66 protein-coding genes (2 of these 66 only partly in view) are annotated in these 55,528 nt (G+C 60.2%); 21 read left to right on the forward strand and 45 right to left on the reverse strand.

Features of this window, described 5'->3' with window-relative positions; translation table 11 throughout:
• The 5 genes from BT173_RS08790 to BT173_RS08815 all read right to left on the reverse strand — a co-directional run.
• On the reverse strand, window positions 1-981 hold the 5' portion of the coding sequence (locus BT173_RS08790) for a methyl-accepting chemotaxis protein (protein WP_072428276.1). It extends 633 nt beyond the left edge of the window; only the first 981 of its 1,614 coding nucleotides appear in the window; the start codon lies at window positions 979-981; the stop codon falls past the left edge of the window.
• A gap of 131 nt (window positions 982-1,112) precedes the next feature.
• Window positions 1,113-2,183: a tRNA 2-thiouridine(34) synthase MnmA gene (mnmA, locus tag BT173_RS08795; protein ID WP_072428277.1), complete on the reverse strand. Its 1,071-nt coding sequence runs from the start codon at window positions 2,181-2,183 to the stop codon at window positions 1,113-1,115.
• Entirely contained in the window at window positions 2,176-2,757 is a 582-nt protein-coding gene (locus BT173_RS19755; RefSeq protein WP_245794153.1) for an NUDIX hydrolase, read from the reverse strand. The genes mnmA and BT173_RS19755 overlap by 8 nt, the downstream gene beginning before the upstream one ends.
• A 127-nt stretch (window positions 2,758-2,884) precedes the next feature.
• Window positions 2,885-5,455 (reverse strand): cyanophycin synthetase, encoded by a 2,571-nt coding sequence (cphA, locus tag BT173_RS08810; RefSeq protein WP_072428278.1) that lies wholly within the window; start codon window positions 5,453-5,455, stop codon window positions 2,885-2,887.
• Between the two features lie 54 nt (window positions 5,456-5,509).
• Entirely contained in the window at window positions 5,510-7,663 is a 2,154-nt protein-coding gene (locus tag BT173_RS08815; protein ID WP_072428279.1) for a cyanophycin synthetase, read from the reverse strand.
• A 237-nt stretch (window positions 7,664-7,900) separates the two neighbouring features.
• Here BT173_RS08815 and BT173_RS08820 point away from each other — a divergent pair, with 237 nt between their 5' ends.
• From BT173_RS08820 to BT173_RS08870, 11 genes are all read left to right on the forward strand, one after another.
• Window positions 7,901-10,165 carry a cyanophycin metabolism-associated ABC transporter gene (locus BT173_RS08820; protein ID WP_072428280.1) on the forward strand — a complete coding sequence of 755 codons (2,265 nt, stop codon included), beginning with the start codon at window positions 7,901-7,903 and terminating at the stop codon, window positions 10,163-10,165.
• 8 nt (window positions 10,166-10,173) lie between these two features.
• Window positions 10,174-10,635 (forward strand): cyanophycin metabolism-associated DUF1854 family protein, encoded by a 462-nt coding sequence (locus tag BT173_RS08825; protein ID WP_245794154.1) that lies wholly within the window; start codon window positions 10,174-10,176, stop codon window positions 10,633-10,635.
• 262 nt (window positions 10,636-10,897) lie between these two features.
• The gene (locus BT173_RS08830; protein ID WP_072428282.1) at window positions 10,898-11,761 is read left to right on the forward strand and encodes a glucosamine kinase nucleotide-binding domain-containing protein; all 864 of its coding nucleotides are present in this window, start codon (window positions 10,898-10,900) and stop codon (window positions 11,759-11,761) included.
• On the forward strand, window positions 11,762-12,508 hold the full coding sequence (locus tag BT173_RS08835) for a GntR family transcriptional regulator (protein WP_072428283.1): 747 nt from the start codon (window positions 11,762-11,764) through the stop codon (window positions 12,506-12,508).
• A gap of 24 nt (window positions 12,509-12,532) precedes the next feature.
• Window positions 12,533-13,633 carry an N-acetylglucosamine-6-phosphate deacetylase gene (gene nagA, locus BT173_RS08840; protein ID WP_072428284.1) on the forward strand — a complete coding sequence of 367 codons (1,101 nt, stop codon included), beginning with the start codon at window positions 12,533-12,535 and terminating at the stop codon, window positions 13,631-13,633.
• A gap of 56 nt (window positions 13,634-13,689) precedes the next feature.
• Window positions 13,690-14,688 carry an SIS domain-containing protein gene (locus BT173_RS08845; RefSeq protein WP_245794155.1) on the forward strand — a complete coding sequence of 333 codons (999 nt, stop codon included), beginning with the start codon at window positions 13,690-13,692 and terminating at the stop codon, window positions 14,686-14,688.
• A gap of 212 nt (window positions 14,689-14,900) precedes the next feature.
• Complete coding sequence (locus BT173_RS08850) at window positions 14,901-16,169, forward strand: ABC transporter substrate-binding protein (RefSeq protein WP_072428286.1); 1,269 nt, start codon at window positions 14,901-14,903, stop codon at window positions 16,167-16,169.
• Between the two features lie 178 nt (window positions 16,170-16,347).
• On the forward strand, window positions 16,348-17,217 hold the full coding sequence (locus BT173_RS08855) for a carbohydrate ABC transporter permease (protein ID WP_072428287.1): 870 nt from the start codon (window positions 16,348-16,350) through the stop codon (window positions 17,215-17,217).
• Window positions 17,218-17,241: 24 nt separating this feature from the next.
• Entirely contained in the window at window positions 17,242-18,108 is an 867-nt protein-coding gene (locus BT173_RS08860) for a carbohydrate ABC transporter permease (protein ID WP_072428288.1), read from the forward strand.
• A 100-nt stretch (window positions 18,109-18,208) separates the two neighbouring features.
• A complete protein-coding gene (gene nagZ / locus BT173_RS08865) occupies window positions 18,209-19,699 on the forward strand; it encodes a beta-N-acetylhexosaminidase (RefSeq protein ID WP_072428289.1) in 1,491 nt (496 codons plus the stop codon).
• A gap of 78 nt (window positions 19,700-19,777) precedes the next feature.
• Window positions 19,778-20,863 carry an ABC transporter ATP-binding protein gene (locus BT173_RS08870; protein WP_072428290.1) on the forward strand — a complete coding sequence of 362 codons (1,086 nt, stop codon included), beginning with the start codon at window positions 19,778-19,780 and terminating at the stop codon, window positions 20,861-20,863.
• Between the two features lie 541 nt (window positions 20,864-21,404).
• Here BT173_RS08870 and BT173_RS08875 read toward each other — a convergent pair.
• The gene (locus tag BT173_RS08875; protein WP_072428291.1) at window positions 21,405-22,466 is read right to left on the reverse strand and encodes a porin; all 1,062 of its coding nucleotides are present in this window, start codon (window positions 22,464-22,466) and stop codon (window positions 21,405-21,407) included.
• Window positions 22,467-22,970: 504 nt separating this feature from the next.
• The gene (locus BT173_RS08880) at window positions 22,971-23,696 is read right to left on the reverse strand and encodes a YebC/PmpR family DNA-binding transcriptional regulator (RefSeq protein ID WP_072428292.1); all 726 of its coding nucleotides are present in this window, start codon (window positions 23,694-23,696) and stop codon (window positions 22,971-22,973) included.
• A 132-nt stretch (window positions 23,697-23,828) separates the two neighbouring features.
• On the opposite strand from BT173_RS08880, the gene BT173_RS08885 reads away from it, so the two are divergent.
• The gene (locus BT173_RS08885; RefSeq protein WP_072428293.1) at window positions 23,829-24,116 is read left to right on the forward strand and encodes a PsiF family protein; all 288 of its coding nucleotides are present in this window, start codon (window positions 23,829-23,831) and stop codon (window positions 24,114-24,116) included.
• Between the two features lie 55 nt (window positions 24,117-24,171).
• Here the strand turns inward: BT173_RS08885 and xerD are convergent, their stop codons facing one another.
• The 6 genes from xerD to ffh all read right to left on the reverse strand — a co-directional run bounded on the left by xerD (window position 24,172) and on the right by ffh (window position 28,817).
• Window positions 24,172-25,155 (reverse strand): site-specific tyrosine recombinase XerD, encoded by a 984-nt coding sequence (gene xerD, locus BT173_RS08890; RefSeq protein WP_084658368.1) that lies wholly within the window; start codon window positions 25,153-25,155, stop codon window positions 24,172-24,174.
• Window positions 25,156-25,270: 115 nt separating this feature from the next.
• Window positions 25,271-25,654 (reverse strand): 50S ribosomal protein L19, encoded by a 384-nt coding sequence (rplS, locus tag BT173_RS08895; protein WP_072428294.1) that lies wholly within the window; start codon window positions 25,652-25,654, stop codon window positions 25,271-25,273.
• A 158-nt stretch (window positions 25,655-25,812) separates the two neighbouring features.
• Entirely contained in the window at window positions 25,813-26,574 is a 762-nt protein-coding gene (gene trmD, locus BT173_RS08900) for a tRNA (guanosine(37)-N1)-methyltransferase TrmD (protein WP_072428295.1), read from the reverse strand.
• Window position 26,575: 1 nt separating this feature from the next.
• Window positions 26,576-27,109: a ribosome maturation factor RimM gene (rimM, locus tag BT173_RS08905; RefSeq protein WP_072428423.1), complete on the reverse strand. Its 534-nt coding sequence runs from the start codon at window positions 27,107-27,109 to the stop codon at window positions 26,576-26,578.
• 24 nt (window positions 27,110-27,133) lie between these two features.
• A complete protein-coding gene (gene rpsP, locus BT173_RS08910) occupies window positions 27,134-27,376 on the reverse strand; it encodes a 30S ribosomal protein S16 (RefSeq protein ID WP_072428296.1) in 243 nt (80 codons plus the stop codon).
• A 91-nt stretch (window positions 27,377-27,467) separates the two neighbouring features.
• Window positions 27,468-28,817 carry a signal recognition particle protein gene (gene ffh / locus BT173_RS08915; RefSeq protein WP_072428297.1) on the reverse strand — a complete coding sequence of 450 codons (1,350 nt, stop codon included), beginning with the start codon at window positions 28,815-28,817 and terminating at the stop codon, window positions 27,468-27,470.
• A 76-nt stretch (window positions 28,818-28,893) separates the two neighbouring features.
• On the opposite strand from ffh, the gene BT173_RS08920 reads away from it, so the two are divergent.
• The 9 genes from BT173_RS08920 (at window position 28,894) to BT173_RS08960 (ending at window position 37,172) form a co-directional block, all read left to right on the forward strand.
• On the forward strand, window positions 28,894-29,724 hold the full coding sequence (locus BT173_RS08920; RefSeq protein WP_072428298.1) for a cytochrome C assembly family protein: 831 nt from the start codon (window positions 28,894-28,896) through the stop codon (window positions 29,722-29,724).
• Window positions 29,725-29,923: 199 nt separating this feature from the next.
• Entirely contained in the window at window positions 29,924-31,636 is a 1,713-nt protein-coding gene (gene pilB, locus BT173_RS08925; RefSeq protein ID WP_072428299.1) for a type IV-A pilus assembly ATPase PilB, read from the forward strand.
• Window positions 31,637-31,662: 26 nt separating this feature from the next.
• On the forward strand, window positions 31,663-32,886 hold the full coding sequence (locus BT173_RS08930; protein WP_072428300.1) for a type II secretion system F family protein: 1,224 nt from the start codon (window positions 31,663-31,665) through the stop codon (window positions 32,884-32,886).
• A 75-nt stretch (window positions 32,887-32,961) separates the two neighbouring features.
• The gene (locus BT173_RS08935; protein ID WP_308417572.1) at window positions 32,962-33,756 is read left to right on the forward strand and encodes a prepilin peptidase; all 795 of its coding nucleotides are present in this window, start codon (window positions 32,962-32,964) and stop codon (window positions 33,754-33,756) included.
• Window positions 33,757-33,759: 3 nt separating this feature from the next.
• Entirely contained in the window at window positions 33,760-34,380 is a 621-nt protein-coding gene (coaE, locus tag BT173_RS08940) for a dephospho-CoA kinase (RefSeq protein WP_084658370.1), read from the forward strand.
• A 17-nt stretch (window positions 34,381-34,397) separates the two neighbouring features.
• Complete coding sequence (gene zapD / locus BT173_RS08945; RefSeq protein ID WP_308417568.1) at window positions 34,398-35,210, forward strand: cell division protein ZapD; 813 nt, start codon at window positions 34,398-34,400, stop codon at window positions 35,208-35,210.
• Between the two features lie 9 nt (window positions 35,211-35,219).
• Entirely contained in the window at window positions 35,220-35,408 is a 189-nt protein-coding gene (locus tag BT173_RS08950; protein ID WP_072428302.1) for a DNA gyrase inhibitor YacG, read from the forward strand.
• Between the two features lie 104 nt (window positions 35,409-35,512).
• Window positions 35,513-36,268, forward strand: coding sequence for a GNAT family N-acetyltransferase (locus tag BT173_RS08955; RefSeq protein ID WP_072428303.1), 756 nt, complete (start codon window positions 35,513-35,515; stop codon window positions 36,266-36,268).
• Window positions 36,269-36,347: 79 nt separating this feature from the next.
• Complete coding sequence (locus tag BT173_RS08960) at window positions 36,348-37,172, forward strand: lysophospholipid acyltransferase family protein (protein ID WP_072428304.1); 825 nt, start codon at window positions 36,348-36,350, stop codon at window positions 37,170-37,172.
• On the opposite strand, the gene BT173_RS08965 is transcribed toward BT173_RS08960, so the two are convergent.
• The 32 genes from BT173_RS08965 to rpsG all read right to left on the reverse strand — a co-directional run.
• Window positions 37,099-37,920 (reverse strand): symmetrical bis(5'-nucleosyl)-tetraphosphatase, encoded by an 822-nt coding sequence (locus BT173_RS08965; protein WP_072428305.1) that lies wholly within the window; start codon window positions 37,918-37,920, stop codon window positions 37,099-37,101. The genes BT173_RS08960 and BT173_RS08965 overlap by 74 nt on opposite strands.
• Window positions 37,921-38,010: 90 nt before the next feature.
• The gene (gene rplQ / locus BT173_RS08970; protein WP_072428306.1) at window positions 38,011-38,403 is read right to left on the reverse strand and encodes a 50S ribosomal protein L17; all 393 of its coding nucleotides are present in this window, start codon (window positions 38,401-38,403) and stop codon (window positions 38,011-38,013) included.
• A 31-nt stretch (window positions 38,404-38,434) separates the two neighbouring features.
• Entirely contained in the window at window positions 38,435-39,418 is a 984-nt protein-coding gene (locus tag BT173_RS08975) for a DNA-directed RNA polymerase subunit alpha (RefSeq protein ID WP_072428307.1), read from the reverse strand.
• 55 nt (window positions 39,419-39,473) lie between these two features.
• Entirely contained in the window at window positions 39,474-40,094 is a 621-nt protein-coding gene (rpsD, locus tag BT173_RS08980; RefSeq protein ID WP_072428308.1) for a 30S ribosomal protein S4, read from the reverse strand.
• Between the two features lie 15 nt (window positions 40,095-40,109).
• Window positions 40,110-40,502, reverse strand: a complete 393-nt coding sequence (gene rpsK / locus BT173_RS08985; RefSeq protein ID WP_072428309.1) for a 30S ribosomal protein S11 — start codon at window positions 40,500-40,502, stop codon at window positions 40,110-40,112.
• 17 nt (window positions 40,503-40,519) lie between these two features.
• Window positions 40,520-40,882: a 30S ribosomal protein S13 gene (gene rpsM, locus BT173_RS08990; protein WP_072428310.1), complete on the reverse strand. Its 363-nt coding sequence runs from the start codon at window positions 40,880-40,882 to the stop codon at window positions 40,520-40,522.
• Window positions 40,883-40,958: 76 nt separating this feature from the next.
• Window positions 40,959-41,072: a 50S ribosomal protein L36 gene (rpmJ, locus tag BT173_RS08995; RefSeq protein WP_072428311.1), complete on the reverse strand. Its 114-nt coding sequence runs from the start codon at window positions 41,070-41,072 to the stop codon at window positions 40,959-40,961.
• Between the two features lie 131 nt (window positions 41,073-41,203).
• A complete protein-coding gene (gene secY / locus BT173_RS09000) occupies window positions 41,204-42,502 on the reverse strand; it encodes a preprotein translocase subunit SecY (protein WP_217651435.1) in 1,299 nt (432 codons plus the stop codon).
• Between the two features lie 36 nt (window positions 42,503-42,538).
• The gene (rplO, locus tag BT173_RS09005; protein ID WP_072428313.1) at window positions 42,539-42,973 is read right to left on the reverse strand and encodes a 50S ribosomal protein L15; all 435 of its coding nucleotides are present in this window, start codon (window positions 42,971-42,973) and stop codon (window positions 42,539-42,541) included.
• Entirely contained in the window at window positions 42,974-43,156 is a 183-nt protein-coding gene (gene rpmD, locus BT173_RS09010) for a 50S ribosomal protein L30 (RefSeq protein WP_072428314.1), read from the reverse strand.
• Complete coding sequence (rpsE, locus tag BT173_RS09015; RefSeq protein WP_072428315.1) at window positions 43,149-43,670, reverse strand: 30S ribosomal protein S5; 522 nt, start codon at window positions 43,668-43,670, stop codon at window positions 43,149-43,151. The genes rpmD and rpsE overlap by 8 nt, the downstream gene beginning before the upstream one ends.
• Window positions 43,671-43,679: 9 nt before the next feature.
• Window positions 43,680-44,033, reverse strand: coding sequence for a 50S ribosomal protein L18 (gene rplR / locus BT173_RS09020; protein WP_072428316.1), 354 nt, complete (start codon window positions 44,031-44,033; stop codon window positions 43,680-43,682).
• Window positions 44,034-44,048: 15 nt separating this feature from the next.
• Window positions 44,049-44,582, reverse strand: coding sequence for a 50S ribosomal protein L6 (gene rplF / locus BT173_RS09025; protein WP_072428317.1), 534 nt, complete (start codon window positions 44,580-44,582; stop codon window positions 44,049-44,051).
• A 10-nt stretch (window positions 44,583-44,592) separates the two neighbouring features.
• The gene (gene rpsH, locus BT173_RS09030; protein ID WP_072428318.1) at window positions 44,593-44,988 is read right to left on the reverse strand and encodes a 30S ribosomal protein S8; all 396 of its coding nucleotides are present in this window, start codon (window positions 44,986-44,988) and stop codon (window positions 44,593-44,595) included.
• A gap of 11 nt (window positions 44,989-44,999) precedes the next feature.
• Window positions 45,000-45,305: a 30S ribosomal protein S14 gene (gene rpsN / locus BT173_RS09035; protein ID WP_072428319.1), complete on the reverse strand. Its 306-nt coding sequence runs from the start codon at window positions 45,303-45,305 to the stop codon at window positions 45,000-45,002.
• A gap of 8 nt (window positions 45,306-45,313) precedes the next feature.
• Complete coding sequence (gene rplE / locus BT173_RS09040) at window positions 45,314-45,853, reverse strand: 50S ribosomal protein L5 (protein WP_072428320.1); 540 nt, start codon at window positions 45,851-45,853, stop codon at window positions 45,314-45,316.
• Window positions 45,854-45,863: 10 nt separating this feature from the next.
• The gene (gene rplX / locus BT173_RS09045; RefSeq protein WP_072428321.1) at window positions 45,864-46,181 is read right to left on the reverse strand and encodes a 50S ribosomal protein L24; all 318 of its coding nucleotides are present in this window, start codon (window positions 46,179-46,181) and stop codon (window positions 45,864-45,866) included.
• A gap of 9 nt (window positions 46,182-46,190) precedes the next feature.
• A complete protein-coding gene (rplN, locus tag BT173_RS09050) occupies window positions 46,191-46,559 on the reverse strand; it encodes a 50S ribosomal protein L14 (RefSeq protein WP_072428322.1) in 369 nt (122 codons plus the stop codon).
• A 226-nt stretch (window positions 46,560-46,785) separates the two neighbouring features.
• On the reverse strand, window positions 46,786-47,049 hold the full coding sequence (rpsQ, locus tag BT173_RS09055) for a 30S ribosomal protein S17 (protein WP_072428323.1): 264 nt from the start codon (window positions 47,047-47,049) through the stop codon (window positions 46,786-46,788).
• Entirely contained in the window at window positions 47,050-47,238 is a 189-nt protein-coding gene (gene rpmC, locus BT173_RS09060; protein ID WP_072428426.1) for a 50S ribosomal protein L29, read from the reverse strand.
• A gap of 1 nt (window position 47,239) precedes the next feature.
• Complete coding sequence (gene rplP / locus BT173_RS09065) at window positions 47,240-47,656, reverse strand: 50S ribosomal protein L16 (RefSeq protein WP_072428324.1); 417 nt, start codon at window positions 47,654-47,656, stop codon at window positions 47,240-47,242.
• Window positions 47,640-48,344: a 30S ribosomal protein S3 gene (gene rpsC, locus BT173_RS09070; protein ID WP_072428325.1), complete on the reverse strand. Its 705-nt coding sequence runs from the start codon at window positions 48,342-48,344 to the stop codon at window positions 47,640-47,642. Before rpsC ends, rplP begins: the two co-directional genes overlap by 17 nt.
• Before the next feature lie 7 nt (window positions 48,345-48,351).
• Complete coding sequence (rplV, locus tag BT173_RS09075) at window positions 48,352-48,681, reverse strand: 50S ribosomal protein L22 (protein ID WP_072428326.1); 330 nt, start codon at window positions 48,679-48,681, stop codon at window positions 48,352-48,354.
• Between the two features lie 6 nt (window positions 48,682-48,687).
• On the reverse strand, window positions 48,688-48,963 hold the full coding sequence (gene rpsS, locus BT173_RS09080) for a 30S ribosomal protein S19 (RefSeq protein WP_072428327.1): 276 nt from the start codon (window positions 48,961-48,963) through the stop codon (window positions 48,688-48,690).
• 6 nt (window positions 48,964-48,969) lie between these two features.
• A complete protein-coding gene (gene rplB, locus BT173_RS09085) occupies window positions 48,970-49,800 on the reverse strand; it encodes a 50S ribosomal protein L2 (protein ID WP_072428328.1) in 831 nt (276 codons plus the stop codon).
• Window positions 49,801-49,811: 11 nt separating this feature from the next.
• Window positions 49,812-50,108, reverse strand: a complete 297-nt coding sequence (rplW, locus tag BT173_RS09090; RefSeq protein WP_373279665.1) for a 50S ribosomal protein L23 — start codon at window positions 50,106-50,108, stop codon at window positions 49,812-49,814.
• Between the two features lie 5 nt (window positions 50,109-50,113).
• Entirely contained in the window at window positions 50,114-50,737 is a 624-nt protein-coding gene (gene rplD, locus BT173_RS09095; RefSeq protein ID WP_072428330.1) for a 50S ribosomal protein L4, read from the reverse strand.
• Complete coding sequence (gene rplC / locus BT173_RS09100; protein ID WP_072428331.1) at window positions 50,737-51,381, reverse strand: 50S ribosomal protein L3; 645 nt, start codon at window positions 51,379-51,381, stop codon at window positions 50,737-50,739. The genes rplD and rplC overlap by 1 nt, the downstream gene beginning before the upstream one ends.
• A 165-nt stretch (window positions 51,382-51,546) precedes the next feature.
• Window positions 51,547-51,858, reverse strand: a complete 312-nt coding sequence (gene rpsJ / locus BT173_RS09105; protein ID WP_072428332.1) for a 30S ribosomal protein S10 — start codon at window positions 51,856-51,858, stop codon at window positions 51,547-51,549.
• A gap of 92 nt (window positions 51,859-51,950) precedes the next feature.
• Window positions 51,951-53,087 carry an elongation factor Tu gene (gene tuf / locus BT173_RS09110; RefSeq protein ID WP_072428333.1) on the reverse strand — a complete coding sequence of 379 codons (1,137 nt, stop codon included), beginning with the start codon at window positions 53,085-53,087 and terminating at the stop codon, window positions 51,951-51,953.
• Between the two features lie 63 nt (window positions 53,088-53,150).
• Entirely contained in the window at window positions 53,151-55,247 is a 2,097-nt protein-coding gene (fusA, locus tag BT173_RS09115) for an elongation factor G (RefSeq protein WP_072428427.1), read from the reverse strand.
• Window positions 55,248-55,275: 28 nt separating this feature from the next.
• Window positions 55,276-55,528: the 3' portion of a 30S ribosomal protein S7 gene (gene rpsG / locus BT173_RS09120; protein ID WP_072428334.1), read on the reverse strand. 218 nt of this gene lie beyond the right edge of the window; 253 of the gene's 471 nt are visible here — the last part of the coding sequence; its start codon lies beyond the right edge, outside the window; its stop codon occupies window positions 55,276-55,278.

Consider the following 55,528-nt stretch of genomic DNA (forward strand, 5'->3'; position numbering starts at 1 on the left):
CTCGCCCGAACGGCGCGACATCTCGTTCGCCTCGCCCGAGCGGTCGGCCACATGGTTGATGCTGACCGTCACCTCTTCCACCGTGGCGGCCATATTGGCGGCCGACTCGCTGGCCGAGGACGAGCTGCGCGACATCTTGTGCGCAGCCTCCGCCATCTGGTCGGCTTGGCCGGCCACGCCGTCCACCGCCCCGGCGATATCGCGGAAGCTGTTCTGCAAGGTATCGAGCAGGCGATTGAAGGCGGCGACCGTCATGCCCACTTCGTCGCGACTAGTGACCGGCACGCGCTGGGTGAAATCCAGATCACGGCCGATGCGTTCGACCGTCTTCTCCATCACCGCCAGCGGCGCGGTCACCGCGCGATAGATGAGGAAGCCGAACACAGCCAATACCAATACGCCGATGGCGATCACAATCACGAAGATGCTCAGCGCGCGTTGCGACACATGGCTGGCCTCGGTGGTTGCCTGTTCCTGCAGCTTGAGGTTGTAGGCGCCCGATGTGCCAATAGCAGCCTGCAGCACCTGCTCGGCCGGCAGCACCTTGCCATACAGCGCCGCAACAGCCTGGTCGGCCTGACCGGCGCTGGAGCTGGCCAACGCCTCCTTATAGCCCTTCTGATATTCATCAAATGCGGCTTTCAGCGCCTTGTAATTGGCCGCGTCAGTCTCGTCCGTGGTCAGCGCGGCATAGCCATCCACCGCAGTCTTGGCCACGGCCTCGGCCTCTTCCACCTTCTGGGTAAAGGCCTTCTTCAGGTCCACATCCTCTTCCATGATGTGGGACAGCAGCAGCGCACGCATCTCGCGGTAGGCAATACCGATATCGGTGGTGGCCTGCACGCTGGGAATGGTGTTGTCGGTCAGGTACTGCACCTGGGTGTTGATGCTACGGAAGGCGGTGATACCCACCCCGCCGACGATGAGCAGTGCCGCGAGGGCCAGCCCCAGCATCAGAATCAGCCGCTTGCCTATGGTCATATTTGCTTCCTTGTTTGGGGAAAAGACTGGCGCTGCTGCAGCAGCGTCTTCTAGTAAATAGTGTGATTACACTATTGATACGGCAGTCTGGCACCGGCGGCAAGCACAACCAAGCGCTAATTTAGTGCTGGCTAGCAAATCACCCCGCCGCCCAGGCAGACCGGTCCGTCGTACAAGACCACCGACTGTCCGGGCGTCACCGCCCACTGTGCATGATCAAAACGCAGCTCGGCCACGCCGTCCTTGATAGCGATCAACTCGCAGGCGGCATCCTGCTGGCGATAACGGGTCTTGGCCGTGTAGGCACCTAGCGGCGGTGCCTCATCTGCCAGCCAACTCAGTTGGCTAGCCTCCAGGCGATCCTTGAGCAGCAGCGGGTGGTCGTGGCCTTGCACCACGATCAGCTCATTGCGCTCGATATCCTTGCCGGCCACATACCAGGGCTCGCCCGGCCCACCGATATTCAGGCCTTGGCGCTGACCGAGCGTGTAGTACATGAGGCCCATATGCTCGCCCACCGCCTTGCCTTCGGGCGTGCGCATGGTGCCCGGCTCCTTGGGCAGATAGCGGTTGAGGAACTCGCGGAATGGCCGCTCGCCAATAAAGCAGATGCCGGTCGAATCCTTCTTGGCGTGGTTATGCAGACCGAACTCGGCCGCCAGCTCGCGCACCTCGGTCTTCTTCATCTCGCCAAGCGGGAATAGCGCGTGCGAGATCTGGTACTGCGACAAGCGATACAGGAAGTAACTCTGGTCCTTGCTCTCATCCAAGCCTCTCAACAAGCGTGTCTTGCCATCCGGGCCAATATCGGTGCGCGCATAGTGGCCGGTGGCGATCTTGCTGGCGCCCATCTTCAGCGCGTAGTCGAGAAAGGCCTTGAACTTGATCTCGGCATTGCACAGCACATCGGGGTTGGGCGTGCGCCCGGCCTGGTATTCGGCCAGGAAGTAAGCGAACACGCGGTCCTTGTACTCGGCGGCAAAGTTGACCAGCTCGATATCGATGCCGACCACATCGGCCACCGCGATCGCATCACGCGAGTCTTCCTTGATCGAGCAGAATTCGTCGTCGTTATCGTCTTCCCAGTTCTGCATGAACACGCCAAGCAGATCGTGACCCTGACGCTTGAGCAGGGCGGCGGTTACCGAGGAATCCACGCCGCCGGACAGGCCGACGACAATGCGCTTGGGGGTATCAGTCATAGTGGCGAATCAACTCGAGCGGATAGCGCCGCCCAGCGCGGTAATCATCAATACATTGCAGCACCAGCGGGCTGCGGTGGCGGTCCTGGCAGGCCCTCACCTCGGCGTAGCTGAGCCAGACGGCGCGCACGATGCCGGCGTCGAGCTGCGCGCCCACCACGCCGTCGGCCAGCTCGGTGGACCAGGCCAGGTTCTGGATGGTGGCACCGGCCGGCTGCGCCTCGGCAGCGAGCTCGGCGGCAATCGTCAGATTCAGCAGCGTCACCCCAGCGGGTCTCTCCAGCTCGCTTGCCAGATCGGCCGCATAGGCAAAGCGCAGATAACTCAGGCCCGGCCTGGTCGGCGGCGACCACTGGTAGATGCCGACCAGCGCCGTGGGACGCACCACATAGCCGGTTTCCTCGCGCGCTTCACGCACGCAGGCTTGCAGCAGCGACTCGCCGTGGTCCAGATGGCCGGCCGGCTGGTTGAAGCGCAAGCCGTCGTCGGTTTCTTCCTCGACCAGCAGGTAGCGACCGGCGTGTTCGAGCACGACGGCGACGGTGGTATTGGGTTTCCAGATGGGGTCGGACACGGCAAAGTCCAAGCGGGAAAAGCCCGTGATTTTAAGCCCTTGGCGTCGTTTCCCCTAATCGAGGCGCGATAAAAAACCCGCCAATCGGGCGACTGGCGGGTTGTCGGTGTCAGCGAATCGGCGGCAATCAGCCCTCGGCCACCCGTTTGGCGATGTGGGCCAGCGCCGCCTCGACCTGGTCGACCAGGATCAGGCACAAGCCCCCCGGCTGCAGGCGCGCCAGGGCGGTGTCGATGGCCTGGAACTCACCCTGGATCTCCGCCACATGCTCGACACGCGCCGCACCGCGTAACCCTTCGCGCAGCAGGCCAATCACTTCGCCATCGGCGCGGCCGCGCTGGCAGGCATCCTGATAAAGCAGCACTTCCTCGAAGGCGGCGCCGAGAATCTCGGTCTGCTGGCGGATATCCTCGTCACGCCGATCGCCCGCCCCGCTGATCACCACCGAGCGGCGCTGCGCCGGCATGGCCTGCACGGCCTGCACCAGCGCCAGCATGGCATCCGGGTTATGGCCATAGTCGGCAATCACCGTGGCGCCACGGTAGGAAAAGAGATTGAAGCGCCCCGGCGCGTTGTCATTGGCGTTGGCGAAGCTGGCCAAACCGCGTGCAATCACCGCCCAATCGAGCTTGAGCGCCCAGGCGGCGGCCAGCGCGGCCATGGCGTTCTCCACCTGGAAGGCGATGCTGCCACCATGGGTGAGCGGCACTTGCGCCAGCGCAATCGCCTGGCGCTGATTGCCTTCCACCGCCACCAGTTCTCCTTGTTCAACGAACACCACCTTTTTGCCTTGGGCACGATGGGTGGCAATCAGCGGGTGGTGGGCATCGGCGGCGAAGAAGATCACCTCGCCCGGTGCCTTGGCGGCCATCTTGGCCACCAGCGGGTCGGCGGCATTCAGCACGGCGGTGCCGCTCGGTGCCACGTTCTGCACAATCACCCGCTTGAGGACAGCCAGATCCTCCACCGTGGTGATGTAGTTGAGGCCGAGGTGGTCGCCCATACCGATATTGGTCACCACCGCGACCTGGCAACGGTCGAAGGCCAGGCCTTCGCGCAGCGCGCCACCGCGCGCGGTTTCGAATACCGCCGCGTCGACGTCCGGGTGCATAAGCACATTGCGTGCGCTGCGCGGGCCGCTGCAGTCACCGCTGTCGATCTGGCGCCCGTTCACATACACGCCATCGGTATTGGTCATGCCCACGCGCAGACCGCTCTGGGCGATCAGATGGGCGATCAGGCGCACGGTGGTGGTCTTGCCATTGGTGCCGGTCACCGCCACCACCGGGATGCGGCCATCGTCGCCCGGCGCATACAGCTCGGCGATCATCGCCTCGCCCACCGCGCGGCCCTTGCCATAGGACGGGCTCAGATGCATGCGCAGGCCGGGCGCGGCATTCACTTCCACAATGCCGCCGCCTTGCTCTTCCAAGGGCTTGAGCACGGTGTCGCACACCATGTCCACGCCGCAGATATCGAGGCCCACCATCTGGGCCGCCGCCACCGCGCGGGCGGCCACTTCCGGGTGCACATCGTCAGTCACATCGGTGGCCGTGCCGCCGGTGCTGAGATTGGCGTTATTGCGCAGCACCACGCGCTGGCCCTTAGCCGGCACCGAATCAGCGCTCAACCCCTGGGTAGCGAGGCGCGCGAGCGCGATATCGTCAAAACGGATCTTGGTCAGCGAGGTCGCATGCCCTTCGCCACGACGCGGATCGGCATTCACCTGCTCAACCAGCTCACGCACCGTGTGCACGCCATCACCGAGCACCTGGGGCGGGTCACGCCGTGCGGCGGCGACCAGCTTGTCACCCACCACCAGCAGGCGGAAGTCGTGACCGGGCAAGAAGCGCTCAACCATGATGTCGTCGCGGAATTCGCGCGCCGCCTTGTAGGCGATTTCCAGATGTTCGCGGCTGACGATATTCACCGTCACGCCCTTGCCCTGGTTGCCGTCCTGCGGCTTGACCACCACCGGTAGGCCAATCTCCAGCGCGGCGGCCCAGGCATCGTCCACATCGCTGACCGGCCGTCCAAGCGGCACCGGTACGCCGGCGGCATGCAGCAGCTTCTTGGTCAGCTCCTTGTCCTGGGCAATCGATTCGGCAATTGCGCCGGTACGGTCGATCTCGGCCGCCTGGATACGGTGCTGCTTGCTGCCCCAGCCAAACTGGACCAGGCTGCCCTGGGTCAGACGGCGGAAGGGAATACCACGCGCCACGGCGGCATCAACGATGGCGCCGGTGCTCGGCCCCAAGCGCTCATCCTCATCCAACTCGCGCAAGCGCGCCAGGGCGCCAGCCAGGTCGAAAGCCGTATCGGTCAGTGCGGCATTCACCAGCTGCTCGGCCAGATCGAGCGCCAGACGGCCAACCGCCTCCTCGCTGTATTCGACCACCACCTGGTACACGCCGATATCGACCGTCGGCGTGGTGCGGCTGAAAGTCACAGGGCAGCCGGCCTGCTCCTGCAGGCTCAGTGCGGCGAATTCCAGCGCATGGGCAATGGAACGCGTTTCTTCATGGCGCAGCGGATCGAGCGAGCCGATGGCCGGGAAGCGCGCGCGCAGACGCGCTTCGAAGCCGGGCAGCAGGCCCAGGTCGCACTCGTCCGGATGGCAGCGCACCACCGCCTCGATGGCGGTGTGCCGACTCCACAGATTGGGGCCGCGCAGGGCGCGGATGCGGGAAACGTCCATACTTGCTTGTCCTATTCGGCGCGCCAGCCGGCTGCGCCATCAAATCGGGTGAATTCAGGCCTGCGCGTTATCGCTAGAGAAGGCATCAAGGCCAGCGGCCAGCAGCTCGGTGGGCAGGTCCAGCGACCAGGCCGCCGCCACGGCGGGCAAGAGCACACCGAGGGGCAGGCGCTCGGCCGCTGGCAGGGGTGCGGCGAACAGCTGCGCATCGCCGTGCAGCAGCTGCCACTGGCCGGCGCGTGCCACCACCGCACGGCCGCCTTGCGCGCAGTGCGCGGCAATGGCGGCCGATTCGGGCGCGGCGCTGTACAGCAGGACCTCGCCATCCGAGTATTCAGCCAGGGCTAATACCTGCGCATCGTCGGCATTCAGCACCGCGGCGCCATCGTCCAGCACCACATCGATCTGGGTGCGCAACACATTGGCCAGTTGCGCGGCTTCCTGGATGTAGAACTCGTCCAGCGCCGCCAGGCCGTCCGCATCGGTCACGATGCCGACCGCACAGCGGTCGTAGGCCAGACCCTCACGCAGAATCATGGCCGGACCGTTTTCCAGCACCGCAGCCTCGACCGAACGATTGATCAGCAGGCGCTGACCGGCGGCAAAGCTGGCGCAATCGCCACCATCCACCCGACGGCCATTCAGATACAGGCCATCGCGGCATACCGCGCCGGTGTAGCGGCCAGATAGGCGCAGCAGATGGGCAAGCAGGCGGGTAATGGTGGCGCCATCGCAGCTGCCGCACACGCCGACCAGCGGGATGCGCCCAGCCGCCTGCTGCTCGGGAATCAGGTGATCGACAATCGCGCGACCGACCGGCTGGGCCTCGCCACCCGAGGGCTTCAGGTGCATAAGCAGGCCAGGGCCGGCATTCACCTCGACCACCGCACCGCCCTGCTCATGCAGCGGGCGACCAATGTCCTCAGCCACCACGTCCACGCCGGCGATATCGAGCCCGACCACGCGGGCCGCCAATGACACCAGGGCGGCGACCTCGGGATGGACCTGCTCGCTGACTTCGAACGCCACATTGCCATTGCGCTGGATTAGGACGCGCTGGCCTTTAGCCGGCACCGCATCCGGGCTGAGGTTCTGGCGCGCCAGATCATTGAGAATGGCCGTGTCCTCGCGGATATCGAGCCGGTTGAGCGGATGGGCCTCGGTGGTACCGCGGCGCGGATCGCTATTGATCTGCGCGTCGACCAGGGCCAGCAAGGTGGACTGGCCATCGCCCGTCACCCAGGCGGTTTCGCCGCGTGCGGCAGCCACCACCTTGCCGCCCACCACCAGCAGGCGATGTTCATCGCCACGGATAAAGCGTTCGACCAACACCTCGCTGCCATGGCGCTCGGCAAAGTGGTAGGCCGCTTCAATATCGGCACGCTCGCGCAGATCCAGGGTCACGCCGCGGCCGTGGTTGCCATCGCTGGGCTTCACCACCACCGGCAGGCCGATATCCTGAGCGGCATCCCAGGCCGCTTGCGGACTGTCCACCACCTCGCCTTCCGGCACCGGCACACCACAGGACTTCAAGAGCTGCTTGGTCAGGTCCTTATCGCTGGAAATACCCTCGGCAATCGCGCTGGTCTGGTCGGTTTCGGCGGTCCAGATACGGCGCTGGGCGCGACCATAACCAAGTTGCACCAGATTGCCGCTGTTCAGACGAATAAAGGGAATGCGCCGCTCGGCCGCCGCTTCCACGATGGCGGCCGTGCTCGGACCCAGATGATGTTCGTCGACCAGATCGCGCAGCTGCGCTACGCAGGCCGCCACATCGAAAGGCTGGTCGTCGATACCGGCCATGACCAGATCACGTGCTGCGATCAGCGCTGCGCGTGCAACCTGCTCATTACGCGCGCGCACCGCCACTTTGTAGATACCGGTAACTGACGTGCTGCGCGCCTTGCCAAAGCCAACCTTGATGCCGGCCAGGTTCTGCAATTCGATCGCCACGTGTTCCATGATGTGCGCGGGCCAAGTGCCTTCGCGCAGGCGCTGCAGAAAGCCGCCACGCTCGCCCACGCCGCAGCGATGCTCGATCAGGCCGGGCAGCCAGGCCACCAGTCGCTCGTAGAAGCCGGGAATGGTATTGGACGGCGACGCTTCCAGCGCGCCGATATCGACCCAGGCCTCCACCACCGGACGGTAGGTCCAGATATTCGGGCCACCCAGATAGGCAAGGCGGAGAAACTCGATGTTTTTCTTCATGATCAGTATTCAGGCTAGGCGAAGCGCAGGCCGTAGGGAAGGGAGCGGGGCGATGGCGGGTAGTTGCGGGGCGGGGCACGGTATAATCGCGAATACTGCGCGGCGCAAGCTTAAGCCCAGCTTAACCAGGCAAGGACAGACTAGCAGTCTGCGCAACCTTTACATCGCCAGCCGTCTTGCGCCCTGGCGCCACCCGAACCGGGTCTCGTCTGCCGAGAGTCAAGTAAGTAATCCCTAATGATATTCGAACAAGCCGCCAACTCTCTAATTCCACCTGCATTTCCAGATGCATGGCAGGCCGATCTGCTTGCCCAGCTGGCTGAGGCGGAGACCGTCCTGGCCTGGGCCGAGCAGGACCTTGATCTGCAGCTGTGCTTTGGCAAGGGCATGCTGGTACTCACCGCGCAGCGCCTGCTCACCAAGCGCGCCGGCGAGGCCGAGTGGCAAAGCCATCTGCTGCGCGACGGTCTGCGCCTGCAGCAGCACGACCATGCCGGCGTGGCCAGCCTGGAGCTGTTTGACGCCGCCGCGCGCATCGCGCAGTGGCGCTACACGCTCAACCATGGCCCGGCCGCCCAGCATCTGATCGAGCGCTTCGCCCTGCAGCTGGACAGCCTGCGTAGCGGCCAGCCAGTGCCCGAGCCCGAACATGCGCACTGCCCGAAGTGCAAGGCCGAGCTGGACGCTGATGCCGAGGAATGCCCGGTCTGTACGCGCGAAATCCACCAGCCGCCCTCGACCTGGACCCTGCTGCGCCTGTGGCGCTTCGCCAAGCCCTACCAGGGCCAGCTGCTGCTCGGCTTCCTGTTGATGCTCGGCTCGACGGCCGCCACCCTGGTGTCGCCCTATTTGACCATGCCGCTGATGGACGAGGTACTGATCCCCTATCAGAACGGCGCCAGCATAGAACTGAGTACCGTCGGCCTCTATCTGGGCGGCATGCTGATGGCCGCGCTGGTGTCCTGGGGGTTGGGCTGGGCGAAGACCTATATCCTCGCCCTGGTCAGCGAGCGCATCAGCGCCGATCTGCGCACCACCACCTATGAACACCTGCTGCAGCTCTCGCTCGAATACTTCGGCGGCAAGCGCACCGGCGACCTGATGAGCCGCATCGGCTCGGAGTCGGACCGCATCAGCGTCTTTCTCTCGCTGCACGCGCTCGACTTCATCACCGATGTGCTGATGCTGGTGATGACTACCATCATCCTGTTCAGCATCAACCCCTGGCTGGCACTGGCCACCCTGCTGCCGCTGCCGCTGATCGCCTGGCTGATCCATCTGGTGCGCGACCGCCTGCGCACCGGCTTCGAGAAGATCGACCGAGTATGGGGCGAAGTGACCAGCGTGCTGGCCGATACGATTCCCGGCATCCGCGTGGTGAAGGCCTTTGCCCAGGAACAGCGCGAAGCAGCGCGCTTTCGCGAGGCGAACAAACACAATCTGTATATCAACGACAAGCTGAACAAGGTCTGGTCGCTGTTCTCACCCACCGTCTCGCTGCTCACCGATATTGGCCTGCTGGTGGTGTGGGCCTTCGGCATCTGGCTGATTGCCCATCACAATGTCACCGTCGGCACGCTGACCGCCTTCCTCGCCTATATCGGCCGCTTCTATGGCCGGCTCGATTCGATGAGCCGCATCGTCTCGGTCACCCAGAAGTCGGCCGCCGCCGCCAAGCGCATCTTCGACATCCTTGACCATGTGTCCAACGTGCCCGAGCCAACCCGCCCGGTGCAGCTCAAGCAGGTCAGCGGCCAGATCGAGCTACGCGATATCCGCTTCCGCTACGGCAACCGCGCGGTAATCAAGGGCCTGGGCCTGACCATACGCCCGGGCGAAATGGTTGGCCTGGTTGGCCACAGCGGCTCGGGCAAGAGCACGCTGGTCAATCTGATCTGCCGTTTCTATGACGTGAGCGAGGGCGCCATCCTGCTGGATGGCACCGATATCCGCAGCCTGCCGGTGGCCGATTTCCGTCGCCATATCGGCCTCGTGCTGCAGGAACCCTTCCTGTTCTTTGGCACGATTGCCGAGAACATCGCCTACGGCAAGCCGGATGCCACGCGCGAGGAAATCATCGCCGCCGCACGCGCCGCCCATGCGCATGAATTCATCCTGCGCCTGCCACTGGGTTACGACTCGCTGGTCGGCGAGCGCGGCCAGGGCCTGTCGGGCGGCGAGCGCCAGCGCATCTCGATTGCGCGCGCGCTGCTGATCGACCCACGCATCCTGATCCTCGATGAGGCCACCTCATCGGTCGATACCGAGACCGAGAAGGAAATCCAGAAGGCGCTCGATAATCTGGTCAAGGGCCGCACCACCATCGCGATTGCCCACCGCCTGTCCACCTTGCGCCAGGCCGATAGGCTGGTGGTGATGGACCGCGGCGAGATTGTCGAAGTGGGCCCGCACGATGAGCTGATGGCGCGCGAAGGCGCTTACTGGCGCCTGTATCAGGCCCAGGCGCGCAATGTGGATACCGACCCGGACGACGCAGAATGAGCCACACCATGCAGTTTCAACTCAGCCGCAATAGCTTCGGCCGACTGGTATTGGAATCGGCCGAACACGGCCGCCATGAGGGCGTGGTGCCGGTGCGCGCTTTCCCAGTGGCCGCGCCGGACAAGGGCATCGCGCTGGTCAGCACCGATGGTCACGAAGTGGGCTGGATAGATGAGCTGTCCGCCCTAAACGCCACGACACGCGCGCTGGTCGAGCAGGAACTGGCCAGCCGCGAATTCATGCCCGAGCTGCTGCAACTGGTGTCGGTATCCAGCTTCGCCACACCGAGCACCTGGCAGGTGCGTACCGACCGCGGCCCGACCGAGCTGATCCTGAAAGGCGAGGAAGATATCCGCCGCATCGGCCGCGAGGGCCTGCTGGTACTCGATAGCCATGGCGTGCAGTTTCTGATCCGCGACCTGGCCCAGCTGGACCGCCACAGCCGCCGCCTGCTCGACCGCTTCCTGTAAGCACCAGCACACCGTCTTTTCACCCCCGCAAGCCCAAGGCTGACGCCCGTCCGCCTTGGGCTTTTTGCATGCGGGCACCACCCAAAGCAGCTGCCTGTCGGGCCGATGCCACACCCGGTGCAGCCACACTCCACGAGGTCATCATTTCTTCATAAAAGGCGTTGACAGCGGTCTCTTAGTGGTATTGAATCGGTCTTGTATTCAACTGGTATCGAACCAGTCACAATAAGACCGGTATTAACGGCCTTGGGAGCAGAATGCAATGTCCTTCGAATTTCTGATTGGCGTAGACGGCGGCGGCACCGGTACCCGGGTGCTGGTGGCTGATCGCGACGGTCGCGAACTGAGCCGCGCCACAGGCGGCCCCTCGGGCCTCGCGCACGGTATCGCGCCGGCCTGGAACGCCATCAACCGCACGGCCGAGCAGGCGTTTGCGCGCCTTGGTCACAGCTACAACCCGGCCCGCTGCGCGATTGGCCTGGGTCTCGCCGGCGTGCACAACCCCTTGTGGGCCAAGGCCTTTCTGCAGGAAGCACCCGGTTTTGCCGCCATCAAGCTCGATAACGACGGCTTTACCACCCTGCTCGGCGCCCATGCCGGCCAGCCTGGCGCCATCGTGGCGGTCGGCACCGGCACGGTGGGCGAAGCCTGGTTCGGCAGCGAGCGCAAAAAGACCGCGTCCGGCTGGGGCTTCCCGGCCGGCGATGAGGGCAGCGGCGCCTGGATAGGCTTGCGCGCCGCCCAGCTGGCCGAGAAGGCATTGGATGGCCGTGCAGTGCGCGGCCCGCTGGCCGAGGCCGTGATCGCCCATTTCGGCGGCAGCATCGAGGCCGCCTTTGCCTGGCTAGGCCAGGCAAACCAGACCACTTACGCACAACTGGCCGGCCTGGTGCTGAGCAATGCGCCGCAGGATGCAGCCGCTGCTACCATCCTGACCCAGGCAGGCGAAGAGATCGCCACGATTGCCCACGCACTCGACCCCGATGCAAGCCTGCCGCTCGCGCTGTGTGGCGGCCTGGCGGAAGCACTCCGCCCCTGGCTGCCCGCAGCATTGGTCCATCGTGCGCGCCAGGCCCAGGGCGATTCCGCCACCGGCGCGCTGCACCTGATTCGGGGACATATCTAAATGGATAAGGCACGCGAAGCCGCACTCCTGGCGCTCAAGCCGGACGCCGACAGCAGCACCCCACTGTATCTGCAAGTTGCCAGCAAGCTCTCCAGCGCCATTTCCACCGGCCTGTGGCAGGCCGATGAAGCACTGCCATCCGAGCGTGTGCTATGCGAGATGCTCGATATCTCGCGCGTGACCGCGCGCAAGGCCATGGACATCCTGTTCGAACAGGGTCTAATCGTGCGCCGCCAAGGCTCGGGCACCTATATCGCTCCGCGCCTGGTGCAGCCACTATCGCGCCTGACCAGTTTCTCGGAAGAGATCCGCAGCCGCGGCTTCGCGCCGGCCTCGCGCTGGCTGAGCCGCATCACCGGCATTGCCAGCCAGGAAGAAGTACTGCGCCTGGGCCTGTCGCCGGCCGCCAATGTGGCGCGCCTCAAGCGTCTGCGCATGGCCGACGACACGGTGATGGCGGTGGAAACCTCCACCCTGCCCAGCCGCTACCTGCCCGATCCGGCCGCGGTGGGCGATTCGCTCTACAGCTATCTGGATAGCCACGGCACGCCGGTCACCCGCGCGCTCCAGCATATCAAGGCGGTGAATGCCAGCGATGAGATCGCCCAGCTGGCCGGCATCCCCTCGGGCACCGCGATGCTGATGATCACCCGTATCGGCTATCTGGAAAGCGGCCTGCCGGTCGAACTCACCTATAGCTACTGCCGCAACGACTACTACGACTTCGTCGCCGAGCTGCGACGCTAAGCGCCACAGAAGAACAGAACCAGCATGACTACCCTGCGCGGCAATATTCTCACCCCCAGCGGCTGGCAACACGGCAGCCTGGCGTTTGGCGACACCATCAGCAGCCTGAGCGGCATTGCGGCCGACCCGGCCGGCAATGGCGACGACTACCTGCTGCCCGGCTTTATCGACCTGCATGTCCACGGCGGCGGTGGGCGCGATGTGATGGAGGGCGGCGACGCACTCGACACCATCACACGCACCCATGCACGCCACGGCACCACCAGCCTGTTGGCCACCACCATGACCGCGCCCAAGCGCGAGATCGAGGTGGCGCTGGCTGGCGTGCAGCGCGCGATTGCCCAGCGCACACCAGCCGGCGCACGCGTGCTGGGCGTGCACCTGGAAGGCCCGTATATCAATCCGGGCAAGCTCGGCGCCCAGCCCAACTTCGCCCGCGACGGCCTGCTGGCCGAGATCGCCGGTTTCGGCGAGCTGGCGCCACTCAAGGTGCTGACCCTGGCGCCCGAGGTGCAGGGGCATATGGAACTGATCGGCGACCTGGTCGCACGTGGCATCCGCGTGCAGCTCGGCCATACCCTCGGCAGCTATGAGGACGGTGTGCAGGCGCTTGAGCATGGCGCGATCAGCTTCACCCATCTGTTCAATGCAATGAGCGCGCTGCACCACCGCGAGCCGGGCATGGTGGGCGCGGCCCTGGCACATGCCGAATACGCCGAGCTGATCCCCGACCTCCTGCATGTGCATCCGGGCGCCATCAAGGCCGCCCTGCGCGCAATTCCCAAGCTCTACTGCGTCACCGATTCGACCGCCGCCGCCGGCATGCCGGACGGCAACTACAAGCTCGGCCGTCACACGGTGACCAAGTGCATGGGCGGCGTACGCCTGCCGGACGGCACGCTGGCCGGCTCGACGCTGACCCTGGACGAGGCGCTGCGCAATCTGGTCGGCCTTGGCCTTGAGGTAGATGACGCCGCACGGCGCCTGTCCACCTACCAGGCCGAGATGCTCGGGCTGGATGACCGCGGCGTACTGAAACCCGGCGCACGCGCCGACATTGTGGTCTTCGACCGCAATCTGAGATTGAAAGCCGTCTACGTGGAAGGCGAGCTGGTGCCGGCCTGATCCCAGGCTGGCCGCATCGTGGAGAAGCAGCAGTGACTACTTGTATGTGGAAAGAGATGCGCGAAGGCCCTGCGGCCATTGCGCGCCAGGCAGAAAAGCAGGATGCCCGTTTCAAGGCGCTGGGCGAACGCCTGCGCCATCAGGACCCGCACGCCATGATCACCGTGGCACGCGGCAGTTCCGACCATGCCTCGGCCTATCTTTCCTACCTGACCATGCTGCGCCTCGGGCGCCTGTCGGTATCGCTGCCCATGTCGCTGGTCACCATGTACGACGCCCCGCTGGACGTGGCCGGTACCGTGGCCGTGGCCGTTTCGCAGTCGGGCCGCAGCCCGGATGTAGTCGAGCCGATCAAGCGCTTTCGCGCCGGCCGTGCCGAGACCGTGGCTCTGGTCAATGACCCGGCCTCGCCGCTGGGCGAAGCAGCCGAATGGTGCCTGCCGCTGGAAGCCGGCCCCGAGTACGCGGTGGCCGCCACCAAGAGCTATATCGCCAGCCTGGCTGCCGGTGCACGCCTGGTCGGCCACTGGGCCAATGACAGTGCGCTGCTCGATGGCCTGCAGGCCCTGCCCGACGCGCTGGCGCGCGCCCAGGATGCCGATTGGTCGCGTGCAGTGGAGCTGCTCCGCGACGCCGAACGCATCATGGTGGTCGGCCGTGGCCTGACCCTGCCAGTGGCCATGGAAGCCGCGCTCAAGTGCAAGGAAACCGCCGCCATCCAGGCCGAAGCGTTTTCGGGCGCCGAGATCAAGCATGGCCCGATGGCCCTGATTGACGATGGCTACCCGCTGCTGATCTTCGCCCCACGAGGCCCGTCGCAGGCCGGCCAGATCAAGCTGGCCGAGGAGATGCGCGGCCGCGGCGCCAGCGTGCTGCTGGCCGCACCGGAAGACGTGGCCAGCCGCGACCTGCTGCTACCCGCCGCGCCGGTGCCCGAGCTGGATGCGATTACCGCGGTGGCCGCCTTTTACCCGATGGTGGAGGCGCTGTCGCGCGCACGCGGCTTCGACCCCGATCAGCCGCGCCACTTGAACAAGGTCACGCTGACCCGCTAAGCACACCGATTTTTAGCTGGCCGGACTACCCACCCGGCTGGCAGAAGCAAGCAGTAACACGCAGTACAGCAGCACATAAAAAAAGCAGTACTAGATACCCCAGCAAGAAGGTTGCGCCGTTGTCCTCCTCGAACCCCGGCGGCGCGAAAGTTGGTTGGTGGCATGCGCCACCGACCCTGACATTACTCAGTCACTTTTGGATGGACACAAAGATGAAATTCAAGCAATTGATGACCGCCGCGATCGTCGCCGCCAGCTTCGCCGCTTCCGCCCCTGCCTTCTCGGCCGACAAGCAGAAGCTCGAATTCTGGACCATGAGCCTGTCGCCCAAGTTCAACGATTACTTCAAGGGTGTGGTCGACAAGTACAACGCCCAGAACCCGAATGTGGAAGTGGTGTGGACCGACTATCCGTGGGATGTGATCCAGGCCAAGTTCACCGCCGCCGTGGCCGCTGGCAAGCCGCCTGCGCTGGTGAACCTGAATGTGCCTTGGGCTTACGACTACAAGCAGGATGGTCTGATCCAGCCGCTGGACGGCTTGATCGACAAGAGCCAGTACGTGGCCGGCGCCCTGAAGGACGTGCAGTTTGACGGCAAGACCTGGGCCTTCCCCTTCTACAACGGCGCGAACGTGATCGCCTACAACACCGAGATCTTCAAGAAGGCCGGCCTGGACCCCAAGCTGCCACCGAAGACCCTGGACATGCAGATCGCCTACGCCAAGACCATCAAGGCCAAGACCGGCATTGCCGGCTTTGCCCCGGCCCTGGGCCCGACCAAGGTGGAAGGCTTCTTCCTGCAGGAAGGCCTCGATGTGATCAAGGACGGCAAGGCCGTATTCAACTCGCCGGCCCATGTGGCCCTGGTGAAGAAGCTGGCCGCCGCCTACAAGTCGGGCGCCTTCCTGAAGGACAATCTGTTCGCCCAGGACAACTTCCAGGTCTCCATGGCCGCCTACAACAGCGGCCGCATGGCCATGCTGGTGTCGGTGCCGTCCTCGATGACCCGCGTGCGTGACGATGCACCAGCCATCTACAAGGTGACCGAAGTGGCTGGCGCACCGGTCGGAAAGACCGGCATCGCCTCGGGCGGCTGGATGTTCAACTACGGCGTGGCCAAGAACGTGGACAAGGCCCTGCTGCCGGAAATCGGCAAGCTCGGTAACTACCTGACCAATGCCGAGAACCAACTGGCCTTCTCCAAGCTGGCCGGCACCCTGCCGACCGCCAAGAAGACCGCCCAGGACGCCTTCTTCCAAACCCTGCCGGCCAATGCCGGTGCGGTGGAGAAGGCGATTGCCCAGGCCGCCAAGAACCTCGACAACACCCGCACCGTCTTCCTCACCGGCGTGAAGGATTCGGAAGTGCTGTCGAACAAGCTGGGCGCCGCCATCGAGCAAGCCGTGACCGGCCGCAAGGACGCCAAGGCTGCGCTGGACGAAGCCGCCAACTTCTGGAACCAGAAGCTGGCTGCCAAGTAAGCGCACTGGCCGGCCCGAGTCCTCGCCGACCGGGCCGGCCTGCAGCGATCGTCTGCCCACCGTGCTATCCCGGTAACACGGTGGGCAGCCGTACGGACCGCGCTCGTCCGAGCGCCGTCCGGCATCGGCGTGCCTGTGCGCGTCGATACCAGACGCAGCTTCCCTGGAGTGAATCAAGATGAAGTACTCAAGCAAGGCCAATCTGACGGCCTATGCCTTCCTGGCACCAGCCATCGCGCTGCTGCTGGTGTTCTCGTTCTGGCCGGTCGGTTTCGGCTCTTATATCGCCTTCACCAAGTACAACCTGATCGATGCGCCGGTCTGGGTAGGCCTGGACAACTTCCGCGAACTGCTCGACGACGAGTTGTTCCTGATGTCGCTGAAGAACTCGGCCATCTATCTGATCGTGGTGCCGGTGATCCAGGTGCTGGCCATTCTGCTGGCCGTGCTGGTCAACAATAATCTGCCCGGCATCAAGTACTACCGTGCCGCCTACTATCTGCCCGTGGTGACCACCGTGTCGGTGATCGGGGTGATCTGGAACTTCATGTACACCGAGGACGGCGCGCTGAACGGCATTCTGCGCTGGCTGCACATCATCAACGAGCCGATCGGCTTTCTGAATGACGACCGCATCGCGCTACTGGCGGTGATGTTCGTGACCATCTGGCGCGGTCTGGGCTGGTATATGGTGCTCTACCTCGCCGGCCTGCAGGCGATTTCGCAGGATGTGTACGAGGCCGCCACCCTGGACGGCGCGAATGCCTGGCAAAAGTTCTGGCGTATCACCGTGCCGCTGTTGATGCCCACCATCCTGCTGTGCTCGATCATGTCGGTGCTGGCGGCAGTGAAGGCCTTCGAGGAAGTGCAGATCATGACCCAGGGCGGCCCCTACCAGTCCACCTTCACCGCGCTCTACTACGCCTACGAATTCGGGATGAAGTCGCTCAATTTCGGCCGTGCGCTGGCGGCGAGTTTCATCGTCTCGCTGTTCTGCATTGCGCTGGCCTGGCTGAACTTCCGCTACCTGACCCCCAAGACCAAGTAAGCCGCCATGTCAGAGACCCATACCATGACCGCTCCCGTCGCCGCCACGCCGGCCAAACGCATCGGCTCCATCAGCCGCCAGCGCCTGCTCAACCGCACCGTGCACTATCTGGTGCTGTCGGCCCTGGCCGTGATCACCGTCTACCCGTTCTGGTGGACGCTGGTCACCGCCGTGTCCACCGCGGGCGAGGTGTACAGCTTCCCGCCCGCCCTGCTGCCCACCGAGCCAGGGCTGCAGAACTTCCTCGAGGTATTCCAGACCATCGATGTGTGGGCCTTCTACAAGAACTCGATCTTGATCTCGGGCGCCACCGTGATCGGCACGCTGTTGATCTGCAGCCTGGCCGCCTACCCGATTGCGCGCATGAAGTTCGCCGGGCGCAACTGGGTGTTCGGCGCCATCGTCGCCACCATGATCCTGCCCAGCGAGGTCAACTTCCTGGTCAACTTCATCACCGTGTCCAAGCTGGGCCTCACCGACACCGTCAGCGGCGTGGTGCTGCCCAATCTGGCTGGCGCGGTGGGCATCTTCCTGATGAAGCAGGCTTTCGAAGCAGTGCCGCAGGACCTGATCGACGCGGCCAAGGTCGATGGCGCCAATGAATGGGAAGTGTTCTGGAAGATCATGCTGCCGCTGGCCAAACCGGCCCTGGGCGCGCTGGCCATCCTGACCCTGGTCAGCGCCTGGAACCAGTACATCTGGCCGTCCATCGTGATGACCAGCGTGGAGAACTTCCCGCTCAGCGTGGGTGTGTCCTATCTGAAAGGCACCTTCAGCTTCAAGACCCGGGTGGTGGCAGCCGGTGCCGTACTGACCGTGCTCCCCATCCTGATCATGTTCCTGTTCACCCAGCGTTATTTCCTGCGCGGCTTCGATGGCGCGGTGAAGTAAGCCAGCGGCGCAGCCATCCGCCCCGGCCAGCCCGGGCCGGATGGCCGCCCCAGCGACAGCACCCACCCCATTCAAACTCTTGTCGATTTGCCTGCAAACCATGACCCAAGACCTGAACAAACTGGCCGGCCGCGCCCTGATGGTGGACGTGGCGGGCGACACCCTGACAGCCGACGAGGCCGCCTTTCTGCGCGAACATCACTTCCGCGCCATCTGCCTGTTCCGCCGCAATGTGAGTAGCTTTGAAGCCACGCGCAAGCTGATCGCCGACCTGAAAGCGGCGATTGGCGACGATGTGCTGATCGGCATGGACCAGGAGGGCGGCGCGGTGATGCGCACGCTATTCATGCCCCAGGCCCCGTCGGCCATGGCGCTCGGTGCTGCCGATGACGAGGCGCTGGCCTACCAGGTAGGCGCTGCGGTGGCGCGTGGCCTGGCCGCACTCGGGGTGAACTGGAATTACGCGCCGGTGCTGGACCTGAACAACAATCCGAAAAACCCGGTGATCGCCGAGCGCTCGTTCGGCGCCGACCCGGTCAAGGCGGCGCGCCTGGCGGCCGCCTGGATGGCCGGCCACCTGGGCGAGGGCGTGGCCACCTGCGTCAAGCACTTCCCCGGCCATGGCGACACCCATACCGACTCCCACCTCGATCTGCCCATCGTGGACAAATCGCGCGCCGCCATCGAGCAGTACGAGCTGTCGCCCTTCCATGCGCTAATCCACCAGACCCCCGGTCTGATGAGCGCGCACATCGTCTTCCCGGCCTTCGATGCCGAGCTGCCCGCCACGCTGTCCAAGCCGATTTTGCAAACCCTGCTGCGCGACCAGTGGGGCTATGCCGGGGTGACGATTACCGACGGCATGAATATGAAGGCGATCCGCGAGCGCTGGGGCCAGGCGCGCGGCACGGTGCTGGCGCTGGGCGCCGGCGCCGATCTATCGCTGGTGCTGCAGTTCAGCGATGAGATGGTCGCGTCCAAGGACGCCTTGCTGGCCGCGGTGGCCAAGGGCGAAGTCAGCGCCGAGCGTCTGGCCGAGGCCGATGCGCGCGTGAACGCGATGACCGCGCGCTTCCCCTCGGTGCAGCGCCATTACAGCTCGGACCAGGAAGCGGCCGACCGCGCGCTGTTTGCGCGCGCCTGGGCTCGCGCGCTGACCCTGGTGGGCGAAGCTCGCCGCCCGGTGCTGGGCAGCAAGGTGCGCCTGGTCTTGCAGGCCGATGCACCGTCCGATGGCGTATCGGAAGCCGGCCTGTCGGCCAGCGTGCTGATCGCCAAGCTGGCGCCACTGTATGAACTGGACGTGGTGTCCTATGCCAAGCGCAGTGACCTCAACTGGGCCAGCCTGCCGCAGGATGGTGTGTTCACCATCGTGGCCGCCACCACGCGCGAGCGTTACGACACGGTGCAGCGCGAGACCTGGCGCCCCGATCTGCACCTGGCGCTGTGGAACCCGTATGCGGCCGGCGACCTGGCCTGCCCGGCCCTGCTGACCTACGGCTTTGCCGAACCCGCGCTGGATGCGGTGGTGAGCTGGCTCAAGCAGGAGCTGCAAGCCCGCGGCCAACTGCCCGCCCCACTTGAACTCTGAGACAACGACGCCTGCGCCCGCAGGGGCGCGGACCTGCAACAGGCCGCCCTGCGGCGACAATCGATAGGAATCCCGGCCATGGCCGAACTGAAACTGAAGAATCTGCAGAAGACTTACGAAGACGGCCCCACCGTCATCCACGGCATCAATCTGGACATCCGGGATGGTGAATTCATGGTCTTCGTCGGCCCCTCGGGCTGCGGTAAGACCACCACCCTGCGCATGATTGCCGGCCTTGAGGACATCAGCGGCGGCGAGCTGAGCATAGGCCGCCAGGTGGTCAACGATGTACCGGCCGCCAAGCGCGGCGTGGCCATGGTGTTCCAGAGCTATGCGCTCTACCCGCATATGACCGTGCGCGAAAACATGGGCTTTGGCCTCAAGCTGGCCAAGAAGCCCAAGGCCGAGATCGAGGCCGCGGTGAACCGCGCCGCCGAAGTGCTGCAGATCACTCATCTGCTCGATCGCAAGCCCAAGGCCCTGTCGGGCGGCCAGCGCCAGCGCGTGGCCATTGGCCGCGCCATTGTGCGCAAGCCCGATGTGTTCCTGTTCGACGAGCCGCTGTCCAATCTGGACGCCTCGCTGCGCGTGCAGATGCGCATCGAGCTGGCCAAGCTGCACAAGGAGCTGGCCACCACCATGATCTATGTGACCCACGACCAGGTGGAAGCGATGACGCTGGGCGACCGGATTGCGGTGTTCAATGGCGGCCATATCGAACAGGTCGGCACGCCGCTCGAGCTGTATGAAAGCCCGGCCAATCTCTTCGTGGCCGGCTTCCTCGGCTCGCCCAAGATGAACTTCCTGCCCGCCAAGGTGCTCGGCGGCAAGCTACAGTTGGCCGACAAGGCCGTGCTGGATATCCGCGTAGACCGTCCGGATGGCGAGAACGTGACCATCGGCGTACGTCCCGAGCATCTGCGCATTGCCGCCAGTGGCGTGAGCGCGGTGGTCGATATCGTCGAGCATCTGGGCGACACCCAGATTGCCTACGTGCATGTGCAGGGCGTGAAGGAAGCCTTAGCCCTCAAGCTCGCCAGCGGCGGCCAGACCCCGGCCAATGGCAGCACCATCCAGCTGGCCATCGACACCCAGCACTGCCATGTGTTTGGCGCCGATGGTCGCGCCCTGGCCCTGCGCAGCCGCGAGGCCGTGGCGGCCTGAAAGTTGTTCCTGCGTTAACCCCGTTGGCCGCGCGGCGCCACTTACGGTGCCGCCAGCCAGACCAAATCAGCGACACCCGTCCTAGCCCAGCTTCACTCCTCTCCGGCGCGGCACACACGCGGTTTCGCCACCGCGCGGTCCGCGCCCTCTTTTTTTGCGATGCCTGAATGCGGCTAGCCATTGAGACAGCGGGCTCAAGACAGCGACAGCCATCTCCCCCCTCAGACTGTCCGGATCCGCACAGCGCTTACCAGCCCTGCACAGGCCTAGCGATATCGATAGCCGCAGGCTTGCTCAATTGAACAGGCCTTGTGAACGCGCGGTTCGAGCCGCATAACGACCTACTCCATCACAGCCTGCGCCGCTTTTTCTGCACGCCAAGGCTGGCCGGCCCGCGTAGGTGGCAAACCGCACATCCAGCGGCCAGCACACCGCCCAATGAATCCACCCTGCGCTCAGCATGCCTCGGCAAGCGGAACTGATAACGCAAAAAGGGCGACTGATGTCGCCCTTTTTGCTACCGCCTAAACGCCAAACTGGATTAGAAGCCAGCCCAGACGCCGGTCAGGAACTGGGTGTAGCTCTCGCCATCACCCACCGAGTCCTTGCCCCACTTCTTCTGGCTGACACGACCGTACCAGACCACATTGGAAGCCAGGCTGTAACCGTACTCAGCCTTCACCAGATTGAAGTCCTTCTGGCCGGTCAAGGCAGAAGCCTTGTCGTTGCGATGCAGCAGGCCCAGCTTCACATAGCTCTTGTCCCAGCCATAGGTCAGTGCCGCGAGCAGATCGCTACCCTTGGCCTTCACGCCGGCCGTGCTCTTGTGCTCGTAGCCGGTATACAGGCCGCGTACATTCAGACCACCGCCCACATTGTAGGTAGCGCCCAGATAGAACTGCTTATCCTTGTCGCCATTATCTGCTGGCAATGCAGGAGTTTTAGGATCGTTATCGGTATCACCATCGAAGTTGCTCACACCCTTGGCAGTCAGGAAACCCGCGTTCAGGCCCAGATTGCCAGCAGCGTAGTTGACCGACAGATCGGTGGTCGCGCCATCGCTCAGCTTGGCGCTTTCACCCTTTTCAGCCCAGGCGTACTGCACGCCGTAGCTGAAACCACCGAAGTTCGGCGACAGGTAGTTCAGCGACTGCGAGACATAGATAGGTGCCGTGACCTTGCCGCCACCACCCCAGTTGCCCAGGTCACGTTCAGCCAGTTCCCAGAAACCGCCCTGCCCGTAAGGCCAGTCCAGCGTCAGGTAACTGTTCAGGAACTGACGACCACCGCGGAAAGTACCCCAGTCGCCGCTCAGGCCAACCCAGGCCTCACGCGAACCGACCGACGGGGTCTTGTTACCTTCGGCAACCTTCTGCGAGACGCGGAAGTTCAGTTTGCCCAGAGTATCGAGCTTGGTATCGCCATCGATATTGATCACGATGCCGCGGTCCAGGCTGGAACGCCAAGAGTCATCACCGTATTCGGTCTGACCCTTGTCGTAAACGAAGTTCATTTCGGCAGAGCCGCCGAGATTCAGGCCGGCGAAGGCCGGGGCGGAAAACGCGGCTGCGACGGCAGCGGCGATCATCACGCGATTGATCATTTCTGTTTCTCCATGATTGTGAATTTGATCGGTCCTCGAACCCGATTGACTGCGAGCAGCCAACTGGCCCGGTCAGCACCCCTGCCAACCTCGCCTGGAACCAAGCATAACCAAATCCACAAAGTGGTTACATATTTGTATTTCACTGGAAGTAGAGTTGTCGCACCAGTGCAACAAATCCAACACAACTTGGCCGCATCCATACAAAGTGGTATTGAAATAGCTTCGCAATATCAAGCAGATAGCCGACATAACGCCGAAAGAGACCGCGAAGAAGCGTTTGATCCAAAGCGTTTTGGATGGGCTCTTCGCAGTGTGATCTGGCGATGCATGGTGCTGAAACAGATGTAATACCGGTATTATCCGAGCAAAATATGACGAAGGAATCCGACAGGAAATACCAGTTAGATACCGAGAAGTAGTCAGTTGCTCACGCAAGGATCAGCGGATGACAGACAAGAAAAAAGCCGGCTTACGCCGGCTTCTTCTGTTTGACCAGAACGCTCACTCGTCCATGACGGCCGAGGTGTAGACCTCTTGCACATCATCGAGGCTTTCCAGCGCATCGATCAGCTTCTGCATCTTCACGGCATCTTCGCCGCTCAGCTCGGTTTCCACATTGGCCTTCATGGTCACTTCGCCCATCTCGGCCTTGAAGCCGGCCTTTTCCAGCGCTTCCTTGATATTGACGAATTCATAGGGCGGGGTGATCACTTCGATCGCGCCATCCTCGTGCGTCAGAACATCGTCGGCACCCGCTTCCAACGCGGCTTCCATCAGCGCATCCTCACTGGTGCCCGGCGCAAAGATCAGATAGCCGCAATGCTTGAACTGGAAGGCCACGCAGCCATCGGTGCCCATATTGCCGCCGTACTTATTGAAGGCATGGCGTACATCGGCCACGGTACGGGTCTTGTTATCGGTCATGCAATCGACCATCACCGCCGCACCACCAATGCCATAGCCTTCGTAGCGGGTTTCGATATAGTCGACGCCTTCTAGATTGCCGGCGCCACGATCGATCGCGCGCTGGATATTGTCCTTGGGCATATTGGCGCCCAATGCCTTGTCCACCGCCAGGCGCAGACGTGGGTTGGTGGCCGGGTCCGGGTCACCCAGTTTGGCTGCAACGGTGATTTCCTTGATCAGCCGCGTAAACAGCTGCCCCCGCTTGGCGTCCTGACGACCCTTGCGGTGTTGAATATTCGCCCACTTGGAATGGCCGGCCATGGTGTAAACCTCTTGCAGAACAAGTCACGGGAAGGCGCGGATTTTAGCACAGCCCCAAGAGCAAGGATTTGCCGGCCCATGCACACTGGCCTACACTCGTTTGGCATATTTTCCCAACCAGGAGTCCTCCCCATGGCCCGCATCACCCTGATCACCGCCCTGTTGCTCACCTTCGGCGCCGCCCACGCTGCCGATATGCCGGCCAAGGAAGCCACCAAGCAACAGAACAAGATGGTGGAATGCAATAAGGCCGCCGCCGACAAGAAGGGCGATGAGCGCAAAGCCTTTATGAGCGAATGCCTGAAGAAGAAACCGCAAACCCAGCAGGACAAGATGAAGAGCTGTAATGCCGACGCGGGCAACAAGGCGCTCAAGGGTGATGAGCGCAAGAAGTTCATGAGCGAGTGCCTGAAGAAGTAAGCACCCGCACATTGCACTGTAACGGCCTGCCTAGCAGGCCGTTTTGCATTGCCGGCTAGCCGCGCGGGTGATGCTGGCTATGCAGCGCCTGCAAACGTGCCTGCGCGACATGGGTATAGATCTGGGTAGTCGTGATGTCGGTATGCCCGAGCAAGAGCTGCACCACACGCAGATCAGCACCGTGATTAACCAGATGGGTGGCAAAAGCATGGCGCAGCACATGCGGGCTGAGCCGCGTACTGGCAATACCGGCTTGCGCGGCATAGCGTTTGACGATAAACCAGAAGCCCTGGCGGGTCAGTGGCTCGCCGCGGGGGTTGAGAAAGGTGATGGCATGCGCGCGCCCGCCAAGCAGCACGGCACGGCCGCCTTGTAGATAGGCGTCCAGCGCCTGGCGCGCCAGCTCACCCATCGGCACGATGCGCGTCTTGCCACCCTTACCCTGCTCGATACGTATTGCCCCGGCCTGCAGGTCCAGGGCGGCCAGCGGCAGAGCAACCAGCTCGGACACGCGCAGGCCAGTCGCATACATGAGCTCCAGCATGGCCCGGTCGCGCAGGCCCAGCGCGGTATCGGACGCGGGCGCGCCCAGCAAGGCCTCGACCTCGGCCTCGCTGAGTGTCTTCGGCAGCGGGCGCACCAGACGTGGCCCGTCCAGCTCGGCGGTAGGGTCGAGCGCAATCTGCGCCTCCTCCAGCCAGTAGCGGTAGTAACGGCGCAAAGCCGACAGCAAGCGCGCACGCGAGGCAGCGTTCTTACCCCGTTGCAGCACAGGCAGTTCGCGCCGCTGACTGAGGCTCAAGCCCGCATTCGCTTCGTACAGCCTAGCCTGCTCGGCCAGGAAGTCGCGCAGCTGCTCCGCCGTAGCCTGCAAGCTATCCAAGCCCTGCTGATGCAGCCACTCCACCCACTGAACAAGATCGCGCCGGTAGTTGCTAGCGGTATGCGTGCTCCACCCGTCCGCCAGCCAGGCGGCATCGATAAAGCTGTCGACACGCGCCAGGGCCAGTTGCATCGCATCGCTCGTCTGTTCGCTCATTCCGTCCTCACTTGCCCTGTGCATGATGGCGCCAGGCCGCAGCCCCGCCAAGCACGGGCAAGAAAAAACGCGAGGCCTTGCGGCACTCGCGTTGATTGACCCATGAATGGTCGAATTACTCTGCGGCAGCAGCCACGGCCTTGCGAGCCGGCAGCTTTTCCTTGATACGTGCGGACTTGCCCGAACGATCGCGCAGGTAGTACAGCTTGGCGCGGCGAACATCACCACGACGCTTCACTTCCACCGAGGCCACCAGCGGGGAGTAGGTCTGGAACGTACGTTCCACGCCTTCGCCCGAGGAGATCTTGCGCACGATGAAGGAGCTGTTCAGGCCGCGATTGCGCTTGGCAATCACCACGCCTTCATAAGCCTGCAGACGCTCGCGGTTACCTTCCTTCACCTTGACCTGAACGATCACGGTGTCGCCAGGGGCGAATTCAGGCAGGGTCTTGCCCAGACGGGCGATTTCTTCTTGTTCCAGCTTTGCGATGAGGTTCATCGTAATACTCCGGTTGTGAAGCCTGTTCCTTCTCCGGCATCACCCATTCAGCGGCTGCGCAAGCCGATCCCGCTTCTGCGATGCTCGCCGTACCTAAGTACGGCTGCGCTTCTCGAAACGGCCTCGGCCTGCTCGCTCGCTGACTGTACGATGCCTCTCTACGTGTTGTCTGGCTGGTGTTCAGCCTGGAACTCACGGAGAAGCCGAGCTTCCTCTTTTGTCAGCTGACGCTGAGCCAGCAACTCGGGCCGACGTAACCACGTCCGCCCCAGCGCCTGCTTCAGACGCCAGCGCCTGATATGGGCATGATTACCGGACATCAAGACATCCGGCACCGCCATGCCGCGGTATTCCTCAGGACGGGTGTAATGCGGGCAATCCAGCAAACCGTCCACGAAACTATCTTCCTGCGCCGACGCGGCATCGTTGAGCACGCCGGGCAGGTGGCGCACGATGCTGTCGATCAGCACCATGGCCGGCAACTCGCCGCCCGAAAGCACGTAGTCACCAATGGAAATCTCTTCATCGACCTGGCGCGCAATCACGCGCTCGTCGATGCCTTCATAGCGCCCAGCCAGGATGATCAGGCCAGGTTCCTGCAGCAAGCGCATCACGCTGGCATGCGTGAGTGGCGCACCTTGCGGCGACATATAGATGACGCGCGAACGCGCCACCCCATCTGCCCGCTGCGCAGTCCGTGCAGCCTCGATCGCCATTTCGAGCGGCTCGGGCAACATCACCATGCCAGGACCGCCGCCATAGGGGCGATCATCCACACGGCGATAGTTATCGCTGACGTAATCGCGCGGGTTCCAGCAGCGCAGACCAAAAATATTCTGGTCGCGCGCCCGCTGGGTCACGCCATGCGCGGTCAGCGCATCGAACATGCCAGGGAAGATGGTGACGAGGTCGAAACGCACCTTAGTAATCCAGGCCCCAATCGGCCTGAATCACACCCGTCGCCTGGTCCACCGCGGCAATGATCGCCCCGACGAAGGGAATCAGCCGCTCGGTCTCGCCATCCTGGACGACCAGCACATCATTCGCGCCCGTGCTGAGCAGCTTCTGCACCTTGCCCAGCTTTTCGCCCTGCAAGTTGACCACCTCCAGACCGATCAGATCGGCCCAGTAGTACTCACCTTCGGCAGCGGGGGGCATTTCGCTACGCGGCACAGCAACCGTCATGCCCTTCAGCGCGGCGGCGACGTCACGGTCGCTCACCCCTTCCAGTTGGGCATTCAGATTCTTCGGCTGCACGCTGCTATCGACGACCTTGTAGGCGCGCCATTGGCCATTACGGCCCAGCCACCAGATCGGGTAGTCGAACAAACTCTCCGCGAACTCAGTATCGGCAACAACCTTTACCCAGCCACGAATACCAAACGCACCTGCGACAAAACCCATCGGCACCAGATCATCTGGCACAGCGATGGGTTGTTGCTTCGCCGGCTTCATGTCGGCGCCAGTCACCTGCGACAATTAAGCCGGCAGGTTCTTGACCAGCTTCTTGACGCTGTCAGCCATCTGGGCGCCTTGAGCGATCCAGTGGTTCAGACGATCAGCGGCAATACGCACACCCTCTTCGCCATCCTTGGCGACCGGGTTGTAGAAGCCAATGCGCTCGATAAAGCGGCCGTCGCGGCGGCAACGCTTGTCAGCCACGATCACATTGAAGAACGGGCGATTCTTGGCGCCACCACGGGCAAGACGGATCACAACCATTTGTGTTTCCTAAATTCGGTTAGGCGGAAAAAGCCGCGGATTGTACACGCCAAGCACGGCATTTCGCAAGAACATCTTTCAACTCAAGTGATTACATGCCGGGCAGCATGCCTTTCATGCCCTTCATCATCTTGAACATATTCTTGCCGGAGAACTGCTTCATCATCTTTTGCATCTGCTCGAACTGGGCCAGCAAGCGATTCACCTCCTGCACCGACACCCCCGAACCCGCAGCAATACGCCGCTTGCGACTGGCCTTGAGCAGCTCCGGCTTACGGCGCTCTTCCATGGTCATCGAATTGATGATGCCTTCCACGCGGCGCATCGCCTTATCGGCATCCGGCCCCTGCATGGCAGCACCGAACTGGCCCATGCCCGGCAATTTGTCGATCAAGCCGGCCATGCCGCCCATCTTTTTCATTTGCTGAATCTGCGCCTTGAAGTCTTCCAGATCGAAGCCCTTACCGGTCTTCATCTTCTTGGCCAGCTTCTGCGCCTCCTCCACATCGACAGTCTGCTGTACCTGCTCGATCAGTGAAAGCACATCACCCATGCCCAGAATGCGCGAAGCCATACGCTCGGGATGGAAGGGCTCTAGGCCGGTGACCTTTTCGCCCACACCGACGAACTTGATCGGTTTACCGGTTACCTGACGCACCGACAGCGCCGCACCACCGCGCGCATCACCATCCAGCTTGGTCAGAATCACCCCCGTCAGCGGCAGGGTCTCGCTGAAGGCCTTGGCGGTATTGACGGCATCCTGACCCTGCATGGCATCGACCACAAACAGGGTTTCCACCGGATTGAGCGCCGCATGCAGCGCCTTGATCTCGGCCATCATGGCCTCATCGATGGCAAGACGACCGGCCGTATCGACGATCAACACATCGAAGAAGTGCCGCTTGGCATGATCAAGGGCCGCCCGGGCAATATCGACCGGCGCCTGCTTGGGATCGGAAGGGAACCACTCCACGCCCACCTGGCTGGCCAGCAACTTCAGCTGTTCGATAGCTGCCGGGCGGTAAACGTCGGCAGACACCACCAGCACTTTCTTCTTCGATTCTTCTTTCAGGCGCTTGGCCAGCTTACCGGTAGTGGTGGTCTTACCCGCCCCCTGCAAACCCGCCATCAGCACGATGGCCGGCGGCACGGCCGCCAGGTTCAGTGCGTCGTTATGCGCACCCATCAGCTTCTTCAGCTCATCGTGCACTACGCCGATCACCGCCTGACCCGGCGACAGGCTACCCATCACTTCCTCGCCAACTGCGCGCGCCTTCACATCCGCAATAAAGGACTTCACCACCGGCAGCGCAACATCAGCCTCCAGCAGCGCCATGCGCACCTCGCGCATCGCTTCGGCAATATTGTCTTCCGTCAGGCGCGCATGGCCGCGCAGCGTCTTGACGACAGAGGAGAGGCGATTCTGCAGACTATCGAACATGGAACGATTCTCAATCGGCGCCGCCCGGGCAGCGCTCTGTTAAACTCGAACGCGTGAGTTTACCCGAGTTAAGCGCTTGAATCCCTTTACCGCCATCACCGCCAACAGCTACGCCCTCATCATCTGGCTTGCCTATCTGGCTCTGAGCAGTTGGATCATGATCACGCGTCGCTCGGCTAGCCTCACCATGACGCCACAGCGACTGCGTACAGAACATGCTTTGCTGGGCGCCTTGCTGCTGGCGCACGCGCCACTGGCCTTTGCCCCCATTGCGATGACGCCCGCGCATTTCGGCGCCCGCGAGGCCTTGAGCTTGCTAACTTGGCTAGCCGTACTCATCTACTGGACCGCCGCCTACCTGATCAGACTGGAAGGCCTGCAGGCCATCCTGCTGCCCGTCGCCACCCTGAGCTTGGGCGCCGCCCTGCTGCTTCCCACCGGCCACGCCACCCCCTGGCTAGCCAAGCCACTGATGCAGGTGCATTTCGCGATTGCCATGCTGTCCTATGGTTTCTTCGCCGTTGCTGCCGGCCTAGCCACACTGATGCGCCTGGCTGACCGAGCGCTACATCACCCAGGACGTAGCTTGCTGCAACAACTCCCCCCCTTGCTCGCACTGGAAAAACTCTTGTTTTCCACACTATCGCTGGGCCTAGCTTTATTGACGGCCACACTGACCACTGGCGCCATATTTGCCGAGGAATTATTCGGCCGCGCGCTGAGCTTCAATCACAAAACGATTTTCTCCTTAGCCGCCTGGCTGGTTTTTGCCACCCTACTTTGGGGCCGCCATGCGCGTGGCTGGCGCGGACGCACCGCCATCAACTGGACCCTAGCCGGCTTTGGTTTACTGCTATTGGCCTATATCGGCAGCCGTTTTGTATTGGATGGCCTAGTCAATAACTAAAGCCACCGCACAGTCAATCAAGCAAAAAATTTAAGCATTTGCTCTAGCTCGCAAATGTGGCTACAGCCAAGATGGGATAAGGCTTTGCGCCTTTACAGACCAACTTGACAAAGGCATTATTTCTGTCAGCCTTCAATATCTACGTCTCATCCCGCATGGCACCAAAAGTGCCCTGCTGCCCAACCTAGGAAGCTCAACCATGGCGCAAGCATCCACACCGCTCTCCGGCATCGCACGCGCATTGGTACAGCAAGGCCACCTTCAGGAAGCGGATGCCGAGGCCATTCACACCCAGAGCCTCGCAGCCAATAGTCATTTCGTCCAAGCACTTATCGCCAGCAAGAAAATCAGCGCCAGTAAAGTTGCTGAATTCGCCGCGGCAACCTTTGGCTACCCGCTGGTGGACCTAGCCCAATTGGACTCCGCCTATATTCCCACAGGCGTACTTGATCCAAAGTTGATGCAAACGCGTCGCATTGCCCCTTTATTTAAACGCGGCACCAAGCTTTTTGTCGCCATCTCCGACCCAACCAATCTTAAGGCACTGGAAGATGCCAAATTCCAGACCGGCGCAATGATCGAGCCGATTGTGGTCGAGGACAATAAACTTGGCCAGTTGATTGAAAAGTTAATCGAAGCGAGCGGCGCCAATCTAAAAGATCTAGTCATTGATCAAGATGAACTGGAAATGGCAGGCGGCGACGAGCCTAGCGCAGAACCTGACGCAGGCACCATGGAGGTTGATGACGCACCTGTCGTTAAATATATTCAGAAAATCCTACTGGATGCGATTAACAGCGGCGCATCCGACATTCACTTCGAACCCTATGAGAAGTTCTACCGCATCCGTTATCGAATTGACGGCGTCCTGCGGGAAATAGCACAACCACCATTGGCGATCAAAGAAAAAATCGCTTCGCGCATCAAGGTGATCTCGAAGTTGGACATTTCCGAAAAGCGCATCCCGCAGGATGGACGGATGAAGCTCGTTCTGTCCAAAAGCCGCGCTATCGACTTCCGCGTCTCCACGTTGCCAACTTTATTTGGCGAGAAGATATGTATGCGGATTCTTGACCCAACATCCGCAACACTGGGTATTGACGCACTAGGCTATGAGCCCGATCAAAAGGCCGCGCTACTCGAAGCGGTGCATCGCCCGTACGGGATGGTTCTCGTTACTGGACCAACAGGCTCGGGCAAAACCGTGTCGCTGTATACCTGCCTGAACATCCTTAATGAGCCCGGCATTAATATTTCGACCGCGGAAGATCCAGCCGAAATCAATTTACCCGGCATCAATCAGGTCAATGTGAATGATAAGGCGGGCCTGACTTTCGCGGCGGCATTGAAATCTTTCCTGCGCCAAGATCCCGACATCATTATGGTAGGTGAAATTCGCGATCTTGAAACGGCCGACATATCGATCAAAGCCGCTCAAACTGGCCATATGGTGTTCTCGACGCTACACACCAATGATGCACCAGCAACGCTGTCGCGCATGCTCAATATGGGTATTGCCCCCTTCAATATTGCCTCATCAGTGATCTTGATCACTGGTCAAAGACTCGCCCGCAAACTTTGCTCTGCATGCAAGAAGCCGATTGAGATTCCACCCGAAGCACTCATCCGCGCAGGATTCAGCCCGGAAGATCTTGATGGAAGCTGGCAGCCTTACGGTCCTGTAGGCTGCGATGCATGCAAAGGCACCGGGTATAAAGGTCGCGTAGGTATTTACCAAGTGATGCCCATTTCGGAAGAAATGCAGCGCATTATTATGCGACAAGGAACATCCATCGATATCGCCGACCAAGCGCGTCGCGAAGGGGTCCGCGACTTGCGGCAATCCGGCTTACTTAAAGTTAAGCAAGGCATGACTTCACTTACCGAAGTCGAAGCCGTTACTAACGAATAAAAGAATTAATAATTAGGAGCACGCTCATGGCGGCCGAGAAAAAAACAAAGGTTAAAGAATACACCTTCTCATGGGAAGGCAAGGACAAGACAGGAAAAACCCTCAGGGGTGAGATGCGCGCAGGCAGTGACACCGTGGTGCGCACTAACTTACGCCGCCAAGGCATAAACGTCAGCAAAATAAAGAAGAAATCCAGCTCCGGCGGGAAAAGAATAACCGAAAAGGATATTACATTCTTCACTCGCCAGATGGCTGTCATGATGAAGTCCGGTGTGCCGCTGCTGCAGGCCTTTGACATTGTGGCAAAGGGACATGCCAACCCCAACGTATCTCGACTGCTTTTTGAAATCAAGAATGATGTTGAAACTGGCTCAAGCTTGACACAAGCCTTTCGCAAACATCCCCTGTACTTCGATCAACTGTTCTGCAATCTAATTCAAGCGGGAGAGCAGGCCGGTATTCTAGACGCACTCCTAGATCGCTTAGCAACCTATAAAGAGAAAATTTTAGCCATCAAGGGCAAGATCAAATCGGCACTCTTTTATCCAATGGCAATCATTGTTGCAGCGGTGGTCATTATTGCCGTCATCATGATTTTTGTTATCCCTGCATTCAAAGACCTATTCGCAGGTTTTGGCGCTGATTTACCACTGCCAACCCAAATCGTGATTAGCATGTCTGAAATCTTCGTTAACTACTGGTGGGGGATTTTTGGCACCATTGGCTTGAGTATTTATGGATTCATTGAACTGAAAAAACGCTCCCGCGGCTTCCAGCATTGGATGGATCGCACTGCGCTGAAGGTGCCCGTATTTGGCGAGATTATTCGCAAAGCCACCATCGCCCGATGGACACGTACCATGTCCACCATGTTCGCGGCTGGCGTACCGTTAGTGGAGGCACTGGACTCAGTAGGTGGCGCTTCGGGCAATATCATTTACGCCGACGCCACCAAGCGTATCCAGAACGAAGTCAGCACCGGCACCAGCCTGACCGTATCGATGCAGAACAGTGAGGTATTCCCTCCCATGGTGCTTCAGATGGTCGCCATTGGCGAAGAGTCAGGTGCGCTAGATGCCATGCTGGGCAAGATTGCCGACTTCTTCGAGCAGGAAGTGGATGAAGCGGTGGATGCAATGACCAGCCTGATGGAGCCCATCATCATGATGGTGCTCGGCCCCATCATCGGCGGCATCATCATTGCCATGTATCTGCCCATCTTCAAGATGGGTGCGGCGGTGGGCGGTTAGACCTTGGCAGACCTTTGGTTCGCGCTGTCCACTCAGCCAGCTTTCTTTGTTGCAACGGTCTTCTTGCTTGGCCTCTTGGTGGGCAGCTTTCTGAATGTCGTTATCCATCGTCTACCGCGAATGATGGAGACGGCCTTCCGTTCAGAATGTGCGCTCCTCGATCAGGAAGAACCGCCGGTCATCACTAGCCCACGGTACAACCTAGTTACGCCACGCTCTTGCTGCCCGGGTTGCAACGCGCCGATTGCCGGTTATGACAACATCCCCCTGCTGTCCTGGCTGGTTTTGGGGGGTAAATGCCGGCATTGCAAGACGGCCATATCGATACGCTACCCTAGCGTGGAGCTGATCACCGCAGCGCTGTCCGCGGGCCTTGCCTTGCATTTCGGCTGGGGCTGGATTGCCGCCGGTAGCATTGTGTTTTGCTGGTTCCTAGTGGCCTTGTTCTGGATCGACGTAGATACCTATCTGCTACCGGACGATCTGACCCTGCCTCTGCTCTGGCTGGGCCTGCTGTTCAATCTGTACGGCGGCTTGGTCAGTCTGCCGCATGCCGTCATAGGGGCCGTGGCGGGCTACCTAAGCCTGTGGTCAGTCTATTGGTTATTCAAGCTGCTAACTGGCAAGGAGGGCATGGGTTACGGCGACTTCAAGCTGCTCGCCGCCATTGGCGCCTGGTTGGGTTGGCAAAGCCTACCCATCGTCATCCTGCTCTCTTCTTTGGTCGGTGCCGTGCTTGGTATAGCACTCACTCTGTTAGCCAAGCGCGGCTGGAGCAAGCCCCTGCCCTTCGGCCCTTATCTGGCATTGGCGGCGCTGATTGCCCTGGTCTGGGGTGAGCAGCTGCAGCAGATGATTTGGCGTATTTGACGCGTGCGCATTATTGGTCTTACCGGCGGCATAGGCTCGGGCAAGAGCACAGTAGCCGAAGCCTTCGTCGCCTTGGGCGCAGCTCTGGTCGACACCGACCAGATTGCACATGCCCTCAGCCAAGCCGGGCAAGCGGGGGCGAAAGCTGTCGCTCAGTTATTCGGGGATGATTACCTCAACGACGCAGGCAGCATTGACCGCGCCAAGCTGCGCAAGCGCATCTTCACCGACGCGGCCGCCAAACAACGCCTCGAGTCTGCACTCCACCCCCTGATATACGCGGAAGCCATCCGCCAGCTCGCCGCACTCCCAGACTCGGTGCCCTATGCGCTGCTGGCCGTTCCCCTGCTATTCGAGACAGGCAGCTACGCCGGGATCATCGATCAAAGCCTGTTGGTCGACTGCCCCGAGGAGCTGCAAATCCGCCGCGTGATGGCCCGTAGCCAACTTAGCCGCGACGAGGTGCTCGCCATCATGCATCAGCAGCTACCCCGCGCCGCTAAGCTCGCACTGGCCGACGAGGTCATCCTGAATGATGCCGACCTCGACAGCCTACTAGAGAAAGTGAAGGAATTACACAAGAAGTACACGCAAGCTCATGAATCAGAACAAGATTCAGCTTAATCATTTGTCAAAGCGGCGTGAATCTTGCACAATCGGGCCCAAACACCGTCAAAGCAGCCGGCCCGGCCACCGTGATCAGTTACGAATTCCCCGTCAATGAACGAATCCGCACCCTGCTAAGGCTGGAGGATTTGTACAATCGCGCCGCGTTTTTCTCAGGGCGCGAGCATGCGCTTGAGCATCACGCGGCCTTGCTCTGTCTGTTTGAGATCATGGAAGTGGCGGGGCGGGCTGATCTGAAATCCGATCTGTTGCAGGAGCTTGAGCGCCAGCGCCAGACGCTGGAAGCACTGCGTGATAATCCGCAGATTTCCGAAGAAGCACTCGACATGGTGCTGGCCGACATCGAGCACACCCACACCCGCTTGCTAGAACCGACCGGCAAGTTTGCCCAGCACCTGCGAGAGAACGAATGGCTGATGGCCATCAAGCAGCGCTCCGGCATTCCGGGCGGCGTTTGTCAGTTCGATCTACCTTCTTACCACTACTGGCAGCAACAAGCCGTAGGCGAGCGCCAGCACGCCATCAATGGCTGGCTGAACCCCATGTTGCCAATCAAGGATGGCATCGACATTGTGCTGCGCATTCTGCGCAATAGCGCCAAGGTCTTTCCGCTCCTAGCGCGTAACGGCGCATTCCAGCAGATGTCTGGCGGCAAGACTGTGCAGCTGCTCAAGGTGAGTGTGGATGAGAATCTGCCCTATGTGCCCGAGCTATCCGCCAATAAATACGCGATCAATGTTCGCTTCGTCTCCCCGGTTGCCAATTCGGATCGCCCACGTCAATGCGAGCATGATGTGGAATTCACGCTCGCCTTCTGCAATCTGTAAGCCCGCTTTATGACCACCCCGATAGCACGCCAAGTTGCCTGCCCCAGCTGCGGCAAGCTCAGCCCATGGTCTAGCGACAATCCATGGCGCCCCTTCTGCTCGGAACGCTGCAAGCAGATCGATCTCGGCGCCTGGGCCACCGAGCGCTACAGCATCCCCGGCGATACACCTCCGGCAGCGGATGACGACCGCCAGTAGCGACATCGCCAGGCCATCAAAAATCCTTCATCTAGCAGTCACCTCAGCGCAATCATGAGGCTCTAACTTCATCCCGAGATTCTTGGGATAGGAGTAATGAGCACATGCTACTGACTGAACACCAAGCCGCCAGCGCCCAGCGTCCTCGCCTGTCGGTATCGCTAGCCACACAGGCCAGCGATATCGTTGCTGCCCAGACCCTGCGCTATCGGGTATTCGCCGAGGAAATGGGTGCACGCCTGAATACACGCACGCCGGGACTGGACGTCGATCTGTTTGACGCACATTGCGAGCATCTGATCGTGCGCGACGAAGACAGCCAAGAAGTCGTCGGCACCTATCGCATCCTTCCGCCCGCCCAGGCACGCGCACTGGGCAGCTACTACTCGGATACCGAGTTCGACCTGACACGCCTCCAGCATCTGCGCAGCAGCATGGTGGAAATCGGTCGCTCCTGCGTGCATCCCAGCTATCGCAATGGCGCCACCATCGCCCTGCTCTGGTCCGGCCTGGCGGACTATATGGCCAAGCACGGCTACGAGTATCTGGCAGGCTGCGCAAGCATCAGCATGGCCGATGGCGGGCATATGGCCGCCAGTGTCTACCGCCAGCTGCAACAAAAGGCACTCTCTCCGGTCGAGTGGCGCGTCTTCCCGCGTTGCCCGCTACCACTGGATGCGCTCGACGCCAACACGGCAGTCGAAGTGCCGCCACTAATCCGCGCCTACCTACGCGCCGGCGCCTATGTATGTGGCGACCCAGCCTGGGACCCAGACTTCAATACCGCGGATGTCTTTGTGCTGATGCCGCTTAGCCGCATCAACCGCCGCTTCACACGCCAGCCGCTCAAGCAGGATTAACACACCAAGCCTTTCAGAGGTTTTCATCGCATCGGGTGGCACGCGTACGCCGGCACGGCTACACTGGCGGCCGCTCACTATGAAAACCTCTCTTCCCCTACGCAGCTGGCGCTGCGCACGCCTGATCCTGCACTTCCTGCTTGGCCTGTTTGAGGTCGGTCTCCTCTTCCCTCTGCGCAGCAGCAAGGTGCGCGAGGCGGCAATCCAGCGTTGGTCGCGCCGCCTGTGCACCATACTGGCGATTCATATCCAGACGCATGGCGCAGCGCCCACACATCGCCCGCATAACACGCTACTGGTAGCCAATCATGTGTCCTGGCTGGACATCTTTGTACTGAATAGCGTTTTCCCTGCCCGCTTTGTTGCCAAGGCGGAAGTACGTCACTGGCCGCTGATAGGCTGGTTATGCGCGCAGACGGGCACGCTGTTCATCACCCGAGAGCGTAGACATGACACCCGCAGGGTGAATAAGCAGATTGCCCATGCACTGCAAGACGGGGACTGCATTGCGGTCTTCCCCGAGGGTGGCACCAGCGATGGGATGAGCACACGGGCATTCAATGCCTCCCTGTTGCAACCCGCCGTCGAATCGCATGCCCATATTCAAGCCGTCGCCATCAACTACTACGACCAGCATGGCGCGCGCAGCCTGGCGGCCGCCTATATCGACGACATGAGCTTGTGGACTTCGCTTACCCGTCTCATGGCCGAACCTAGCCTGCAGGTACGCTTGGACTATTTTCCTCGACTGGCTGCAGCGACCTCGAGTCGGCGCGAGCTGGCCATGCAGGCCGAGCAATGGATAGCGGCACGTGTCGCATTGGACGCACCTAGTACTGCGCAGGCGGACGCGGGGCAGCCGGCACCTGAAACAACTGCCCGTCATCCAGACGCAGCGCACTAAGCGACCCACCCCAGATACAGCCCGTATCCAGCGCAATCACATCCTCGCGTATCAGCAGGCCTAGCGCCGACCAATGCCCACATAAGACGGTATGTCCCGCTCGAACGGTGCAAGGCAGATCAAACCATGCACGCAGTGAGGCTGGCGCGTCGGCAAGTTCACCTTTGAAACCGAGCTCCAGTCGCCCATCCGCGCTCAGCATGCGCATGCGGGTACAGGTGTTCACCACCACGCGCAAACGATCCATGCCCTGCAATCCATCATCCCAATAGTCAGGCTGATTGCCATACATTGCCGCCAGAAAATGGGGGCCCTGCTCGCTATTGAGCACGGCGCTTACTTCGGCAGACAACGCGAGCGCCTGCTGGGCAGACCAGCCGGGCATCAGGCCAGCATGTACCATCAAGTAGCGTCCAACAGCCTGCACCAGAGGCTGCGCACGTAACCAGGCGAGTAGCAGGTCCGCATCATGCGCGGTCAGGATAGCCTCCAGCGTATCGCCGCGCCTTTGCTTGGCCAGACCTACGCTCACGGCCAGCAAATGCAGATCGTGATTACCCAGTACCACCTGAATGTGCTCGCGCTGCTCATAGGCCCAACGCAATACCTGCAGAGACCCAGGACCACGATTGACCAGATCCCCCACCAGATACAGACGATCCCGACCTGGCGCAAAGTCTATCTTGGTCAACAAAGCGCTCAATTCGGCAAAACAGCCCTGCACATCGCCAATCACATAACTTGCCATCTAAGCCCCCAAGCACCCAGCCCGCTTACTTGGCCGAATACAGATATAAAAAAAGCCAACCCTAAGGTTGGCTTTCTTCAAAACCGACGATTACTCGCCAGCTTCAACCGCAACTGCTTCATCCGGGCGGTCAACCAGTTCAACCAGCGCCATCGGGGCGTTGTCGTTCTGGCGGAAGCCGTACTTCAGAATACGCAGGTAACCACCATTGCGATTCTTATAGCGCGGGCCCAGTACATCGAACAGCTTGAGGGTCAGCTCGCGATCACGAGTGCGGTCGAAGGCCAGGCGCAGGTTTGCGACCGAACGTTCTTGCTTACCCAGGGTGATCAGCGGCTCGGCTACACGGCGCAGTTCTTTAGCCTTCGGCAGCGTGGTCTTGATGACCTCGTGCTTCAGGAGCGCGTTAGCCAGGTTACGCAGCATCGCCAGACGATGACTCGTCGTGCGATTCAGTTTGCGATTACTTTGACGGTGACGCATGAGTCTCTATCCTTTGTCATTCCAGCCTGGATTACGGCTTTTCCAGACCGACCGGCGGCCAGTTTTCCAGCTTCATACCGAGCGTCAGACCCTTGGATGCCAGCACTTCCTTGATTTCATTCAAGGACTTGCGGCCCAGGTTCGGGGTCTTCAGCAGTTCGGTCTCAGTGCGCTGGATCAGGTCACCGATGTAGTAAATGTTCTCAGCCTTCAGACAGTTGGCCGAACGAACGGTCAGTTCCAGATCATCCACCGGACGCAGCAGAATCGGGTCAACCTGAGGTGCACGCGGCGCCTCCGGCTCAACTTCCGTGCTCTTCAGGTCGGCGAAGACAGCGAGCTGCTCAACCAGAACGCGAGCCGCGTAGCGGACCGCCTCTTCCGGATCGATCGCACCATTCGTTTCGATGTCGATCACCAGCTTGTCCAGATCGGTGCGCTGCTCGACGCGAGCGCTTTCGACGGCGTAGCTGACGCGACGGATAGGGCTGAACGAAGCATCCAGCAGGATGGAGCCGATATTACGACCCTCTTCCTTATCCACGCGCACTACGGCCGGTTGATAACCACGACCCTTCTCAACCTTGATCTCCATGGCCAGCTTACCGCCCGAAGACAGATTGGCGATCACGTGGTTGGGGTTAACGATCTCGACGTCGTGCGGGACTTCGATATCGCTAGCCTTGACCAGGCCTTCGCCATCTTTCTTCAGGGTCAGCAGTGCTTCACCACGGCCGTGCAGCTTGAGCACCACACCCTTGAGGTTCAACAGAATGTCAACGACATCCTCCTGAACACCGTCAAGTGCCGAGTACTCATGCAACACGCCTTCGATCTTCACCTCTGTCGGGGCATAGCCCGGCATGGACGACAACAGGATACGGCGCAATGCATTGCCAAGCGTATGGCCGTAACCACGCTCAAACGGCTCCATCACGACACGCGCCTGAGTAGACGACGATGCCTGCACATCAATGATGCGCGGTTTCAGCAAGTCATTCGCGTTGCTTTGCATAAACAATCAATCCCTTTATCGAAACGAGCTGCAGTCCGAATTAACGGTACGGCGATTACTTCGAGTAGAACTCGACGACGAGTTGCTCGTTGATGTCGCTGGAGAGGTCGCTGCGTTCCGGAGAGGCCTTGTACACGCCTTCCATCTTCTTGCCATCGACACTGACCCAGCTCGGGAAACCGATTTGTTCAGCCAGCGCCAGGGCTTCCTGGATGCGGACTTGCTTCTTCGACTTCTCACGTACCGACACCACATCGCCAGCCTTGACCTGGTAGGAAGCGATGTTCACAACCTTGCCATTCACGGTGATCGACTTGTGGCTGACCAGCTGACGCGCTTCGGAGCGGGTCGAGCCATAGCCCATGCGGTACACCACATTGTCGAGGCGAGCTTCGAGGATCTTGAGCAGATTCTCGCCGGTCGAACCCTTGCGACGTGCGGCTTCTTCAAAGTAACGACGGAACTGACGTTCCAGAACGCCGTAAATACGACGAATCTTTTGCTTTTCGCGCAGTTGAACGCCAAAGCCGGACAGACGGGGCTGCTTAGCACCGTGCTGGCCTGGCTTGCTGTCCAACTTGCACTTGGTATCGAGTGCACGACGCGCGCTCTTCAGGAACAGATCTGTTCCTTCGCGACGCGACAGTTTGCATTTCGGTCCGATATAACGTGCCATCTCGGGTCTCCGGAATTAAATACGACGCTTTTTCGGCGGACGACAGCCGTTGTGCGGTACGGGGGTAACGTCGGAAATGCTGGTGATCTTGAAGCCCAGCGCATTCAACGCACGCACAGCGGAATCGCGGCCGGGGCCGGGTCCCTTGATGCGAACTTCGAGGTTCTTTACACCGTATTCCTGGGCAACTTTACCAGCATGCTCCGCCGCCACCTGGGCTGCGAATGGTGTACTTTTCCGAGAGCCCTTGAAACCAGCACCGCCCGAGGTAGCCCAGGAGAGAGCATTTCCTTGGCGATCAGTGATGGTCACGATCGTGTTATTGAAGGAAGCGTGCACGTGCACGATGCCTTCCGACACGACCTTTTTGACTTTCTTCCGTACACGCACTGTGTTTGCTTTAGCCATTGCTATTCCTTAAGTGCTTACTTCTTGCCGGCGATTGCCTTACGCGGGCCCTTGCGGGTGCGGGCATTCGTCCGAGTGCGCTGACCACGCGCGGGCAAGCCCTTGCGATGGCGCAGACCACGGTAGCAACCGAGGTCCATCAGACGCTTGATATTCATAGTGATTTCACGGCGGAGGTCGCCCTCAACCGTGAACTTGCCGACTTCTTCACGCAGCTTGTCCATCTCTGCATCGGTCAGGTCCTTGATCTTGCGATCAGTAGGAACACCGGTCGTTGCACAAATGGCCTTGGCGCGAGTCTGTCCGATGCCGTAAATGGCCTGCAGGCCAATGACGGTATGCTGATGATTGGGAATGTTTACCCCAGCAATACGGGCCATGGTTCTCGTTACCCCAGATGTAAAAAGTTGCGGATTCTAGCATCTAAGCTAGCCGACACACAAGGATGTGTGTGACTTAGCCTTGACGCTGCTTATGCCGCGGGTCGGTACAGATCACGCGCACAACACGGTTGCGGCGGATGACCTTGCAGTTACGGCAGATCTTCTTGACCGAAGCTTGAACTCGCATCGCTCTATCCTTTCAATTAAAAAACGCGTCAGCCAAACAGGCTTTGCTCCGGATTTCGACAAACCGTCGAGAACCGGAGCAACACCCGGCGACTTGACTCGCCCAATTCACCACTGCATCTACTACTCAGATCAACCAGCTTTGAAGTTGGCTTTCTTGAGCAAACTCTCGTACTGGTGAGAGAGCAGATACGACTGCACTTGCGCCATGAAGTCCATCGTCACCACCACCACAATCAACAGCGATGTGCCGCCGAAGTAGAAGGGCAGATTCCATTGCAACAGCAGGAACTCCGGAATCAAGCAAACGACAGCGATGTAAACAGCACCAATCAGGGTCAAACGCAGAATCACACGTTCAATGTACTTGGCAGTCTGATCACCCGGGCGAATACCCGGAATGAACGCACCACTCTTCTTCAGGTTCTCAGCCGTTTCCTTGGGATTGAAAACCAAGGCGGTATAGAAGTAGCAGAAGAAAATGATCGCAGCCGCATACAGCAATACATACAGGGGTTGGCCCGGGTGCAGACCATCACCGATACGCTTCAACCAGGAGAAGGACTCCGAGTTGCCAGTCCAAGACAGCACAGTGGCCGGGAACAGGATGATGCTTGAAGCAAAAATCGGCGGAATAACACCGGCCATATTGAGCTTCAGTGGCAGATGCGTACTTTGCCCCTGCATCACACGATTACCGACTTGGCGCTTCGCGTAGTTGACCAAGACCTTACGCTGGCCTCGTTCGACAAACACGACACCGGCAGTCAGCAGAACCACACCCACACCCAGAACCAACACCAGGAAAATCGGCAATGCGCCCTGGCTCGTCAAGGTCAGTGTCTGACCGATGGAAGCCGGAATGCCTGCCGCGATACCTGCGAAGATCAGGATGGAAATACCGTTGCCCAGACCGCGCTCAGTAATCTGCTCGCCCAACCACATCAGGAACATGGTGCCGGTAACCAGAGTAATCACGGTGGTGAAGTAGAACTCCACTTGGCCAGTCATCACCAGGTTAGGCTGACGGAACAACATCACTGCGATACCGAAACTCTGGAAAGTTGCCAGAATGACCGTAGCGTAGCGCGTGTACTGCGTAATCTTACGACGCCCTGCCTCCCCTTCCTTCTTCATCTCCTTCAAGGTGGGAACCACCTCGGAGGCGAGCTGCAAAATGATGGAGGCCGAGATGTACGGCATGATGCCGATAGCAAAGACCGTGAAGCGCGAAAGTGCACCGCCGGAGAACATGTTGAACATGTTCAAAAGGCCGGCCCCACTCTTCGAAGTATCGAAGAGTGCGGCCAGCTCAGCCGGATTGATACCCGGCACCGGGATATGCGCACCAATGCGATAGACGATCAAGGCACCAATCAGGAACCAGATACGTTTTTTCAGATCCGCAAACTTGCTTGCGGTACTGGCCATCGCAGGATTTGCCACGTATATCGCCTTATTTACGCTTTATTCGGCAATGCTGCCGCCGGCGGCTTGCAGAGCAGCCAATGCACCAGCCGTAGCCAGAACACCGCGCAGCTTGACAGCCTTTTCAACCTTACCAGCCAGGATCAGCTTGACCGACTTGGCGCCTTGCGGCACCAGACCAGCTTGCTTCAACACCAGCAGATCGGCTTCTTCCACCGGCAGGCGGCCCAGGTCACCCGTACGCAGCTCAGCCGTTTGACCCTTGGTCAGCGACTTGAAACCGCGCTTAGGCAGGCGACGTTGCAGCGGCATTTGACCGCCTTCGAAGCCAACCTTGTGGAAACCACCCGAACGCGACTTCTGACCCTTGTGACCACGACCGCAAGTCTTACCCAGGCCAGAACCGATGCCACGGCCAACGCGCTTGGAAGCGTGCTTGGCGCCCTCAGCGGGCTTAATCGTATTCAGTTCCATTTAGCTCTCGCTTTTCAGCAGGTAGCTGATCTTGTTGATCATGCCGCGGTTTTCCGGGGTGTCGATGACTTCAACCGTTTGGTTGATCTTCTTCAGACCCAGACCACGAGCACACGCCTTGTGTGCTTCGAGACGACCGATCAGGCTCTTCACGAGCGTTACCTTGATCTTGGAGTTAGCCATTTGCCTCTACCCCCAGGATGTCTTCCACAGCCTTGCCACGCTTGGCAGCAATTTCTGCTGGCGTACGCAGCTTGGCCAGGCCGTCCAACGTCGCGCGAACGATGTTGTACGGATTGGTCGAGCCGTGGCACTTGGCCGAAATATTGGTCACGCCCATCACTTCGAACACAGCGCGCATCGGGCCGCCGGCCTTGATACCAGCACCTTCAGCAGCAGGCTGCATGAAAACGGTGGTAGCGCCATGCTTACCAAATACAGCGTGTTGCACAGTGCCGTTCTTCAGGCTGATCTTCACCAGCTTACGACGGGCTTCTTCCATTGCCTTCTGCACAGCAACCGGCACTTCTTTCGACTTGCCCTTGCCCATGCCGATGCGGCCATCACCATCACCAACCACGGTCAGCGCGGCGAAACCCATGATCCGGCCACCCTTCACCACTTTCGTGACGCGGTTGACGCTGATCATCTTCTCCCGCAAGCCGTCGCCGCGATCTTCGATATCAGACTTAGCCATAATGACTCCTTAGAATTCGAGGCCGGCTTCACGAGCTGCGTCGGCAAGAGCCTTAACGCGACCGTGATAGTGGAAGCCAGAGCGGTCAAAAGCGACAGCAGTGATGCCCGCAGCCTTGGCCTTTTCAGCAATACGCTTGCCGACCAGCGCGGCAGCAGCGGTATTGCCGCCATTGGTCAGATCTTTGCGAACATCGGCTTCCAGGGTCGAGGCGAATGCCAGAACCTTGCTGCCGGTTTCGTCGATGATCTGAGCGTAGATGTGGCTGTTGGAGCGGTGCACTGCCAAGCGCACTACTTTTTGCGCCGCGATGCGAGCACGAGTTTTGCGGGCCCGGCGCAGGCGAATTTCGTTCTTGTCCATGATCTTCAGCCTCGATTACTTCTTCTTGGTCTCTTTCAGGACCACCACTTCGTCGCTGTAACGAACGCCCTTGCCCTTATAGGGTTCTGGCGCGCGGTAAGCGCGAATCTCGGCGGCAACCTGACCGACCTGCTGCTTATCCACACCCTTGAGGACGATTTCCGTCTGCGAGGGCGTCTCGACCTTCACGCCAGCGGGCATCTTGTGCGCCACTGGGTGGGAGAAACCGAGGGTCAGATTGAGCGTTTCGCCCTGAGCCTGAGCGCGGTAACCCACGCCTACCAGGTTCAGCTTGCGCTCGAAGCCCTTGGAAACACCGGTCACCATATTGTTGAGCAGGGCACGCATCGTGCCGGACATGGCACGAGAATGCTTGCTGTCATCAACAGCCTTGAAGATCAGGGCATTGTTCTCGAGCTTGATTTCCACGCCGCTATCCAGCGGACGGGAAGCCTGGCCGAGCGGGCCCTTCACAACGATTTCGCCACCAGCCAGCTTGACTTCAACACCGGCAGGCAACGCGATTGGGTTCTTAGCTACGCGGGACATCGTCTACTCCTTACGCCACGATGCACAGCAGCTCGCCACCGATACCCTGGGCGCGCGCCTTGCGGTCAGTCATCACACCCTTGGAGGTGGAGACAATGGCGATACCGAGGCCGTTCATGACCTGCGGAATATCTTCCACGCCCTTGTAAATACGCAGGCCAGGCTTCGAAACGCGTTCAATGCGCTCGATAACCGGACGACCGGCGTAATACTTCAGCTCGATGTCGAGCTGGGGCTTCTTTTCTTCGCCAGTGATGGCGAAGTTTTCGATATAACCCTCATCCTTCAGCACGGCGGCAATAGCCACCTTCAGCTTGGACGAAGGCATAGTCACCGACGGCTTGTCCGCGCGCTGAGCGTTACGGACGCGGGTCAGCATATCGGCGATGGGATCATGCATACTCATTCGTGATCTCCTTACCAGCTGGCCTTGACGACGCCAGGAATCTCGCCACGCAGCGCGATTTCGCGCAGCTTGTTGCGACCCAGGCCGAACTTGCGGAACACACCACGTGGGCGACCGGTGATCGAGCAACGGTTGCGCAGACGCGTCGGGTTGGCATTACGGGGCAGGGCCTGCAACTTCAGGCGAGCGTCGAAACGCTCTTCGTCGGTCAGGTTCTGGTCGTTGATGATTGCCAGCAGCTTTGCACGCTTAGCGGCGAATTTCTCCACCAGCTTGGCGCGCTTCTCTTGACGATTGATCAAAGCGAGTTTAGCCATGGCAAACCTCAGTTCTTGAACGGGAACTTGAACGCGGCGAGAAGCGCACGGGCCTCTTCGTCGGTCTTCGCGGTTGTGGTAATCGTGATGTTCATACCACGCAGCGCGTCGATCTTGTCGTATTCGATTTCCGGGAAAATGATCTGTTCTTTAACGCCCATGTTGTAGTTACCACGGCCATCAAAGGACTTAGCGGAAATACCACGGAAGTCGCGAACACGCGGCAAGGCGATGGTCACCAGACGATCCAGGAATTCATACATACGCTCACGGCGCAGTGTGACCTTGCAACCAACCGGATAGTTGTCACGAATCTTGAAGCCGGCAATCGACTTCTTCGACAGGGTGACGACGGGCTTTTGGCCGGCAATCTTGGTCAGGTCGCCAACGGCGTGCTCCATGACCTTCTTGTCAGCAACCGCTTCGCCAACACCCATGTTGATGGTGATCTTTTCGATGCGCGGGACTTCCATGATCGACTTGTAGCCGAACTTTTCAGTCAGTTGCGCAACGACGGTTTCTTTGTAGAAATCTTGCAAACGAGCCATGTTCTACCCCTTAGCCCCCGACCACTTCGCCGTTCGACTTGAACACGCGAACCTTCTTGCCGTCATCGAGAAGCTTGAAGCCAACGCGATCAGCCTTCTGGGTGGCCGGATTGAAGATAGCCACATTGGACACGTTAATCGGCATGGTTTTGTCGACAATACCGCCAACAACACCGCGAACCGGGTTCGGCTTCTGGTGCTTCTTGACGACATTGATACCTTCAACAACCACCTTGTCACCCACCAGAACGTTCAGCACGGTACCGCGCTTGCCTTTGTCCTTGCCGGTGATGACGACGACTTCGTCGCCTTTACGAATCTTGTTCATGCCCGCTCCTTACAGCACTTCTGGCGCCAACGAGACGATCTTCATGAAGCGCTCAGTGCGCAGTTCACGAGTGACTGGCCCGAAAATACGGGTGCCGATCGGCTCAAGCTTGTTGTTGAGGAGCACAGCGGCATTGCCATCAAACTTGATGAGCTGGCCATCAGCACGACGAACACCCTTGGCAGTGCGAACCACGACGGCGTTATAAACGTCGCCCTTCTTCACACGACCACGCGGTGCGGCGTCCTTGATGGAGACCTTGATAATGTCGCCAACCGAAGCATAACGACGCTTGGAGCCGCCCAGCACCTTGATGCACATAACCGAACGTGCACCGGTGTTGTCAGCAACATCCAGCATGGATTGCATTTGAATCATGAATAAAAACCTCCAACTTAACCTGTCACTCACCACCGGCAAACCCGGCAGCGCCGCAAGCAAGCCGCGGCACGACAGCTAGTTTTGGACCCCGTAAGGGAGACACTTCCAACCATCATCCGCAGCAAGAAGCTACTTCAGACGCAGGATGGAAAGCAGGGCATTCTACACATGGCAGAATGCCCTGACAAGCACATCGCGCTAAAAACCTATACTAATCCGCAGATTAGACAGTGCGCGCCTTCTCCACGAGGCTCGTCACGATCCAGGACTTGGTCTTGGACAGCGGACGGGTTTCCTCGATGGTCACCACGTCGCCTTCCCCGTAGGCATTGGCTTCGTCGTGAGCGTGGTACTTCTTGGACAGACGGATGATCTTGCCGTAGAGCGGGTGCTTAACCTTACGCTCGACCAGCACGGTCACAGTCTTGTCCATTTTGTTGCTGACCACACGGCCGGTCAGCGAACGCTTCAGTTTAGTTTCGGTCATTTACGCCACCTTCTCAGCCAGGATGGTGCGAACGCGCGCGATATCGCGGCGAACACGCTTCAGTTCACTGGTCTTGGCAAGCTGCTGGGTAGCCAGCTGCATGCGCAGGCCGAACTGGGCCTTCAGGAGCGAGGTGAGCTCGGTCTTGAGCTCATCGACCGACTTGTTACGCAATTCAGTCGTTTTCATCTCACTGCCCCACATGACGGGTTACGAAAGTCGTCGCGATCGGCAGCTTGGCAGCGGCCAGACGGAAGGCTTCGCGGGCGAGAGTCTCGTCCACGCCGTCCATCTCGTACAGCACCTTACCAGGCTGGATTTCGGCGACATAGTATTCCGGGCTACCCTTACCATTACCCATCCGAACTTCGGCAGGCTTGGAAGAAATCGGCTTGTCCGGGAACACGCGGATCCACACACGACCACCACGCTTGATGTGACGGGTCATGGCACGACGAGCAGCTTCGATCTGGCGAGCAGTCAAACGACCGCGACCGATGGCCTTCAGGCCCCACTCACCGAAGCTAACCTTGTTACCGCGGGTAGCAACGCCGGTGTTACGGCCCTTCTGCTGTTTGCGGTACTTGAGTCTAGTTGGCTGCAGCATTTCGAGGCCCCTTTCGCGGCTTGCGTTCGGCTTGTTCCGGCTGGGCAGCGACTTGTTCGCCAGCCTTCACATCACCCTTGTACACCCACACCTTGATACCGATGATGCCGTAGGTCGTCTTCGCTTCCGAAGTCGCGTAGTCGATGTCAGCACGCAGGGTATGCAAAGGCACACGGCCTTCGCGGTACCACTCGGTACGCGCGATTTCGATACCATTCAGACGGCCCGACGACATGATCTTGATGCCTTGAGCACCCAGACGCATGGCGTTTTGCATAGCACGCTTCATGGCGCGACGGAACATCACGCGCTTTTCCAGCTGAGCGGCGATCGAGTCAGCAATCACTTGCGAGTCGATTTCCGGCTTGCGGATTTCTTCGATGTTGATGTGCACCGGCACACCCATCAGCTTGACCAGGTCACGCTTCAGGATCTCGATGTCTTCACCCTTCTTGCCAATCACCACACCCGGACGGGCGCTGTGAATGGTGATGCGGGCGTTCTTGGCAGGACGCTCGATAACGATGCGGCCAACCGAGGCATGCGACAACTTTTTCTTCAGGAACTCGCGTACCTTGATGTCCTCAGCAAGCATGGCCGGGAAGTTTTTGCTATTCGCATACCACTTCGAGGCCCAGTTCTTGTTGACGGCTAGACGGAAACCCGTCGGATGAATTTTCTGTCCCATATCGTCCTCACTCGCCCACGGCCAGGGTGATGTGGCAAGTTTGCTTCTCGATGCGATTACCGCGGCCCTTGGCACGTGCGGTGAAACGCTTGAGGCTGGCACCCTTGTCCACAAAAATAGTCTTCACCTTGAGCGCGTCGATGTCGGCGCCGTCGTTGTGTTCAGCATTTGCAATCGCCGACAGCAACAACTTCTTGATGATGACCGCGCCCTTTTTCGGGCTGAAGGTCAGGATGTTCAGCGCCTGCTCAACCGGCTTGCCGCGCACCAGGTCAGCGACCAGGCGTGCTTTCTGAGCCGAAATGCGGGCACCACTCAAAATAGCGGAGGTTTGCATCGCGTCTTACCTCTTAGCTTTCTTGTCGGCGGCATGACCCTTGAACGTACGGGTCAGCGAAAACTCGCCTAGCTTGTGACCAACCATGTTCTCGTTGATGTAAACGGGAACGTGTTGCTTACCGTTGTGCACCGCGATGGTCAGACCAACGAAGTCGGGCAGTACGGTGGAGCGACGGGACCAGGTCTTGACCGGGCGCTTGTCGTTGGTCGCGCGAACTGCTTCGATCTTCTTCAGCAGGTGGGCGTCGACAAACGGGCCTTTTTTAACGGAACGAGCCATGTCTAATTACCCCTTGTTCGAATAGCGACGGCGCACGATCATATTGTCGGTGCGCTTGTTGCTGCGGGTACGGTAACCCTTAGTCGGGGTACCCCACGGGCTAACCGGCACACGACCTTCACCAGTACGACCTTCACCACCACCGTGCGGGTGATCGATCGGGTTCATCGCCGTACCGCGAACGGTCGGGCGAATACCGCGCCAACGCACAGCACCAGCCTTACCGATCTTGCGCAGGTTGTGCTCTTCGTTACCCACTTCGCCAATGGTGGCGCGGCAGTCAACGTGCACACGGCGGATTTCACCGGAGCGCAGACGCAGCTGGGCGTAAGCACCTTCGCGAGCCAGCAGCTGAACCGAAGCACCGGCCGAACGTGCAATTTGCGCGCCCTTGCCCGGTTGCATTTCGATGCAGTGGATGGTGCTACCGACAGGGATATTGCGCAGCGGCAGCGTATTGCCCACCTTGATCGGCGCATCGGCACCACTCACCACCTGCGCGCCAACCTTCAGGCCACGCGGAGCGATGATGTAGCGACGTTCGCCATCGGCGTAGCACAGCAGCGCGATGTGAGCGGTACGGTTCGGGTCGTATTCCAGACGTTCCACGTTCGCAACGATGCCATCCTTGTTGCGACGGAAATCAACCAGACGGTAGTGCTGCTTATGGCCACCACCTTGGTGACGCACAGTAACCACACCGCGGTTGTTACGACCGGCGTTCTTGCTTTGAGCTTCGACCAGCGGAGCGTAAGGCTTGCCTTTGTGCAGCTCGGGGCTGACAACCTTGACAACCGAACGGCGACCGGGGGAAGTCGGTTTAACTTTTACCAGCATCGTCGTTCTCCTTAAGCTGCAGCTTGCAGGTCGATTTCTTGACCTGGCTTGAGGGCAACGTAAGCCTTCTTCCAAGCCTTGCGATAGCCGATCGAGCGGCCGAAACGCTTCTGCTTGGGCTTAACGTTGGTGACTTGGACGGACTCGACCTGCACCTTGAACAGCAGCTCAACCGCAGCCTTGATTTCCGGCTTGGTTGCGTCGCTGGCCACACGGAACACGACTTGTTCGTTCTTGTCAGCCACCATGGTGCTCTTCTCGGAGATCACCGGTGCCAACAGCACCTGGAGCAGACGGTCTTCATTCAGTTTAGTCATGCCAGAATCTCCTCGATTTGCTTGAGGGCCTCGCGAGTGACCAGCACCTTCTTGAAGCGAACCAGGCTGACCGGATCGGCTTGCGACGGCTCGAGTACGAGCACATTCGGCAGATTGCGCGATGCCAGGTAGAGGTTCTCATCCAGATTGTCGGTGACGATCAGGGTGCGCTCATTCAGACCCATGGCAGCCAGCTTGGCGGCAAATGCCTTGGTCTTCGGGCTTTCAGCCACGAAGTCCTCGACCACCACCAGACGCTCTTCACGCACCAGCTGCGACAGAATGGTCGCCACGCCAGCGCGGTACATCTTGCGGTTTACCTTTTGGCTGAAGTTCTCTTCCGGGCTATTCGGGAAGATACGACCACCACCACGCCACAGCGGGCTGGACGCCATACCGGCACGAGCACGGCCCGTACCCTTTTGACGCCAAGGCTTGCGAGTCGACTTGGCAACATCGCTACGGCCCTTCTGAGCACGATTGCCGCTACGGGCATTGGCCAGATAAGCAGTAACAACCTGATGCACCAGATCTTCGTTGTAATCGCGACCGAACAAGGCGTCGGAAGCGGTCACGCTGGCAGCGGCTTGGCCGCTAGCATTAATGACTTTCAGTTCCATCACGCACCTGCCTTCACGCTGGGACGCACGACCACGTCATTGCCCTTGGAGCCAGGAACAGCACCCTTCACGAGCAACAGACCGCGTTCGGCATCAACACGCACTACTTCCAGATTCTGCACGGTACGCTTGACGTTACCGTACTGACCCGCCATGCGCTTACCCGGGAAAACGCGACCCGGATCCTGCGCCATACCGATAGAACCGGGGGCGTTGTGCGACACGGAGTTACCGTGGGAAGCACGCTGGGAGCTGAAGTTGTGACGCTTGATAGCACCGGAAAAACCCTTACCCTGCGAGGTACCGGTCACATCGACCAGCTGACCCACCGAGAAGATTTCTACAGTGATTTGGCTGCCCGGCTGATACTGAGCCAGTTGTTCAGCCGACAGCGCGAATTCGTGCAGACCACGACCGGCTTCGATACCCGCCTTAGCGAAGTGACCGGCCTCAGCCTTGTTAACACGGCTAGCGCGACGCTCGCCAAAAGCCAACTGCACAGCAGTGTAGCCATCGACTTCTTGCGTCTTGATTTGAGAGACGCGATTGGCAGACAGATCCAACACGGTCACCGGAACGGACGCGCCGTCTTCAGTGAACACGCGGGTCATGCCGACCTTGCGCCCGATAAGTCCTAAGCTCATCGTTCTTTCCTTTCAAAGGGCCAGCTACGATTGGCTGGCGATCCTGATAAACCGCACTTTTGCAATCCATACAGGCCGAAAATCGGCCGCACAAAAAGCAATCGCGGGCCCGCCATTACAGCGAGCCCGCGATATTACTGCAAGTTCTTGGTTTAATGCAAGAATTTATTGCAGCTTGATTTCCACATCCACACCAGCCGGCAGGTCCAGCTTCATCAGCGCATCGACAGTCTTGTCAGTCGGATCCACGATGTCCATCAGACGCAGGTGAGTACGGATTTCCAACTGATCACGCGAGGTCTTGTTGACGTGCGGCGAACGCAGCACATCGAAACGCTCGATCTTGGTGGGCAGCGGAACCGGACCCTTGACCACAGCGCCAGTGCGCTTGGCGGTGTCAACGATTTCCTGAGCGGAACGGTCGATCAGCGCGTAGTCATAAGCCTTGAGGCGGATACGAATCTTTTGATTAGCCATGATTTCTTCCAAAGAACAGGGCGAGCCGCAAGGGCCGCCAGATAGATAAAGAGCAGAACAGGCAGACCCGAAGGCCTGCCCGGATCAAGCTATTACTCGATGATCTTCGCCACAACGCCGGCGCCAACGGTACGGCCACCTTCGCGGATCGCGAAGCGCAGACCTTGCTCCATGGCGATCGGGGCGATCAGCGCAACGGTCACTTCCACGTTGTCGCCTGGCATCACCATTTCGGTGCCAGCCGGCAGCTCAACCGCACCGGTCACGTCAGTGGTACGGAAGTAGAACTGCGGACGGTAGCCATTGAAGAACGGGGTGTGACGACCACCTTCGTCCTTGGACAGCACGTACACCGAACCGGTGAACTTGGTGTGCGGCTTGATCGAGCCCGGCTTGGACAGAACCTGACCACGCTGAACGTCTTCACGCTTGGTGCCGCGCAGCAGGGCGCCGATGTTGTCGCCAGCCTGACCTTGGTCCAGCAGCTTGCGGAACATTTCCACGCCGGTACAGGTGGTCTTGACGGTCGGGACGATACCGACGATTTCGATTTCTTCGCCAACCTTGACGATGCCACGCTCAACGCGACCGGTCACCACGGTGCCGCGACCCGAGATCGAGAACACATCTTCCACCGGCATCAGGAAGGCGCCGTCGATGGCACGTTCCGGAGTCGGGATGTAGCTGTCCAGCGCTTCAGCCAGACGGAAGATGGCGGGTTCGCCGATTTCCGATTGGTCGCCTTCCAGGGCCTTCAGTGCCGAACCCTTGATGATGGGCAGGTCGTCACCCGGGAAATCGTACTTGCTCAGCAGTTCACGGACTTCCATTTCAACGAGCTCGAGCAGTTCGGCGTCGTCGACCATGTAAAAAAAAAAGCGGGTCTGCGGCATGGGGCCGTCAGCCGAGGACACCACCAGGATCGCGCCGTCCATCTGGGCAGCACCGGTAATCATGTTCTTCACGTAGTCAGCGTGACCTGGGCAGTCAACGTGAGCGTAGTGACGGTTTTCGGTTTCGTATTCGACGTGTGCGGTATTGATGGTAATACCACGTGCCTTTTCTTCCGGCGCGCTGTCGATTTGGTCGTAACCCTTGGCTTCGCCACCGAACTTCTTCGACAGAATGGTGGTGATCGCTGCAGTCAGCGTGGTCTTGCCGTGGTCAACGTGACCAATCGTGCCAACGTTTACGTGCGGTTTTGTCCGCTCGAACTTTTCCTTAGCCATTTCTCAATCCTTAATCTGAATTAGGGTTACAGATTGCCGGACCCAAGGGCCCGGCAATACCGTTTACTTCTTGTTGATGATCGCTTCAGCGACATTACGCGGGGCTTCCGAGTAATGCTTGAATTCCATCGAGTAGGTAGCACGACCTTGCGACATCGAGCGCAGGGTGGTCGAGTAACCGAACATCTCCGACAGCGGCACTTCGGCCTTGATCATCTTGCCACCCGCCGGGTTGTCGTCCATGCCTTGCAGCATGCCGCGACGCGACGAGATGTCACCCATGATGTCACCCATGTAGTCTTCCGGCGTTTCGATTTCCACAGCCATCATTGGCTCCAGAATCACCGGACCCGCGCGACGCATGGCTTCCTTAAAGGCCAGCGAGCCAGCCAGTTCGAAAGCGATCTGCGACGAGTCGACGTCATGGTAAGAACCGAAGGTCAGGCGAACCTTGACATCCACCACCGGGAAGCCAGCCAGAACGCCCGACTTCAGGGTGTTCTGAATACCCTTGTCCACCGACGGGATGAATTCGCGCGGAATGGTACCGCCCTTGATTTCATCGATGAACTGGTAGCCCTTGCCTTCGCCCGAAGGCTCGACCGTGATCACGCAATGGCCGTACTGACCCTTACCACCCGACTGCTTGGCGTGCTTACCTTCCACGTCCGTAGCGATCTTGGTGATGGTTTCGCGGTAAGCCACTTGCGGGGCACCCACGTTCGCTTCCACGCCGAATTCGCGCTTCATGCGATCAACCAGAATTTCCAGGTGCAGCTCACCCATGCCGGACATGATGGTCTGGCCGGTTTCTTCGTCGGTACGCACGCGGAACGACGGGTCTTCCTTGGCCAGGCGATTCAGGGCAACGCCCATCTTCTCCTGGTCAGCCTTGGTCTTCGGCTCAACCGCCACCGAGATCACCGGCTCCGGGAATACCATGCGCTCAAGAATGACCGGATGGTCAGGCGAGCACAGGGTTTCACCCGTGGTCACATCCTTCAGGCCGATACCGGCGGCGATGTCACCAGCGCGCACTTCGTCGATTTCCTGACGATCGTTAGCGTGCATTTGCACGATACGACCCATGCGCTCCTTCTTGCCCTTCACGGCGTTCATCACGGTGTCGCCAGAATTCACGACGCCAGAGTAAACACGGAAGAAGGTGAGCTGACCGACATAGGGGTCGTTCATCAGCTTGAAGGCCAGCGCGGAGAACGGTGCCGTGTCGGAAGCTTCGCGGGTAACCGGCTGCTCCTTATCATCCACACCATTGACCGGCGGAATATCAACCGGCGACGGCAGGAAATCGATCACCGCGTCGAGCATGCGCTGCACGCCCTTGTTCTTGAACGCGGTACCGCACAACATCGGCTGGATTTCGCAAGCAATGGTGCGCTGACGCAGCGCCTGAACGATTTCGGCCTCGGAGAGGTCGCCTTCTTCCAGGTACTTGTTCATCAGCTCTTCGGATGCCTCAGCAGCCGATTCCACCATCTTTTCGCGCCACTCGGTAGCCACCGCCACCAGCTCAGCGGGAATATCGCGGTACTCAAACTTCATACCCTGCGAAGCTTCATCCCAGAAGATGGCCTGCATCTTCAGGAGGTCGACCACGCCGGCGAAGTTGTCTTCAGCACCGATAGGAATCACCACCGGCACCGGGTTGGCCTTCAGGCGGGTGCGCAACTGCTCAACCACGCGGAAGAAGTTGGCACCAGTACGGTCCATCTTGTTCACGAAGGCCAGGCGTGGCACCTTGTACTTATTAGCCTGACGCCACACAGTTTCCGACTGAGGCTGAACACCGCCCACAGCGCAGTAAACCATGCAAGCACCGTCGAGCACGCGCATCGAACGCTCAACTTCAATCGTGAAGTCAACGTGACCCGGGGTGTCGATGATGTTGAAGCGATGCTGGTCGTACTGGTTGGCCATACCCTTCCAGAACGTGGTGGTCGCAGCGGAGGTAATCGTGATACCACGCTCCTGCTCCTGCTCCATCCAGTCCATGGTGGCGGCGCCATCGTGCACTTCACCGATCTTGTGGTTCACACCGGTGTAGAAAAGGATGCGCTCAGTCGTCGTGGTTTTACCCGCGTCGATGTGCGCGCTGATACCGATGTTCCGGTAGCGTTCAATGGGTGTAATGCGAGCCACAGCCAATACCTTTGCTTAAAAGGGTGAATTAGAAGCGATAGTGAGCGAAGGCCTTGTTGGCTTCAGCCATACGGTGCACTTCGTCACGCTTCTTCATCGCGCCGCCACGGCCTTCGGCCGCATCGAGCAGTTCGCCAGCCAGACGCTGACCCATGGACTTCTCACCGCGCTTGCGAGCGGCTTCGCGCAACCAGCGCATGGCCAGTGCCATACGACGGGTTTGGCGCACTTCGACCGGCACCTGGTAGTTGGCACCACCGACGCGACGGCTCTTCACTTCG

It is taken from the genome of Chitinimonas taiwanensis DSM 18899 (assembly GCF_900119825.1).
In the GTDB taxonomy this organism is placed as follows: domain Bacteria; phylum Pseudomonadota; class Gammaproteobacteria; order Burkholderiales; family Chitinimonadaceae; genus Chitinimonas; species Chitinimonas taiwanensis.

Excerpts from the sequence above, each read along its gene's own strand:
- mnmA (WP_072428277.1), bottom strand. The coding sequence starts at position 2,183 with ATGACTGATACCCCCAAGCGCATTGTCGTCGGCCTGTCCGGCGGCGTG.
- cphA (WP_072428278.1), bottom strand. The coding sequence starts at position 5,455 with ATGGACGTTTCCCGCATCCGCGCCCTGCGCGGCCCCAATCTGTGGAGT.
- BT173_RS08815 (WP_072428279.1), bottom strand. The coding sequence starts at position 7,663 with ATGAAGAAAAACATCGAGTTTCTCCGCCTTGCCTATCTGGGTGGCCCG.
- BT173_RS08820 (WP_072428280.1), top strand. The coding sequence starts at position 7,901 with ATGATATTCGAACAAGCCGCCAACTCTCTAATTCCACCTGCATTTCCA.
- BT173_RS08825 (WP_245794154.1), top strand. The coding sequence starts at position 10,174 with ATGCAGTTTCAACTCAGCCGCAATAGCTTCGGCCGACTGGTATTGGAA.
- BT173_RS08830 (WP_072428282.1), top strand. The coding sequence starts at position 10,898 with ATGTCCTTCGAATTTCTGATTGGCGTAGACGGCGGCGGCACCGGTACC.
- BT173_RS08835 (WP_072428283.1), top strand. The coding sequence starts at position 11,762 with ATGGATAAGGCACGCGAAGCCGCACTCCTGGCGCTCAAGCCGGACGCC.
- nagA (WP_072428284.1), top strand. The coding sequence starts at position 12,533 with ATGACTACCCTGCGCGGCAATATTCTCACCCCCAGCGGCTGGCAACAC.
- BT173_RS08845 (WP_245794155.1), top strand. The coding sequence starts at position 13,690 with ATGCGCGAAGGCCCTGCGGCCATTGCGCGCCAGGCAGAAAAGCAGGAT.
- BT173_RS08850 (WP_072428286.1), top strand. The coding sequence starts at position 14,901 with ATGAAATTCAAGCAATTGATGACCGCCGCGATCGTCGCCGCCAGCTTC.
- BT173_RS08855 (WP_072428287.1), top strand. The coding sequence starts at position 16,348 with ATGAAGTACTCAAGCAAGGCCAATCTGACGGCCTATGCCTTCCTGGCA.
- BT173_RS08860 (WP_072428288.1), top strand. The coding sequence starts at position 17,242 with ATGACCGCTCCCGTCGCCGCCACGCCGGCCAAACGCATCGGCTCCATC.
- nagZ (WP_072428289.1), top strand. The coding sequence starts at position 18,209 with ATGACCCAAGACCTGAACAAACTGGCCGGCCGCGCCCTGATGGTGGAC.
- BT173_RS08870 (WP_072428290.1), top strand. The coding sequence starts at position 19,778 with ATGGCCGAACTGAAACTGAAGAATCTGCAGAAGACTTACGAAGACGGC.
- BT173_RS08875 (WP_072428291.1), bottom strand. The coding sequence starts at position 22,466 with ATGATCAATCGCGTGATGATCGCCGCTGCCGTCGCAGCCGCGTTTTCC.
- BT173_RS08880 (WP_072428292.1), bottom strand. The coding sequence starts at position 23,696 with ATGGCCGGCCATTCCAAGTGGGCGAATATTCAACACCGCAAGGGTCGT.
- BT173_RS08885 (WP_072428293.1), top strand. The coding sequence starts at position 23,829 with ATGGCCCGCATCACCCTGATCACCGCCCTGTTGCTCACCTTCGGCGCC.
- xerD (WP_084658368.1), bottom strand. The coding sequence starts at position 25,155 with ATGAGCGAACAGACGAGCGATGCGATGCAACTGGCCCTGGCGCGTGTC.
- rplS (WP_072428294.1), bottom strand. The coding sequence starts at position 25,654 with ATGAACCTCATCGCAAAGCTGGAACAAGAAGAAATCGCCCGTCTGGGC.
- rimM (WP_072428423.1), bottom strand. The coding sequence starts at position 27,109 with ATGAAGCCGGCGAAGCAACAACCCATCGCTGTGCCAGATGATCTGGTG.
- rpsP (WP_072428296.1), bottom strand. The coding sequence starts at position 27,376 with ATGGTTGTGATCCGTCTTGCCCGTGGTGGCGCCAAGAATCGCCCGTTC.
- ffh (WP_072428297.1), bottom strand. The coding sequence starts at position 28,817 with ATGTTCGATAGTCTGCAGAATCGCCTCTCCTCTGTCGTCAAGACGCTG.
- pilB (WP_072428299.1), top strand. The coding sequence starts at position 29,924 with ATGGCGCAAGCATCCACACCGCTCTCCGGCATCGCACGCGCATTGGTA.
- BT173_RS08930 (WP_072428300.1), top strand. The coding sequence starts at position 31,663 with ATGGCGGCCGAGAAAAAAACAAAGGTTAAAGAATACACCTTCTCATGG.
- BT173_RS08950 (WP_072428302.1), top strand. The coding sequence starts at position 35,220 with ATGACCACCCCGATAGCACGCCAAGTTGCCTGCCCCAGCTGCGGCAAG.
- BT173_RS08955 (WP_072428303.1), top strand. The coding sequence starts at position 35,513 with ATGCTACTGACTGAACACCAAGCCGCCAGCGCCCAGCGTCCTCGCCTG.
- BT173_RS08960 (WP_072428304.1), top strand. The coding sequence starts at position 36,348 with ATGAAAACCTCTCTTCCCCTACGCAGCTGGCGCTGCGCACGCCTGATC.
- BT173_RS08965 (WP_072428305.1), bottom strand. The coding sequence starts at position 37,920 with ATGGCAAGTTATGTGATTGGCGATGTGCAGGGCTGTTTTGCCGAATTG.
- rplQ (WP_072428306.1), bottom strand. The coding sequence starts at position 38,403 with ATGCGTCACCGTCAAAGTAATCGCAAACTGAATCGCACGACGAGTCAT.
- BT173_RS08975 (WP_072428307.1), bottom strand. The coding sequence starts at position 39,418 with ATGCAAAGCAACGCGAATGACTTGCTGAAACCGCGCATCATTGATGTG.
- rpsD (WP_072428308.1), bottom strand. The coding sequence starts at position 40,094 with ATGGCACGTTATATCGGACCGAAATGCAAACTGTCGCGTCGCGAAGGA.
- rpsK (WP_072428309.1), bottom strand. The coding sequence starts at position 40,502 with ATGGCTAAAGCAAACACAGTGCGTGTACGGAAGAAAGTCAAAAAGGTC.
- rpsM (WP_072428310.1), bottom strand. The coding sequence starts at position 40,882 with ATGGCCCGTATTGCTGGGGTAAACATTCCCAATCATCAGCATACCGTC.
- rpmJ (WP_072428311.1), bottom strand. The coding sequence starts at position 41,072 with ATGCGAGTTCAAGCTTCGGTCAAGAAGATCTGCCGTAACTGCAAGGTC.
- secY (WP_217651435.1), bottom strand. The coding sequence starts at position 42,502 with ATGGCCAGTACCGCAAGCAAGTTTGCGGATCTGAAAAAACGTATCTGG.
- rplO (WP_072428313.1), bottom strand. The coding sequence starts at position 42,973 with ATGGAACTGAATACGATTAAGCCCGCTGAGGGCGCCAAGCACGCTTCC.
- rpmD (WP_072428314.1), bottom strand. The coding sequence starts at position 43,156 with ATGGCTAACTCCAAGATCAAGGTAACGCTCGTGAAGAGCCTGATCGGT.
- rpsE (WP_072428315.1), bottom strand. The coding sequence starts at position 43,670 with ATGGCTAAGTCTGATATCGAAGATCGCGGCGACGGCTTGCGGGAGAAG.
- rplR (WP_072428316.1), bottom strand. The coding sequence starts at position 44,033 with ATGGACAAGAACGAAATTCGCCTGCGCCGGGCCCGCAAAACTCGTGCT.
- rplF (WP_072428317.1), bottom strand. The coding sequence starts at position 44,582 with ATGTCCCGCGTAGCTAAGAACCCAATCGCGTTGCCTGCCGGTGTTGAA.
- rpsH (WP_072428318.1), bottom strand. The coding sequence starts at position 44,988 with ATGAGTATGCATGATCCCATCGCCGATATGCTGACCCGCGTCCGTAAC.
- rpsN (WP_072428319.1), bottom strand. The coding sequence starts at position 45,305 with ATGGCTAAACTCGCTTTGATCAATCGTCAAGAGAAGCGCGCCAAGCTG.
- rplE (WP_072428320.1), bottom strand. The coding sequence starts at position 45,853 with ATGGCTCGTTTGCAAGATTTCTACAAAGAAACCGTCGTTGCGCAACTG.
- rplX (WP_072428321.1), bottom strand. The coding sequence starts at position 46,181 with ATGAACAAGATTCGTAAAGGCGACGAAGTCGTCGTCATCACCGGCAAG.
- rplN (WP_072428322.1), bottom strand. The coding sequence starts at position 46,559 with ATGATTCAAATGCAATCCATGCTGGATGTTGCTGACAACACCGGTGCA.
- rpsQ (WP_072428323.1), bottom strand. The coding sequence starts at position 47,049 with ATGACCGAAACTAAACTGAAGCGTTCGCTGACCGGCCGTGTGGTCAGC.
- rpmC (WP_072428426.1), bottom strand. The coding sequence starts at position 47,238 with ATGAAAACGACTGAATTGCGTAACAAGTCGGTCGATGAGCTCAAGACC.
- rplP (WP_072428324.1), bottom strand. The coding sequence starts at position 47,656 with ATGCTGCAGCCAACTAGACTCAAGTACCGCAAACAGCAGAAGGGCCGT.
- rpsC (WP_072428325.1), bottom strand. The coding sequence starts at position 48,344 with ATGGGACAGAAAATTCATCCGACGGGTTTCCGTCTAGCCGTCAACAAG.
- rplV (WP_072428326.1), bottom strand. The coding sequence starts at position 48,681 with ATGCAAACCTCCGCTATTTTGAGTGGTGCCCGCATTTCGGCTCAGAAA.
- rpsS (WP_072428327.1), bottom strand. The coding sequence starts at position 48,963 with ATGGCTCGTTCCGTTAAAAAAGGCCCGTTTGTCGACGCCCACCTGCTG.
- rplB (WP_072428328.1), bottom strand. The coding sequence starts at position 49,800 with ATGCTGGTAAAAGTTAAACCGACTTCCCCCGGTCGCCGTTCGGTTGTC.
- rplD (WP_072428330.1), bottom strand. The coding sequence starts at position 50,737 with ATGGAACTGAAAGTCATTAATGCTAGCGGCCAAGCCGCTGCCAGCGTG.
- rplC (WP_072428331.1), bottom strand. The coding sequence starts at position 51,381 with ATGAGCTTAGGACTTATCGGGCGCAAGGTCGGCATGACCCGCGTGTTC.
- rpsJ (WP_072428332.1), bottom strand. The coding sequence starts at position 51,858 with ATGGCTAATCAAAAGATTCGTATCCGCCTCAAGGCTTATGACTACGCG.
- tuf (WP_072428333.1), bottom strand. The coding sequence starts at position 53,087 with ATGGCTAAGGAAAAGTTCGAGCGGACAAAACCGCACGTAAACGTTGGC.